Raw genomic sequence first — 54,603 nt, forward strand, 5'->3', positions numbered from 1 at the left:
CAAACTGCCCCCAGCTGCAACCGGATTGCTACGACAACCCGGTGGTGAAGGTCTCTCACCTCACTCGATTCCATGGCGCCTCGTGGCGCACCCACTCGGTACGACAAGCTCGCCATCTGCTACGAAGCCACCGTGCTGGTCGCAGTCCTCGACGAGTGGCTCTGCGCAGCCCCTCCGCGGTGGTCGGCAGCGGTGATGAGCTGGTCGAGTCGGCGCAGTGTGTGGGTCATTTCCTCGACCTTCGCCGCGAGGCGGTCGCGTTCGGCGTGCAGCGTTCGGCGCTGGGCGGCGGTGACGTGCCCGTTGTTCACGCAGGGCAGCAATGTCGCGATGGAACGGCTGCTGAGGCCGGCCGCGTAGAACTGCTGGAACAGGCGCACCACCTCGACGGTGCCCTCGGTGTAGCGGCGCTGTCCCGACGGTGTGCGCTCCGGGCTGAGCAAACCTTGCTCCTCGTAGTAGCGCAACGCGCGCACGCTCACACCGGCCCGCTGCGCGAGCTCTCCGATCTTCATCGCCCCGTCCTTCCTTCCGACGCTTGACTCTCACGTCAGCGTGAGGTTTTAGCGTAGCGGGCATGGACATTCGAAACGAGATCGCACTGGTCACAGGCGCGAACCGTGGTATCGGGCACAGCTTCGTCACCGAGTTGCGGCGCAGAGGCGTCAAAAGGGTCTATGCGGCCGCTCGCCGGCCCGAGACCGTCCCCCGGATTCCCGGTGTCGTCCCATTGATGCTGGACGTCACCGATGACGCGTCGGTGACCCGGGCCGCGGCCTTGGCCGACGACACGACACTGCTCGTCAACAACGCCGGCGTCTCGACCTTCGCCCGGCTCACCGACGGCGCGGAGGAGGACATCCGGCTGGAGATGGAGACCAACTTCTTCGGCACCCTGCGCATGGTGCGCGCCTTCGCGCCGGTCCTGCGTGCCAATGGCGGCGGTGCCGTGTTGAACGTGCTGTCAGTCATGGCGTGGATGGCGTACGAGCACTCCAACAGCTATGGGGCGTCCAAGGCCGCGGCCTGGGCGCTGACCAACGGCATCCGGTGCGAACTCGCCGGCCAGGGGACCCAGGTCACGGCGTTGGCCATGGCCAGCGTCGACACCGACATGATGGCCGGCGTTGAGGATGAGAAGTCGGACCCTGATGTGATCTCCAGGGCGGCGCTGGACGGTCTTGAGGCCGGTTCCCTCGAAGTGCTGGCCGACGGGCGGACGGCCCAGTGGAAGTCCCGGCTCGGCGAGGACCCGGCCCTTCTGTATCCGCAACTGTCCGCGCACGACGCCGCCAAGCCGTAAGCCGATGCCGCCCGGGACGGACGCGGGTGCCCTCACTCACGTCCCGGGCTCGGCACCACTCCCCAACCGTATTTGCGCAACAGGCCCTAGCCCGCGGCGTCCGACAAGCCCTCGCTCGACAGGCCCTCGCCCGACACGCCCGCATCCGGCAGGCCCGCGTTCCGCACGCCCGCGACCGGCACGCCCGCGACCACCGCGGCGAACGCCTCGGGGTTGTCGAACATGACGTTGTGTCCCGCGCCCGACACCTCGACGACCTTCACCCCGGCGGCTTCCAAGCCCTCGCGGCCGGGCAGTTCGCCGCTCAGGGCGCCCTGGAGGTAGACGCGCTCGACCGGCGACGCCGTGAACATCTCGCGCATGGTCGGTCGCGTGCCGCGTACGAGCGCGACCGCGCTGCGGTGCAGGGCGAGCGGGTCGGCGAGGCGCATGGTCGCCGCCCACGTCGGCCCCACGTGAGCGAGCACGCGCGCGTAGCCACCGCCGTGGACGAAGGCGTCCTCTTCGTAGCCGGCGATTCCGCTGCTGCCCGCCGTGCGCGGCGGATCCGGGTCGAGGTTGCCCTCGGTGACGACGAGCCGGGAGACGAGGTCGCCGTGCCGGTGCGCGAGGACGATGGCCACGGCGCCGCCCATGCTGTGCCCGACGATCTCGGCGCCGCGCACACCGGCCGCGTCCAGGACCGCCGCCAGGGCGTCCGCATGGTCCTCCAGGGTGTACCCGAAGTCGGCGGGGCGGTCGCTGATCCCGTGACCGGGAAGGTCGACGAACAGGGTGCGCCGTCCGGCGAGTTCGGGGCGGGCCGCGATATGTGCGTGGTACACGGTGGACGCGGCGCCGAGCCCGTGGACGTAGACGTGCGCCGGCCCCTCTCCCGGCGCCTCGGTCCAGCGGACGCAATTGCCCTTCTCGTCGAACGCGGCCTGCCGCATGACTCCCCCTCGATTCCGTCTTCCACGCGTGCGTGCCCGCTCAGGCCGGCACCCGGGGCCGCCATCTGCCGGACGGCCCCTCACCGCACCGACAATACATCGCCAACGCAGTATCTCGTCAACGATGTACCCCGCTGCCGTTCCCCGTGCGCCACAATGGGCGCATGCTGGAACTCGCCCTCCTGGGCTTCCTCCACGACGCCCCGCTGCACGGTTACGAGCTGCGCAAGCGCATCACCGCCCTGACAGGTCACGTGCGGCCTGTGGCCGAGAGCACCCTGTATCCGGCGATCAAGCGGCTGGAGAAGGCGGGCTTCGTGGGCCGCGAGACGCATCCGGGGGCGGGCGCGGCGCCGCGTCACGTCCTGAGCCTCACCGCCGCGGGCCGCGCCGAACTGCTGCGCAGGCTGCGCGAGCCGGAGCACTCCGACATCACCGACGAGAACCGCTGGTTCACCGTCCTCGCGTTCCTGCGCCATCTGCCGTCGCCCCAGGAGCAGGCCGTGGTGCTGCGGCGGCGGCTGGACTTCCTCCAGGAGCCCGCCAGCTTCTTCTACGACGGTGAACGGCCGCTGCGCGCGGAGGACCTGGACGATCCGTTCCGCAAGGGCGTCCTCACCATCGCCCGGGCCACCTCGCGCGCGGAACTGGCGTGGCTGCGCGAGACGCTCCGCGCTTTGGAGGGCGACGGCGCCGCGCGCTGAGTCGCCGCCCGCTCAGCGCTCCCACACAAAGGGCACACGGGATGTCGACAAGCCGTCCACGCACGCGTGGCGCACCCGCGCCGATCACGGAAATTCCTGGTCATCGCCCCTGTACGGCGCCGTCCGCGACTGACTAAGGTCACGCCGACGCACTCATGGCACAGGGAGGCTAGGGATGGCCGGGACGGACGATACCGTCGCCGCCGCGGACGACGCGCTGTACGTACTGACCGCGGTGTTGCTGACGCCCGCGAAGTTCCCCAGCGTGCTCGGCGACGACTACCCCGAGGCGTGCGACGCCCTGGGGCTCGCCCCGGTGGCGGACGGCTACGGCCTCGTTCTCGGGCAGGACGCCGAGGGTGCGCGCTGGACCGTCGTGGTGGACGACGTGTCGCTGGTCGCGGTGGCCATCGCGTCCTGGGACTGCGGCATGGAGTACGAACTGTCGCCCGACGAGCGCAGCATGGTCGCCGCGCTGCCCGGCTGGCCCCTCGCACTCGCGGTGTCGGCGCCGGGCGTCCCGGAGCCGCACGACCCCGAACCCGATCCCGAGCTGGCCGATCTGCCGCCGCTCACCCCGCCGGACACGGCCACGTGGGGCCCCGCGCAACGACGGCTCGGCGCCGACGAGATAGCTCTCCAGTGGGCCACCTGGCGGGCGCAGATCGAGGACTCCCACTTCGACACCGGCGCCGAGGCCCTCACGGACGCGCAGGAGCCCGGTGCCGGTGAGGGTGCGCCCGAGGAGCCCGGCGCGGGCACGCACCCCGGCATCCGGCGCGTCCTGACCGAAGCGCGGGCGTACGTGGACTCGCCTCCGCCGCCGGGCCGCGTACGGTCCGCCTTCGCCTCCGGGGACGCAAGGACGCTGCGGGCCGACGGGCCCGGCTGGTCGATGGTGGCGCGGACGGACGACATCGCGTTCGTGCTGCTCGACGACGAGCCGGGTGAGGTGCTGCCGGTCGGGCGGGGCGCCGAACTCCCCGGCCTGCTCGAAGCGCTCGACAAGATGGCCGTACGACCGGTCTGACCCGCCGAGATCCACCGCGCGGGCCGATCTGGGGCGCGAGCATGAGGCGCCGCTCTGGAGCGCCGTCATGGGCCGCCGGCGCGGGTCACGGCGCTGGGCTCCGCTCGCTCGCCGGCGCCGAACTGCCCTGCCCCACACGGGCCCTGACCGTTCCATGTGGTCCCGCCCCATAGGTCGAGGGCGCGGGGGCGCCGACGATGAGCCTCTTCCCACCCGTAGAGGAGGCTTTTCCATGCGTGTGCCCAGAGCTGTTCCGTCGGTGGCCACCGCCCTTGTCGTGCTGACGGCCGGCGCGCCCCAGGCCGTGAGCGCGGGCGCCCCGGACCCCGTCGGCTGCGCGGGCGCGGCGCACGCGCGCGTGCCGGGCGCGCAGTTCCAGCAGCGGGCCTGTCTCGACGACTTGACGACGACGGGCCTCGCGGGCACCCCGTACACCGACACGGCCGACCAGGCGGGACTGACCGCTCAGGGCGCCCGGCGTCCGTCCGGCGTGCCGGGGACGCAGATCGACGGCTACTTCCCGGACGGCTCGGCGACCAACACCACGCACGGCTGGAACCATGACGCGCAGTTCGTGATCCGGCTGCCTGACCACTGGAACGGCGGCCTGGTGGTGACCGCCTCCCCCGGCAACCGCAAGCAGTACTCGACGGACGCGGCGATCTCCGACCGCGCCCTCGCGCAGGGCTACGCGTACGCGGCGACCGACAAGGGCAACACCGGGCCGGACTTCTACCGCGACACCGAGCGCCCCGGCGACGCGGTGGCCGAGTGGAACCGGCGCACCACACAGCTCACCCTGGCCGCCAAGAAGACCGTCGCGCGGTACTACGGGCACGCTCCCCGGCGCACGTACATGACCGGCATCTCCAACGCGGGCTACCTGACGCGTTGGCAGTTGGAGAACCGTCCCGAGCTGTACGACGGCGGCGTGGACTGGGAGGGCGTGCTGTGGACCGCGCGGGGCCCGAACCTGCTGACGACGCTGCCCACGGCCGTGGCGTACGGACAGGGCCGCGCGGACGCGGACGACATGTACGCGGCCGGTTTCGCGCGCGGCTCGGAGTTCCTGTGGCCGTACCATCAGAAGGTCTACTGGGGGCTGACACAGAAGGTGTACCGCGCCGCGTTCGACCCCGCGTACGACCCCGCCTGTCCGGGCGCTTCGGCGGGCGGCACGACGGACGAACTGCTGGCGCCGTGCGCCTCGGACGCCGCGTACGACTACGCCTCGCGCCCGGAGTCGGTGCGGCGGGCCGTCGCGCGCGTGGCGCTCACCGGGCGCGTGGGCAAGCCGCTGATCACGCTCCAGGGCGACCTGGACACGCTGCTGCCGATAGCGAAGGACGCGCATCTGTACGCGCGGATGACCGACGCGCGGGGGCGCGGGCGGTTGCACCGCACGTACACGATCGCCGGCGGGACCCACACGGACGGCCTGTACGACACGTATCCGCAGCGCTTGCGGCCGATCCTGCCGTGCTACCGGGACGCCTTCGACACGCTCACGCGGTGGGTGGAGCACGGCGAGCGGCCGCCCGCGGACCGAACGGTGGGCCGGGGCACGGGCGGCGACGTCGTCAACTCCTGCTCCGTGGCGACATCCTGAGGCCCGAACTCCGGGTCGTGCCGGGATTCACGGGAGCCGGTGGTGCGCCGGTTCAGCGACCCAGTTCCTTGCGGGTGACTCTGCGCAGCCGGCGGCGCTGCGCGGGGTCGAGCGCCAGGTAGGCCGCCGTGGGCACGCCCAGGACGATCAGCAGAGCGGCCCACCAGGGCAGCCAGATCCACAGGATGAGCCCGACCGCCACGCCCCCTGCGGCGATCTTCGCGTTTCTCGACATGTGTGGCCTCCTTCAGGGCGGCTCGCCCTCGGCTGAGTGGGGCGGACCCGCCCTCTGTGATGAGAAACGGGCCCGGGACGTCCACGGTTCCTGTGCGCGACCCCGAGATGACCCTGATCTCCGCTCACGCGGGTTCTCGGGGTGCGCGCGACGGTCAGATGTCGGCGCGCAGCGGCTCCCCGACCTCGTACATGTGGCGCAGCGCCTGCCGGTAGGAGTCGACGAGTCCGGTCTCGGTGAACGGGATGCCGAGGCGGGCGCAGTGGGCCTTGACGAGCGGCTGGGCGAGGCGCAGGTGGGGGCGGGGCATGCTCGGGAAGAGGTGGTGCTCGATCTGGTAGTTGAGACCGCCGAGGAACCAGTCGGTCAGGGCGCCGCCCTTGATGTTGCGCGAGGTCAGCACCTGGCGGCGCAGGTGGCCCCACTTGTCGCCGTCCGGGTCGGGCATCTCCATACCCTTGTGGTTCGGGGCGAACGCCATGCCGAGGTGCAGCCCGAACAGGGCCTGGTGGAGCGCGGCGAAGGCGAGGGCGTGGCCGAGCGGCATGGTGGTCAGCAGCAGGGTCAGGTAGCCGGCCACGTGGGCGACGAGCAGAGCGCCTTCGATGAGCCGCTCGCGGCCCTGCTGGCGGCGCAGGTCCTGGAAGCCGTACAGCTTCAGGGCGAGACCTTCGAGCAGGGTGAGCGGGAAGAACAGCCATGCCTGGTGGCGGGTGAGCCAGCCGCGGAAGCCGACGCGGTCGGCGGCCTGCTTGCTGGTGAAGACGAGGACGTCGGCGGCGACGTCGGGGTCCTTGTGGATGTGGTTGGGGTTGGCGTGGTGGCGGTTGTGTTTGTCGTTCCACCAGGAGTAGCTCATGCCGAGCAGCAGGTTGCCGTGGACGAGGCCGATGACGCGGCTGACCGCGCGGTTGCCCGTGATCTGCGCGTGGCCCGCGTCGTGACCGATGAAGGCGGTACGGGCGCCGAGGACGGCGAGGACGGGCGCGAGGGCGAGGACCCACCAGGAGCCGCCGACGAGCGCCATGCCGGTGACGACGGCGGCGAGGCTCAGCGCGTTCACGGCGATGGTGCGCGCGTACCAGCCGGTGCGCCGCTCCAGCAGGCCGCGGTTCCTGACGGCGCGCAGCAGGGGCGTGAACTCGCTGCCTCCCCCGGCGGGCGGGAGTGCGGAGCCGGCCTGTGCGGGCAGCGGTTCGACGGCGATCGACATGGCGATTCTCCGGTCTGTGGAGGGCGGGCTGGACGGCGGGGTACGCGTCGGCCCTGCCACCGAAAACGTATGAGCGGGGCCCCTTCGCCTGCCATGGCGCCACCACCCGGCCTCCCCAGGGGCGGGGCCCACCCCCGCCGGGGGGTTAGCCCCACCCGCACCCGCGCGTAGTGGCGTGGATCACTCTTATTGGCGTCGCTTCGGGGTTGCGCGGCGGTGTACCCTCGGCGCCTTCAAGGCGAGTAGTCAAATTTGAGGAATACGAGGAAGCTGCCATCTCCGCTCACACGCGTTCCGCCCCCGCCTCAGCCCCCGACATCACTGGACTCGCCCGCTGCCGCGCCGTGTTCGTGCCCGGCGATCCGGCGCGCGCCTCCACCGTCGCCTTCTGGCGGCCGGACGGCGCCGAGCCGCCCCTGCCGGACGCGGGCACCCCCGTAGGGCTGACGCTCGTACTGCCCCGCGACGGCGGTGTCGAGCCGGTGGCCGTCACCGGCGTCGCGCTCGCCGTACGGGACGCGCTGCCGGTGCTCACGCGCGCGCGTGCCGACAAGAACGCGGACCCCACGACCGCGTTCTGGGGTGCCGCCGCCCTGTTCGCTCTGCAACTCACCGCGCGCGGGCTGCTGTTGCCGGGCGTCGACGCGCATGACCACGACGCCTGGCGGGCCGGACCGCTCCGACCCGAGGACGTGGAGCGGATGCGGGAGCTGGCCGCGGCGATGCCACCTGAGGCGCACGCGGTGCCGCTGCCCGGCCACGAGCCGCCGCGCCTGCACGCGCCCGAGCCGCTTCTGCGGGCGTTCCTCGACGCCGTCGCCGACAGCCTGCCCCGCTCCCCCGCCGCCCGCCTGGCCACGGGCACGCCCGCGTTCGCCTCCCGCGACCTCCCGCGCCCGGCGCCGGAACTGCGCGCGTGGGCGGCCGATGTCGCGGCCGGGCACGACGCCGGGGTGCGGATCTCGCTGCGCGTGGAGGTGCCGGGGCTCGAAGCGACGGACGGCGACACGACGCGGCTGCCGTTCACCGCGGTCCTCCAGATGCACAGCGTCAGCGACCCCGCGCTCGTCGTGGACGCGGCGCAGGCGTGGGCCGGGGCGGGCGCCGCGTTCGGCCCGCGCGCGCGGATGGACGCCCTGCTGGCCCTGCGGCGTGCCGCGCGCGCGTGGCCGTCGCTGACGCCGTTGCTGTCGTCGTCGGTGCCGGACGCGGTCGAACTCGCCGACGAGGACGTGACCGAGCTGCTCGGCGAAGGAGCACGCGCGCTGTCGGCAGCCGGCGTCGAAGTGCACTGGCCGCGCGAACTGGCGCGGAAGCTGACGGCCCGCGCGGTGGTCGGACCGCCCGAGGACGTCGACGGGGGCGGCCGGGAGCGGGCGGAGTCGGGTGCGCCCGGGTTCCTTTCGGCGGACGCGCTGCTGGCGTTCGACTGGCGGTTCGCGCTGGGCGGGCAGGAGTTGACGCGCGCGGAGCTGGACCGGCTGGCGGAGGCGAACCGTCCGGTGGTGCGCCTGCGCGACCAGTGGGTCCTGGTCGATCCCGAGGAGGCCCGGCGCGCCCGCGCCCACCAGGACCGCAAGGTGACCCCGGTGGACGCGCTGAGCGCCGTTCTGACGGGCTCGACTGAGGTGGACGGCCGCCGGGTCGAGGTGCGGCCCGTGGGGTGGCTGGCGGAGCTGCGGGACCGCCTCACGGACCCCGAGGGCATGGAGCCGGTGGGGCAACCGGACGCGCTCGCCGCCGAACTGCGCGACTATCAGCTGCGCGGGCTGAACTGGCTGGCGCGGATGACCTCCCTCGGCCTCGGCGCGTGCCTGGCCGACGACATGGGGCTCGGCAAGACCATCACTCTCATCGCGCTGCATCTGCACCGGCAGGGGGCGCCGGAGACGGCTGGACCGACGCTCGTCGTGTGTCCGACCTCGCTGATGGGCAACTGGCAGCGCGAGATCGAGAAGTTCGCCCCCGGCACCCCGGTGCGCCGCTTCCACGGCGGCCGGCGCCGCCTCGACGACCTCCGGGACGGCGAGTTCGTCCTCACCACGTACGGCACGATGCGCCTGGACGCGGCCTCGCTCGGCGGTGTCGCCTGGGGCATGGTCGTCGCGGACGAGGCGCAGCACGTGAAGAACCCGCACTCGGCGACCGCGAAGGAGCTGCGGACCATCGGCGCACGCGCGCGCGTGGCGCTCACCGGCACCCCCGTCGAGAACAATCTGTCGGAACTGTGGGCCGTCCTCGACTGGACCACGCCCGGCCTCCTCGGCAAGCTCGGCACGTTCCGTACGCGCTACGCCGAAGCTGTCGAGAGCGGCTCGGACCCGGCCGCGGCCCAGCGGCTCGCCAGGCTGGTACGCCCGTTCCTGCTGCGGCGCCGCAAGTCCGACCCGGGGATCGCCCCGGAGCTGCCGCCGAAGACGGAGACCGACAGGGCCGTCTCGCTCACCAAGGAGCAGACGGGACTGTACGAGGCCGTCGTCCGCGAGACGCTGACGGAGATCGCAGGCGCGGCGGGCTTCGAGCGGCGGGGCCTGATCGTGAAGCTGCTGACCGCGCTCAAGCAGATCTGCAACCACCCGGCGCAGTACCTAAAGGAGGAACGCCCGCGCGTGGCGGGCCGTTCGGGGAAGCTGGAGCTGCTCGACGAACTGCTCGACACGATCCTCGCCGAGGACGCGAGCGTGCTGGTGTTCACGCAGTACGTGCAGATGGCCCGCCTTCTGGAACGGCATCTGGCCGGCCGGGGCGTGGCTACGCAGTTCCTGCACGGAGGCACGTCCGTCGCCGCGCGCGAGACGATGGTGCGGCGCTTCCAGGACGGCGAGGTCCCAGTGTTCCTGCTGTCATTGAAGGCGGCCGGCACGGGATTGAACCTCACGCGCGCGGAGCACGTCGTGCACTACGACCGCTGGTGGAACCCGGCGGTGGAGGCGCAGGCCACGGACCGCGCGTACCGGATCGGGCAGACCCGTCCGGTGCAGGTCCACCGGCTGATCGCGGAGGGCACGATCGAGGACCGCATCGCCGGAATGCTGGCGCGCAAGCGGGAGTTGGCCGATGCCGTACTGGGCGGGGGCGAGGCCGCCCTGACCGAACTGACCGATGCCGAGCTGGCCGATCTGGTCGAGCTGCGAGGGGGCGCGCGATGAGTGATACGTATGACGACCTGGAGACGTGGCCCGAGGACGACGGGGCGCACGAGCGCACGTTCGCGGCGCTGCCTCCCGCTCACGGGAAGGGCTTCGCCGCCACGTGGTGGGGGCAGGCCTGGCTGAAGGCGCTGGAGGACACCGCGCTCGACCTCCGGCAGCTCAAGGCGGGCCGTCGCCTCGCGCGCGCGGGCGCGGTCGGCGCGGTCTCGGTGCGGCCCGGCCGGATCACGGCCGTGGTCGAGGAGCGCGGCGGGGCGCTGCACCGGGCGGACGTGCTGCTCCAGCGGCTGCACGAGGACGACTGGGACCGTTTCCTCGGCATGGCGGCCGAGCGGGCAGGGCACATCGCGGCGCTGCTGGACCGGGAGATGCCGCCGCACCTCGTGGAGGACGCGGCCGCGGCGGGCGTCGAACTCCTGCCGGGCATCGGCGACTTGGAACCCCGGTGCGACTGTGAGGCGTGGGACCACTGCGCGCATACGGCGGCGCTCAGTTATCAGCTCGCCCGGCTGCTCGACCAGGATCCGTTCGTGCTGCTGTTGCTGCGCGGGCGGGACGAGCGGAGTCTGTTGGACGCGCTTCAGGTACGGAGCGCTGCGGGGGCGGGTGCGCGTGCGGGTGCGTCTGGCGACGTGGCCGGGGCGGGGGCGTCCGGGGCTCGTGATGAGGACGCCCAGGCGGAGGACGCCCCGGGGGTGGACGCGGCGGACGCGTACGCGTCGGCGTTCGTGCTGCCGCCGCTGCCGGAGGTGCCCGAGCCGCCCCTGGAGGCGGGCAGGCCGCCCTCGCTGGACACCGAGACGCCGGCGCCCGCCGGTGTGGACGCGGACGCGCTGGAGTTCCTGGGCGCGCAGGCCGCCGCCGAGGCCCTGCGGATGCTCACCGACGCGCTCGCGCCTGGGCATGCCGTACGGGCCGTGCCGGCGGAGTTGACGCCTGAGCAGGACGCTGTACGGCTGGCGGCGGGTGCGCCTGCCCCGCACGTCGCTCAGCGGCTCGCTGAGGGGTCCGGGCGGGACCGGGAGGGTCTGGCGACGGCGGTACGGGCCTGGGAGTACGGGGGCCCTGCGGGGCTCGCCGTGCTGGAGGGGGCCTGGGTGCCCGACGCGGAGAGTGCGGCTCGCGCGCGGGCGGTGCTGGAGTCCGCCTGGGAGGCGGATGAGCGGCCTGTGCTGCGGGGAGCGCGGGGGCGGTGGGTCGTCGCCGAGGCCGGTGCGGTTGCTGGTGCGGTTGCCGGTGCCGGTGGCGGGGGCGAGGGCGTCGCCGGGGGCGGGGAGTTGGCCGGGGTGGCGCAGATTCGGCTCGGGCGGGACGGGCGGTGGTGGCCCTACCGCAAGGAGCGGGGGCGGTGGGTTCCCGTGGGGGCGGGGTGTTCTGATCCGGCGTCGGCGTTGGGGGTAGTGCGGGGGGACGCGTAGCGTCGGGCGGGGTTCAGGGTGCGGGGAGTTTGACTCCCGGGGGGGTGTCCGGTGGTGGCTTGGCTGACCGTCGTGGGTGGCTGAGCGCGCAGTTCCCCGCGCCCCTGGGCGGCTTGGGAACCAGGGGGCGGTCCCGGTGTCCCCCGCGATGGACCTTGGGGGCTCCATGTGGGGTTGCCCAGTGGCGGTCGCGGGTGGCTGAGCGCGCCGTTCCCCGCGCCCCTGGGCGGCATGCGGCCGGGGGCGCCCATCGGGTGCCCGGCGCCGGCCTCGGGGGCTTCGCGTGGGCTTGCTCGATCCCCGCCGTCCGTGGCTGAGCGCGCCGTTCCCCGCGCCCCAGGGCGGCATGGGAGCCAGGGAGCGGTCCCGGTGTGCCGCGCGCTCGACCTTGGGGGCTTCGCGTGGGTTGCCCGGTTCCGGCCGTCCGTGGCTGAGCGCGCCGTTCCTCGCGCCCCCTTCGCGGAGCGACCGGGGCATGGCTTCGGCCACGGCCCCGGTCGGGGTGGGTCAGCGGATGGGGATGCCGGCCAGGGTTCGGGCGATGACCAGGCGCTGGATCTCGCTCGTGCCCTCGAAGATCGTGTAGATCGCCGCGTCCCGGTGCATGCGCTCCACGGGGTACTCCCGCGTGTAGCCGTTGCCGCCGAGGATCTGGATCGCCTGCGCGGTGACCTTCTTCGCGGTCTCGCTGGCGAACAGCTTGGACATCGAGCCCTCGGCGTTCTCGAACTTCTTGCCGGTCGTCGCCATCCAGGAGGCGCGCCACACCAGGAGGCGGGCGGCGTCGATCTGGGTGCGCATGTCGGCGAGCTGGAACGCGACGCCCTGGTTGTCGATGATCGGGCGGCCGAACTGCTCGCGCGTCTTGGCGTACTCCAGGGCCTCCTCGTAGGCGGCGCGGGCCGTGCCCACGGCCATGGCGCCGACGGCCGGGCGGGACGCCTCGAAGGTGGCCATGGCGGCGTTCTTGACGCGCTCGCCGCCCTTCTTGGCCTTCTCGTGGGCGCGGGCGAGGCGCTCGTCGAGCTTCTCCTTGCCGCCGAGGAGGCAGGAGCCGGGGATCCGGACGTTCTCCAGGACGACCTCGGCGGTGTGCGAGGCGCGGATGCCGTGCTTCTTGAACTTCTGGCCCTGCGACAGACCCGGCGTGTTCGGCGGCACGATGAAGGACGCGTGGCCCTTCGAGCCCAGCTCGGGGTCTACGGAGGCGACGACGACGTGGACGTTGGCGATGCCGCCGTTGGTCGCCCAGGTCTTCGTGCCGTTGAGTACCCACTCGTCCTTGGCCTCGTCGTACACCGCGCGCGTGCGCATGGAGGCCACGTCGGAGCCGGCGTCTGGCTCGGAGGAGCAGAACGCGGCGACCTTCACGTCGTTCGCGTCGCCGTACATCTGCGGGATCCAGGTGCCGATCTGCTCCTCGGTGCCGTTGGCGATGACGCCGACGGCAGCGAGGCCGGTGCCCACGATCGACAGGGCGATGCCCGCGTCGCCCCAGAACAGCTCCTCCATGGTCATCGGGATGCCGAGACCGGTCGGGTCGAAGAACTGCTGCGCGTAAAAGTCGAGGGAGTAGATTCCGAGCTTGGCGGCTTCCTGGATGACGGGCCAGGGGGTCTCCTCGCGCTCGTCCCACTCGGCGGCCGCGGGGCGGATCACATCGGCGGCGAATCCGTGAAGCCAGTCACGGACTTCTTTCTGCTCGTCGTTGAGATCCATCGTGAAGTCGGCCATGACCCCTCCCAGGGCTGCGTACACTGCATGTGTTACTTGCGGTAACCGAAGTCTGTTACTCACGAGTAGCCCGTGTCAACCTCCGCGAACGCGTTCGATACCCCTCCTCCGCCGAGTGTTACCTTTCGCGTGCGTCAAGCAATCGCACGGGCGGGGAGACCTCTCATGGAGACCACACAGCGGACCGATCAGCGCGCGGAGCAGCAGTCCGCCGCCGAGCGCCGGCGGCGTGAGCTGCTGGAGGCCGCGGACCGTGTGGTGCTCCGGGACGGCCCCGGCGCCTCCATGAACGCGATCGCGGCCGAGGCCGGCATCACCAAGCCGATCCTCTACCGCCACTTCGGCGACAAGGGCGGCCTGTACGCGGCCCTCGCCAAGCGGCACACCGACGCCCTCCTCGCCTCGTTGCGCGCCGCGCTGGACGCCCCGGCGGAGCGGCGCAGGCGCGTGGAGTCCACCCTCGACACCTACCTCGCGGCCATCGAGGCCAGGCCGCAGGTCTACCGCTTCCTGATGCATCCGGCGGAGGGCTCCCCCGGCGGCGACACCGCGAACGACACCGGCTTCGACGTGGGCCGCCACTCGGCACCCCTGCTGCGCCGCATGGGCGAGGACCTGGCTGAGGTCATCGAGGAGCGCGTCGACCTCGGCCCCGCCGGCCAGCAACTCGCGCGCGTGTGGGGCCACGGCATCGTCGGCATGATGCACGCGGCCGGCGACTGGTGGCTCGGGGAACGGCCCTGCTCCCGCGCCGAGTTGGTGCACGCCCTCGCCGACCTGCTCTGGGGCCGGCTCGCGGCGGCGGGCGACAAGGCGGGCGGCCCCGGCTTCTGAGCCGCGGCCGACGAAGCGGACAGCCCCGGCTACTGACCTGCCGTACTACCCGCGCCCGCTCCCCCACGGCGCCCGCGCCGCCTGACGCAGCACGCGGCGCCTGCGCCAGCCCGTGACGCGGTCCGGGTAGATCCGGCCGTCCAGGTGGTCGCACTCGTGCTGGAGGCAGCGGGCGAACCAGCCTGTGCCATGAATCACGATCGGCTCGCCGTCGACGTCGAAGCCCTCCACGCGCGCGTGGTCGAAGCGCGGGGTGCCCGCCTCAAGGCCCGGCAGCGACAGACAGCCCTCGGGGCCGCGCACGACCACCCCGTCGGCCTCGGTCAGCCGGGGGTTCACGATGTGGCCGACATGACGCACATCGTCGTCGTCCTCGCAGTCGTAGACGAAGACCCGCAGGGCCTCGCCGACCTGGTTGGCGGCGAGGCCGACGCCCTGCGCCGCGTACATGGTGGCGAACATGTCCTCGACGAGACGTGCGAGGGTGTCTCCGAAGTCCGTGACGTCCGCACAGGGTTCGTGCAGCACGGGATCACCGAGCAGGGTCAGGGGGCGTACGCGCCCGAAGGCGCCCGGGATCGAGCCGTGTCGCATGCCCGTAAGGGTACGGTCGGTGAGCCAGACGATCCGCTGGTGGTGCCGCAGTTCGGGCTTGTCAGTGGATCTCGATAGGCTGACTCGACACAGCGATGCCGGGGGCAGGCGCGGCGCCGTACGCAAGGAGGACCCAGGAAGATGGCAGGCAACTCGGAGTCGATGACTCCGCGAGCCAAGCTGGCCGTGACGGCGGGCAAGGCGGCGGCCGCGGTGTCGCGGGCGGCGGGCCGCGGCAGCGGTTCCGTCATCGGCGGCAAGGTGGCGCTCCGGCTCGACCCCGAGCTGCTCGGACGGCTCGCCCAGCACCTGGACGTGGTGCTCGTCTCGGCCACGAACGGCAAGACGACCACCACCCGGCTGATCGCCGAGGCCCTGCGCGCCAGCGGCCCGGTCGTCTCGAACGCGCTGGGCGCGAACATGCCTGCCGGCATCACCTCCGCGCTCGCGGGCGGTTCGGACGCGAAGTTCGGTGTCATCGAGGTCGACGAGAAGTACCTCGCCGGCGTCGCACGCGACACCGCCCCGAAGGCCATCGCGCTGCTCAACCTCTCGCGCGACCAGCTCGACCGCGCGGCCGAGACCCGCATGCTCGCCGAGAAGTGGCGCGAGGGCCTCGCCGGCTCGAAGTCCATCGTCATCGCCAACGCGGACGACCCGCTGGTCGTCTGGGCCGCGTCCTCCTCGCCGAACGTGGTGTGGGTGGCCGCCGGCCAGGAGTGGAAGGACGACGCCTGGTCCTGCCCGGCCTGCGGCGGCGTGATGCAGCGCCCCGGCGACGAGTGGTTCTGCGGCGAGTGCGGCTTCCGCCGTCCGACGGCGAGCTGGGCGCTCCAGGGCGACCACGTGCTGGACCCGCACGGTTCGGCGTGGCCGATCCACCTCCAGCTCCCGGGCCGGGCGAACAAGGCGAACGCGGCGACGTCCGCCGCCGTCGCCGCCTGCTTCGGTGTGCCGCCCCAGGTCGCCCTGGAGCGCATGTACCAGGTCCAGGCCGTCGCCGGCCGCTACGACGTGGTGCAGTTCCTCGACCGTGACCTGCGGCTGCTCCTGGCGAAGAACCCGGCGGGCTGGCTGGAGACGTTCACCCTGATCGACCCGCCGCCCACCCCCGTCATCCTCTCGGTCAACGCGCGCGGTGCCGACGGCACCGACACGTCGTGGCTGTGGGACGTGGACTACACGCGTCTCGCGGGCCACCCGATCTGCGTGATCGGCGACCGCAAGCTCGACCTCGCTGTCCGTCTGGAGGTCGCCGGCCTGGACTTCCGTGTCTGCGAGACGCTCGACGAGGCGGTGCAGCTCTCGCCGCCCGGCCGTATCGAGCTGATCGCCAACTACACCGCGTTCCAGGACGTCCGCCGCCGCGTGGGCAACTGACGGGGCCTGACGAGGACCGAGGACAGGGACAGCGAAGGATCATGGGAATGAATGACAGCAGCCTGCGTCTCGTGTGGGTCTACCCCGACCTGCTCAGCACCTACGGCGACCAGGGGAACGCGCTGGTGGTGGAGCGCCGCGCGCGGCAGCGCCGCCTCCAGGTCGAGCGTTACGACGTGCGCAGCGACCAGCCGGTGCCGACCTCCGGCGACATCTATCTGATCGGCGGCGGCGAGGACCGGCCGCAGCGGCTCGCGGCGGAGCGGCTGCGCCGTGACGGCGGCCTGCAGCGCGCCGTGGGCAACGGCGCGATCGTCTTCTCGGTGTGCGCCGGTTACCAGATTCTCGGCCACGAGTTCATCAACGACCTCGGTGAGCGCGAGCCGGGCCTCGGCCTGCTCGACGTGTACTCCACGCGCGGCGAGGGCGAGCGGTGCGTCGGTGACGTACTGGCCGACATCGACCCGCAGCTCGGCCTGCCGCCGCTGACCGGCTTCGAGAACCACCAGGGCGTCACGCACCTCGGCCCCTCCGCCCGCCCGTTCGCCCGCACCCGCTTCGGCAAGGGCAACGGCACGGGCGACGGCACCGAAGGCGCCTTCAACGACACGGTGTTCGGCACGTACATGCACGGGCCCGTACTCGCCCGCAACCCGCTCATCGCGGACCTGCTGCTGAAGCTGGCCCTCGATGTGAACGCGCTGCCGCCGGTCGACGACCGGTGGTACGAGGCGCTGCGCAACGAGCGGATCGCCGCGGCGAGCGCACAGCCCGCCTGAGCGGCCCCGCCCGGCAGATGAGCGGGCCTGTCCAGCAGGCGGACGGCACTTACGGCGGATCCCCCGGGCGCCGATAAGGTACGGGGGATCCAGCCGGACGACGTGGTCCGGTCATCGGCCCACGTTCGCAAAGGTATTCCGGGCTATGCGTATTGGTGTCCTCACCTCCGGCGGTGACTGTCCCGGTCTGAACGCCGTGATCCGTTCGGTCGTCCACCGTGCCGTCGTCGACCACGGCGACGAGGTCATCGGGTTCCACGACGGCTGGAAGGGCCTGCTGGAATGCGACTACCGCAAGCTGGATCTCGACGCGGTGGGCGGCATCCTCGCCCGCGGCGGCACGATCCTCGGCTCCTCGCGGGTGCAGCCCGCGCATCTGCGTGACGGTGTCGAGCGGGCCCGCGGGCACGTCGCGGACCTCGGCCTCGACGCGATCATCCCGATCGGCGGCGAGGGCACGCTGAAGGCGGCCCGGCTGCTGTCGGACAGCGGCCTGCCCATCGTGGGCGTGCCCAAGACCATCGACAACGACATCGCCGTCACCGACGTGACGTTCGGCTTCGACACGGCCGTGGGCGTCGCCACGGAGGCGCTGGACCGGCTGAAGACGACCGCCGAGTCGCATCAGCGGGTGCTGATCGTCGAGGTGATGGGACGGCACACCGGCTGGATCGCGCTGCACTCGGGCATGGCCGCGGGCGCGCACGCGATCGTCGTGCCGGAGCGGCCGTTCGACATCGAGGAACTGGCCGCGAAGGTCGGCGAGCGGTTCGAGGCGGGGAAGAAGTTCGCCATCGTGGTCGCCGCCGAGGGCGCGAAGCCGCGCGCGGGCTCCATGGAGTTCGACGAGGGCGGCAAGGACGTCTACGGGCACGAGAGGTTCGCCGGGATCGCCCGGCAGCTCTCCGTCGAGCTGGAGCAGCGGCTCGGCAAGGAGGCCCGGCCGGTCATCCTCGGGCATGTGCAGCGCGGCGGGACGCCGACCGCGTACGACCGGGTGCTGGCGACGCGGTTCGGGTGGCACGCCGTGGAGGCCGCGCACCGCGGTGAGTTCGGCCACATGACGGCGCTGCGCGGCACGGAGATCGTGATGGTGCCGCTGGCCGACGCCGTGGCCACGCTCAAGACGGTGCCCGCGGAGCGGTACGCGGAGTCCGAGTGCGTGCTGTGACGTGCCCGGCGTCCTCGCGCGCGGGAAGGTCCTCGCGCACGGGAAGCGTGCGGCGGCGCCGTCTCCCCCGCTGAGACCGCCCGCCATTTTGGTCTCTCTTTAAACAGAACCGCCCCCGGCCGAGGTCCTGGTCGGGGGCGGTTCTACTCTGGTGGCGCACATTCCGTACGAAACGAGCACACGGGAGCCGGCGGATGGATCACAGCGGGCACGGCATGAACATGGATCTGCCGCCGTTCACGCTGGGGCGTGGCCTTGGCTGGTCGGCCGACCCCTTCTTCCTCGTCGGCTGCCTTCTGGCGCTCGGCCTGTACGGCTGGGCCGTCGTGCGTCTCGCGCGGCGCGGCGACGGCTGGCCGGTGTCGCGGACCGTGTCGTTCGTGCTCGGTGTGCTGACGATCGCCCTGGTGATGTGCACCAAGCTGAACGACTACGGCATGGTCATGTTCAGCGTGCACATGGTGCAGCACATGGTGATCAGCATGCTCTCGCCGATCCTGCTGCTGATGGGCGCGCCGATCACGCTGGCGCTGCGGGCGCTCCCGGTGTCGGCGAAGCGCGGCTCCAAGGGGCCGCGCGAGCTGCTGCTGATGCTGCTGCACAGCCGCTACATGCGGGTCATCACGCACCCGGCGTTCACGATCCCGCTGTTCATCGCAAGCCTGTACGCGCTCTACTTCACCCCCCTGTTCGACTTCCTGATGGGGTCGAAGGTCGGGCACATCGCCATGATGGTGCACTTCCTCGCGGTGGGCCTGGTGTTCTTCTGGCCGATCATGGGCGTCGACCCGGGCCCGCACCGGCCGGGTTATGTGATGCGGATGCTGGAGCTGTTCGCGGGCATGCCCTTCCACGCGTTCTTCGGTATCGCGCTGATGATGGCGACGTCCCCGATGGTCGGCACGTTCGAGCACCCGCCGGCCTCCCTCGGCATCGACGCGCTGACGGACCAGACGGCGGCGGGCGGCATCGCGTGGGCGTTCAGTGAGGTGCCGTCCGTCCTGGTGCTGCTGGCCCTGCTGTTCCAGTGGAAGAAGTCCGAGGACCGGCAGGCGCGCCGCAAGGACCGCGCGGCGGACCGGGACGGCGACAAGGAGCTGGCGGAGTACAACGCCTACCTGGCCTCGCTGAACACGCGCGGGCAGTAGCGCGCTCCCCCTTCCCGGGGGACTATGGACTTTCTGATCGCGGCTCGGGCGCCGCACACCGCCGTACGCCGTCCCGGCCGCCGGAGGAGGGTGCCTGATGCCCGGTTCCACGAAGACGATGGGTGTGTTCACCGTCGGCGGCCTGGTGGCCGTGACCGCGTACACGGTCGCGTTGGGGAGCAACGGCTGGCTGTGGTTCGGCTGGGTGCTGCTCGGCCTGATCACCGTGGCGATGGTCGCGTCACGCAGCAGCACGTGAGGCATGTGGTTGACTCGGTTCACAGGCCCGACCGGGTCTGTGGGTGGCACAGGCTGCGACGGCTCACGGGGGAAGGCGACGGCGTTGTTCTACCGACTGCTCAAGTACGTGATCCTGGGGCCGCTGCTGCGGCTGCTGTTCCGACCCCGCATCGCAGGGCTCGACCACATCCCGGACTCCGGGCCCGCGATCATCGCGGGGAACCATCTGTCGTTCTCGGACCACTTCCTGATGCCGGCGATCATCAAGCGGCGGATCACGTTCCTGGCGAAAGCCGAGTACTTCACCGGGCCGGGCCTCAAGGGGCGCCTGACCGCGGCGTTCTTCCGCAGCGCCGGCCAGATCCCGGTGGACCGCTCCGGCAAGGAGGCGGGCCAGGCGGCCATCCGCGAGGGCGTCGGCGTCCTGCGCCGCGGCGAGCTGCTCGGCATCTACCCCGAGGGCACCCGCTCGCACGACGGCCGGCTCTACAAGGGCAAGGTGGGCGTCGCGGCGATGGCCCTCCAGGCGCACGCGCCGGTGATTCCCTGCGCGATGATCGGCACGTTCGAGGCCCAGCCGCCCGGGCGCAAGATCCCGAAGCTGCGTCCGATCACCATCCGGTTCGGTGAGCCGCTGGAGTTCTCCCGCTACGAGGGCATGGAGCACGAGAAGGCCGTCCTGCGGGCCGTCACCGACGAGATCATGTACGCGGTCCTCGAACTGTCGGGCCAGGAGTACGTCGACCAGTACGCCGCCGCCGTCAAGGCGCGGGCCGAGGAGGAACGCGCGGCGCGGGTCCGGAAGTTCCCGAGGATGCCACTCAGTTGACGTTCTCTGCCACGAGCAGAGAAGCCGTTTCCCCGGGCCGTACCGGCGTACGTTCCTGGCATGAAGACGGCCTTGGTGATCGGTGCGGCAGGACAGACCGGGCGGCCCGCGGTGCGGGCGCTCGCGCGGGACGGCTGGGAGGTGACGGCGGCCTCGCGCCGCGGCACGCGGGACGCGGACTGGCCCGAGCAGGTGCGTACGGCACGGCTCGACCGGGAGGACGGCGCGGCACTGGCGGCGCTGGTCGGGGACGGGGTGGACCTCGTCGTCGACCTGGTGGCGTTCACGCGCGCGCACGGGCGACAGCTCGCGGGGCTCGCCGGACGCGTGGGGTCGGCGGTGGTGATCTCCAGCGGCGCGGTCTACGAGGACGAGCGGGGACGGAGTTTCGACACGCAGGGCGAGCCGGACGGCTGGCCGCGCTACGCCGGCGCGGTCACGGAGACCTCGCGGACCGTGCCGCCCAGCGACGAGACGTACGGGACGCGCAAGGTGGCCATCGAGAGGGATCTCCTGGCGCTCGGGGACGCGCTGCCGACGACGCTGATCCGGGCGTCGGCGGTGTACGGGCCGCACTGTCGCACGCCGCGCGAGCTGTACTTCGTCAAGCGGAACCTCGACGGGCGCCGCACGCGCGTACTCGCGTACAACGGCGAGAGCCGCTTCCATCCGGTGAGCGTGCACAATCTCGCGGAGCTGATCCGGCTCGCGGCGCTCCGCCCGGGCGCGCGCGTGCTCAACGGCGCCGACCCCGACTGCCCGACCGTCGCCGAGATCGGGGCGATGATCGACGCGCACATGGGCGCGCGCACCGAGACGGTCCTCGTCGACGGGCCGCCGCCCGTGCCGACGGTCGGGGACACGCCCTGGTCGATGCCGCACCCGTTCCTGTTCGACATGAGCGCCGCCGAGCGGGAACTGGGGTACAAGCCGGTCACGACGTACGCCGAGGCCCTGCCGGAGACGGTGGACTGGCTGGCGGCGCGGCTGCGGGAGCGGGACTGGCAGGAGGGCTTCCCGACGATGGTCGCCTCGTACACGACCGGTCTGTTCGACTACGCGGCGGAGGACGTCTGGCTCGCCACGCGCGCGTGAGCGACGGCGAGCGGGCGCGGTCCGGGAGCGGGCGCCGTCCGGGAGCGGACAGGGCGACGGCCCGCCCCGCCGGCCTCTCCCCTGACGGGGCGGGGCGGCGGGACGGGCCGCGCCTTGGTGCGTAGGTACCGCTGCTTCAGTACCGCTGCTTCAGGCGAGGGTCACGGCTTCGGGGTGGCGTGCGGGGTGCACGTCACGTCCTTGGCGTCGGTCTTGCCGGAGAGCAGGTAGGTGTCGACCCGGTCGTTGATGCAGGGGTTGGTCAGACCGGTGACACCGTGCGAGCCCGCGTCCTTCTCGGTGATCAGGCGGGAGCCCTTGAAGCGCTTGTGCAGCTCGACGGCGCCCTCGTACGGGGTGGCGGCGTCACGCGTGGACTGCACGATGAGGACCGAGGGAAGGCCCTTGCCGGTGTGCACGTCGATCGGCGTCTGCTGCTTGGTCTTCCACGTGGCGCAAGGCAGGTTCATCCAGGCGTTGGCCCAGGTCATGAACGGGTAATCCTTGTGGAGCCGCGTGTTGTCCTTGTCCCACTTCGACCAGCTCGTGGGCCACTTGGCGTCGGCGCACTCGACGGCCGTGTAGACCGCGTTGCTGTTCTCCGAGGACGCGTTGCCCGCCTTGTCCGACATGTCGGGGGCGGCGGCGTCGATCAGCGCCTGCGTGTCACCGGCGACGTACTTGCTCCACACCTGGGCGGTGGGCACCCACGCGGAGTCGTAGTACGGCGCGCTCTGGAAGAAGGAGATCAGCTCGGCCGGGCCGACGACCCCGCCGATGGGGTGCTTCTTCGCGGCGGCGCGCAGCGTCAGCCACTGCTGCTGGACCTTGGCGCGCGTGTCGCCCAGGTGGAAGGTCGCGTCGTTCTTGGCGACCCAGTCCTGCCAGTCCTTCCAGCGGCCCTCGAAGGCGATGTCCTGGTTCAGGTTCGCCTTGTACCAGATGTTGTCCTTCGCCGGGTCGACGACACTGTCGACGACCATGCGGCGGACGTGGCCCGGGAAGAGGGTGCCGTAGACGGCGCCGAGGTACGTGCCGTAGGAGACGCCCAGGTAGTTGAGCTTCTTCTCACCGAGGGCGGCACGGATGACGTCGAGGTCACGCGCGGTGTTCGGCGTCGTCATGTGCGGGAGCATCGCGCCGCTGCGCTCGTAGCAGCCGTCCGCGTACTCCTTGGCGAGCTTGCGCTGCGCGCCCTTGTCGGCCTCGGAGTCGGGGACCGGGTCGGCCTTCGGCGCCTTGACGAACTCCTGCGGGTCGATGCAGGAGATCGGGGCGGAATGGCCGACACCGCGCGGGTCGAAGCCGACGAAGTCGTACGCCTTCGAGGTCTTCGCCCACAGCGGGTTCTTGTTCGTCACACGCGTCGGGAAGCGCATGCCGGAGCCGCCGGGGCCGCCCGGGTTGTAGACGAGGGCACCCTGGCGCTCCGCCGGGGTGCCCGTGCTGGTGGCGCGGTCGACGGCGATCTTGATCTGCTTGCCGTTCGGCTTCGCGTAGTCGAGGGGCACGCTGACCCAGCCGCACTGGATGGGCTTGGCGAAGCCCCAGTCCGCAGGGCAGTCCTGCCAGTCGATGCCCTTCTTGGCGGCCTTCGCCGCGGCCGTGGCCGCGCCGCGCGCCTCACGGTCGTGGGTGCTCGCACCACTGCCGCGCGTGTCCGCGCTCGCGGCCGGGGCGCTGACCGCGCCCGCTATCAGCGCCGCCGCCGCGAACGCGCCGGCGGAGCCGATCACCACCTTCCGGCTGCCGCGACTCGTCTGTCGAGTCCGTCTCAAGTGAGCCCTCCCGCACATCGATTCGATCGTTACGTCGAACGTGTTGCTCGATCGGACGCGATCCTGTCGTGTGCGGGGTCCCTGGCGACAGGGATGAGGGGCGTTCTTGACCAAACCGATAAACGTACGACTCGTCCCGGTGAGCGGTCGCCGTCCCCGGCGGCCCGCCTCAGCGCCCCGACGGACCACCCCAGCGCCCCGACGGACCACCCCAGCGCCCCGGCGGCCCGCTCCCGGCCGCCCGCCTCAGCCGAGCCGGGCGAGGGCCGCGTCGAGGACGCGCCGCAGCTTGAGCGCGTCCGGTGCCACCGCCGTGACCAGCACGGCGGGCCCGGCGAGCGGGGTCAGCGCGGCCGTGCCCGACTCGTCGAGTACGGCGGCGGACGGCCGGTCCTTGTCGAATTCCGGCCGTACGATCACCAGTTGTCCGAGCGCGCGGTGTCCGGCGAGGACGGCGGGGCCGTCCCAGCCGCCGGGGGCGCCGGGTCCGCAGGCCAGTTCCTGGTCGAGCAGCGGGCGCCCGTCCTGGTACACGGCGAGCCGGCTGGTGAGCCGGCCCGGTTCCTCGGCGACGCGGCCGAGCACCTGCTCCTCGCGCAGGACGAGCCGGGCGCCGGGGGCGAGTTCGGCGCGGGTACGCACGATCAGGTCGCTGCCGCCCGCCGAGATCAACTGCTCGGGCAGCCAGTCGAGGCGGGCCCCCTCTGCGACGCGCAGGCGCACGTCGTGGCGGGCCTCGCCCTTGGCCTGGCCGGGCAGGGCGAGCGTCGCGGCGACCGAGCCGATGTGCAGCCGGGCGCCCTCCTGCGCCTCCGCCTCGATGGTGAAGTGGTCGCCGCCGAGCGGGCCGCTCATCGCGCCGACGAGCATGACGCGGGCCTCGGTGCCGCCCGCGCGGGTGCGGCGCAGCGCGAGGGAGCCCTCGCTCGCCAGTACCGGCAGGACGGTGCTGCCCCGCGCGTCACGGCGGGCGACGATCCGCGCGAGCGAACGGACGCCCGCCGGAGCGCCCTCGCGCACGGTCACGCCGTCCACGCGGCGAGCTGCCCGCGCACCCACGCGGCCACGTCGTCGACGCCGCCCTCGGAGCGCAGGGACTGGAGCACGACGGGCAGTTCGGCGCGGACCGTCTTGGCGTCGGCCTCCATGCGGGCCAGGTCGGAGCCGACGTAGGGGGCGAGGTCCGTCTTGTTGACGATGAGCAGGTCGGCGGTGGCGACGCCGGGGCCGCCCTTGCGCGGGATGTCGTCGCCGCCCGCCACGTCGATGACGAAGATCTGGGCGTCCACGAGGCCCTTGGAGAAGGTGGCGGTGAGGTTGTCGCCGCCGGACTCCACGAGGATCAGGTCGAGCGGCCCGATCTCGTCCTCCAGGTCCTCGACGGCTTCGAGGTTGGCGGAGATGTCGTCGCGGATCGCGGTGTGCGGGCAGGCGCCCGTCTCGACGGCGGTGATCCGCTCGGGCGGCAGCACGGCCTCGCGCAGCAGGAACTCGGCGTCCTCGCGCGTGTAGATGTCGTTCGTCACGACAGCGAGGGACAGCTCGTCGCGCAGGGCGCGGCAGAGGGCGGCGACAGTCGCGGTCTTGCCGGACCCGACCGGCCCGCCGAGCCCGATGCGCAGGGCGCGGCGGGTGCCGTCGGGGCGGTGGGCGTCGGCGGAGACGGCCGCGGGGCCGTCGTGGGAGTGGTCGAGGTGCATGGTGTCCACGTCTCCGTTCGGTGGTGAGAAGTCTTCTGCCGGCGGGCGGTCGCCCGCCGGTAGGGGCTGCGCACGGTGGTCGTGCGCGGGCCCGAGGGTGCGTCCACGCGGCAGCCCGTCAGGGCGGTGACCGCGCCGGTGGCTTCGGCCGTACGACCCCCTTCGGCCGTACGGTCCCTGCCGTCGCCCCGCGATGGGGAGTGCCGGCCGGGGCCCGCTCCCCCGGCGCCTCCAGAGGCTCGGAGCAGCGGGGCGCCCGGAGGCGGCGGTGACGACCGGTGCGGTGAGGACCGCCGGTGCGGCGGGGACGACCGGTGCGGCGGGGACGACCGGTGCGGTGAGGACGGCCCACGCCTGCACCCCTCGGCCCCGTACGGCGGGATGCCGCTAGGACGCGAAGAGGCGTACCGGCCAGGCCGCGTGGGTCTCCGCCGCGATCTCCAGGAGCGGGGCCGACCCCGCCGGGAGCGCGTCGGTGCCCTCGGCGGCGACCCGCTCGGCCGCCCGGACGGCCTGCTCGACGACCTGGTCCATCTCCGGCGCCAACCGGGCCAGGACGCCCGTCGCGTCGAACGGGTCGAGGCTGAGCAGCCGGACGACCGCGGTCGCGGGCCCGCTGACGCTCTCGTACACCGAGCAGTACGCGGCGTCCCGCGCCCCGAGCCCGGCCGCGCGGGCGGCGAGTCCGAGGACGATCGGCTGGTGCGCGCCCTTGGGGAACCGGCGCGCGAGGGCGTCGAGTTCGGGGTGCGGCCAGGTGGCGCGGGCGGCCCGCATCATCTGCCGGCCGAGCTTGCGGGCGACCGTGCGCAGCGCGACGGACGGTGTCCGGGCGTCAGCCGCGACGTCGAGCGTGACGGGGTCGGTGCCGAGCGCGGCGGCCGCGGCGAGCGCCGCCGTGACCAGGCCGCTGGTGTGCAGCCTGCCCCGGCAGAACTCCTCCAGGCTCGCCCCGTCCCGGACGCGGCCCGCCTTGACCGCGGCCTCCGCCCCGCCGGAGTGCGCGTGCCCTCCGGCGGGGAAGCGGCCGTCGGCGAGGACGAGCAGGGCGGCGCTGGTCATGACGGCCGTCCGGGGGTCGTGCTCGCCGCCATCAGAAGAGGAAGTACCGCTGGGCGAGCGGCAGTTCGGCGGCGGGGGCGGGTTCGACGAGTTCGCCGTCGATGGTCACGGCGAACGAGTCGGGGGCGACCACGACGCTCGGCAGCGCGTCGTTGTTGATCATGTCGGCCTTGGCACGGCCCCGGGTGGAGCGGATCGCCACGAACTGGCGGTCCAAGCCCAGGCGTTCGGGCAGCCCGTCGTCGAGGGCGTCCTGGACGACGAAGTTGAACGAGTTGGCCGCGGGCGCCTTCCCGTACGCGCCGAACATCGGGCGCGGCAGCACGGGCTGCGGGGTCGGGATGGAGGCGTTGGCGTCGCCCATCTGCGCGTACGCGATCTGGCCGCCCTTGAGCACGGCCATCGGCTTGACCCCGAAGAACTTGGGGTCCCACAGGACGAGGTCCGCGAGCTTGCCGCTCTCGACGGAGCCGACCTCGTGCTCGATGCCCTGCGCGATGGCCGCGTTGATCGTGTACTTGGCCACATAGCGACGCGCGCGCTGGTTGTCGGCGCGGGTGTCGCCGGGCAGGAAGCCGCGGCGGCGCTTCATGACGTGCGCGGTCTGCCAGGTGCGCAGGATGACCTCGCCGATGCGGCCCATGGCCTGCGAGTCGGACGACATGATCGAGATGGCGCCCAGGTCGTGCAGGATGTCCTCGGCCGCGATGGTGGTGGGCCGGATGCGGGACTCGGCGAACGCGAGGTCCTCGGGGACCGCCGGGTTGAGGTGGTGGCAGACCATCAGCATGTCGAGGTGTTCCTCGACGGTGTTGACGGTGTGCGGCCGCGTCGGATTGGTGGACGACGGCAGCATGTTCGGCAGCGAGACCGCCGTGATCATGTCGGGGGCGTGCCCGCCGCCCGCGCCCTCCACGTGGAAGGCGTGCAGGGTGCGCCCGGCGACCGCGTCGAAGGTGTCCTGGACGAAGCCTGCCTCGTTCAGTGTGTCGGAGTGCACGGCGAGCTGGGCGCCGGACTCCTCGCACACGTCGAGGCAGGCGGAGATCACGGCCGGGGTCGCGCCCCAGTCCTCGTGGATCTTGAAGCCGAGGATGCCGGCGCGCAACTGGTCACGCATGGACTCCTTCGACATGGTGTTGCCCTTGCCGAGGAAGCCGATGTTGACGGGGCTGTTCTCCAGCGCCGCGTACATCCGGGCCAGGTGCCAGGAGCCGGGGGTGATGGTCGTGGCCTTGCTGCCCTCGGCCGGGCCGGTGCCGCCGCCGATCAGCGTGGTGACGCCGGAGGCGAGGGCCTCGTCGACGATGGTCGGCGAGATGAAGTGGATGTGCGTGTCGATGCCGCCGGCGGTGACGATCTTGCCGTTGCCGGCGATGACCTCGGTCTCCGGGCCGATCACGAGGTCCGGGTGGATGCCGTCCATGGTGTCGGGGTTGCCGGACTTGCCGATGCCGGTGATGCGGCCGTCGCGGATGCCGATGTCGGCCTTGACGATGCCCCAGTGGTCGATGATCACGGCGCCGGTGATCACGGTGTCGGGGGCGCCCTCGGCGCGCGTCGCGCGGGACTGGCCCATCGACTCGCGGATGACCTTGCCGCCGCCGAAGACGGACTCGTCGCCGGAGCGGCCGGGGCCGCCGGCGCGGTCCTCCTCGATCTCGACGAGCAGGTCGGTGTCGCCGAGGCGGATGCGGTCGCCGGTGGTGGGGCCGAACAGGTCGGCGTACGCGGCGCGGGACAACTCAGGCATCGAGGGCACCTCCGGTCTCCCCGCGCAGGCCCACGACGACGCGGCTGCCTGCGAGCGGGACGAGTTCGACGTCGACGGGGATGCCGGGCTCGAAGCGGACGGCCGTTCCGGCGGCGATGTTGAGCCGCTTGCCGCGGGCGGCGGCGCGGTCGAAGTCGAGGCCGGGGTTGGCCTCGGCGAAGTGGTAGTGGGAGCCGACCTGCACGGGGCGGTCGGCGGCGTTGAGCACCGTCAGGCGCGTGACGTCGCGGCCTTCGTTGAAGACGACCGGCTCGTCGGCGAAGAGGATCTCTCCCGGAATCATGGCGTCCTCTCCCGTCAGACGATCGGCTCGTGGACGGTGACGAGCTTGGTGCCGTCCGGGAAGGTCGCCTCGACCTGGACGTCGTGGATCATCTCGGGGATGCCCTCCATGACGTCGTCACGGGTGAGCAGCGTGCGCCCGGAGGACATGAGTTCGGCGACGGTGCGGCCGTCCCGGGCCCCCTCGAGGATGTGCGCCGTGATCAGGGCGACGGCCTCGGGGTGGTTCAGTTTCAGACCCCGGGCCCGACGCTTCTCCGCCACGTCGGCAGCCACATGGATGAGCAGTCTCTCCTGCTCGTGCGGGGTCAGTTGCACGCTCCACCTCACAGTCCTTCATTTTCCGGACCGTGCGGGGTCCGGTCGTCGCGGCCACCGCGACAGGTCTAGATGTAACACACACAGAAGGCGCGCGATCTTGCGCACCCCGGGCTACGAAAACCCCTGATGACGTGCAACGCAGCCTAGTTGGGGGGAGTTTCAACGACGTTAACCGGCGCTTGACCGCTCCATTGCCGTGAACTGACCGCGGCAATACCCGAATTTCCGGAGTCGGGCATTCAACAGGCCTTACCAGAGAACCGTTTCACCTCTTCCGAAAAGGCGAAAAAGGGCATGCGGAAGCGCCCGGACACTCCGCGGTGGAGGTCGGGTCACCTACGGGTCGCGCGACGCCGGAGCGGCGCCGGGGTCTTCCGAAAGACAGGCGACGCTAGCGCAGTTCGTGGCCGCGGTGCTCCGCGGCGATGCCGAACCGGCCGCGCTCACCGGGCGCGGACGACGGCGTGGAGCCGAGCGTGGACACGGAGCGGATCGCGGGCTCCTGCGCGGCCGGCTCCACGGGCTCGGCGGAGTGCTGCGCGTCGAGCGCGTCGAGGCGCTCCAGGTCGGCGGCCGAGACGAGGGCGACGAGGGGCTTGCCGTGGCGCGTGACGACGACGCGCTCTCCGCCGTACACCACGCGGTTGATCAGCTCCGCGAGCTCGGCTCGGGCTTGCGTCACCGGAATCTCGTAGGCCATGCTCCCCATCGTACGTCATGTACGTCCTGTACATTTTTTACAGGCGACGGTGCCCGGGAGAGCGGGCGGCCGTCCGGAGCCCAGGAGGCGCGAGCATCATGACCCGACCGTCCGGCCGCCATGTCCTGCCCGAGTTCACCGAGCACACCGCCGGCGGGCAGCGCACGCTCGATCCGTACGCGAAGCTGTTCGAGGAGCGCATCGTCTTCCTCGGCACCCCGGTCGACGACATCGCGGCGAACGATGTGATGGCCCAGTTCATGCACCTGGAGTACGCGGCGCCCGACCGGGACATCACGCTCTACATCAACTCCCCCGGCGGCTCGTTCACCGCCATGACCGCGCTCTACGACACCTTGCGGTTCGTCAGTTGCGAGGTGCAGACGGCCTGTCTCGGCCAGGCGTCGGCGGTCGCCGCGGTGCTGCTCGCGGCCGGGACACCGGGCAAGCGGATGATGCTGCCCGGCGCGCGCGTCGTACTGGAGCAGCCCGCGCTGCCCGAGCCGGCGCAGGGGCAGCCGAGCGATCTGGAGATCCAGGCACGCGAAATGGCCCGCACGCGCGCGCAGTTGGAGGAGTTGCTCGCGCTGCACACCGGACAGAGCCGGGAGCGGATCAGCGCGGACATCGAGCGGGACACCGTCCTCACCGCCCAACAGGCCCTGGAGTACGGGCTCGTGGACCGGGTCGTCGAGAGCCGCTCGGCCGCCTCGCGCGCGGGCGGGAGGTGACCGGCCGATGCCGCTGACCCCGCCCGAGCCGCCCCTGCCGGCGCTGACGCGTGCGGAGTGCGCGTTCATCGACAGCTACCTGGAGGTCGTGGACCTGGTCGCGCGGATCAATCCGGCGCACGCGGACGACACCTACCGGGGCCTGCGGGCCGCGCAGGCGCTCGTCAGCCGGGCCACGGCCCTCAGGGACGCCCTGACGCTGATGCACCAGCGCGGCGAGAGCCGGGTGCACTCGGCGACGCTGACGCGGGCGCTGCGGGTCCTGGACGGCGAGCGACGAACACAGCGCGTCACATTGCCACCGGAAACGGTCGGATAGCGACGCGAGTCGCCCAAGGGTGATCGCAGCGTCCGGCGCGCGGCCGAAACGGCCCAGATGGGGTACCCCCGAACGGCCTAGACGTTCATACGTAAAAAAGACCGGCAGAGTTGCGGACCAGATGTACGCGCTCACCGGAATCTGACGTTCCGTCGCTGGTACGAGCGTGGTCGGGGGGTGCGACCGGGGACCGAAAGCCGCAGTGTCCACCTGAACGGGTCAAGCGTGAGGAGCCTCACTTACCGCCGGTTCAGCTCGGTTTTCACGACACCGGTGGGTCAAGATCCCTTCCGACGACAAGCCCCCGCCGCAGCGGCGGGGCGGTCCGGGCGGACGCCGAGTCCTGCCGCCGTCCGGATGCCAGGTCGAAGGAAGTGCATCGGCAGGAGTGGAGGACCCAAGCACGACGGGCCGCCGGCACCGACCCCCACAAGGGGTTGCCGAGTGGCCCTTGGGGTGAAGCCGCGCGAGCGGCCGGGCATCTTCGCCTGCCCGAACCCGACAGGTCATCCTTCACAGGCGGCTGACGAAGGGTTGCGCATGACTGCGCTCAATCGTGTCCCCGCGCTGTTGACCCGGGCCGGTACGGCCTCGGCTCTCACCCTCGCCGTCGCGGGAGCGGGCCTCATGGTTCCCGGCGCCGCGTCCGAGGCATCGGCGGCGACCGCGTCGACCAAGGCACTGCAGATCGCGGCCTCCAAGAAGGGAGCGCCGTACAAGTGGGGTGCCGCGGGTCCGCACCGGTTCGACTGCTCGGGACTGACGCTCTACTCGTTCAAGCGGGTGGGCAAGAAGCTGCCGCGTACGGCGGCACAGCAGTACAACAAGACCCGGCACGTCTCGGCCTCCGGCCGCCAGCGCGGCGACCTGGTGTTCTTCCACTCGGGCCGCAGCGTCTACCACGTGGGCATCTACGCGGGTAAGGGCCGCATCTGGCACTCCCCCAAGACCGGGGCCGTGGTCCGCCTGGAGCGGATCTGGACCAAGAGCGTCTGGTACGGGCGCGTGCGCTGACCCGGGGGCCGGCTCGCCGATGGTGTGATCTCGGGCGCGCACGGCACGGCATGCATCGCACGGCACGGCACGACATGCACGGCACGGCATGCCGCCCGAGAGGTGACCCGGCCGCAGCTCGACGTGCCGTCGTGTCTCCATGAGCGATGTCGATGCGGCCACCGATCGCCCGAGCCGGCGGAAAAGATCCGATACGCAGCCAAGCCGCCCTGCCCGAGGGGATACTGGGGCTTTCCGTCGGCAAAGCGATCAGGGGTGCGTCAGTGGGATCCACGGGGAAGACGGGGCGTCACGGGGCGGGGGCGGACGGCTCGCGGGGCGCGCGGCATGCCGTCGTCGTCGGCGGGAGCCTCGCGGGGCTGCTCGCGGCGCACGTCCTCGCCGGGCACGCCGACCGGGTGACCGTCGTCGAGCGCGACCGGTTCCCTGACGGCGGCGGGCCGCGTCCCGGCGTCCCGCAGGGCCGGCATCCGCATGTTCTGCTTGAGGGCGGCCAAGTGGCCCTGGAGTCGCTGCTGCCGGGCTTCACGGAGGAGCTGCGGGCATCGGGGGCGCCGCGCCTGGGGCTCCCGTCGGACATGGTCCAGCGGCAGGACGGGCGCTGGTTCCGGCGGTCGCCCTCGACGACGCACATCTACACCGGTTCGCGCGGGCAGCTGGAGGAGCTGGTGCGGCGGCGCGTGCTCGCCGACCCGGTGATCAGCGTGCGGGAAGGGACCGAAGCGGTCGGGCTTCTCGGTGACGCGTCGCGCGTACGGGGCGTGCTGCTGCGGGACCGCGCCGGGGAGCACCGGGACGAGCCGCAGGCCCTTGCGGCCGATCTGGTGGTCGACGCCTCCGGCGGCGGGACGAAGGCCCAGCAGTGGCTGACGGCGATCGGAGCCGAGGCCGCCCACGAGGAGACCATCGACACGGGTCTCGCCTACGCCTCCCGCGTCTACCGCGGAAGGAGCGGCGTCCTCGACGGCGACACGCGCGGCTACTACGTCTATCCCAGCCCCGCGCACGTCCACGCCGGCGGAGCGCTGCCACTGGAGGACGGCACGCATCTGGTCATCCTCTCGGGACTGCGCGGTGACGAACCGCCGACCGACGACGACGCGTTCGTGGCGTACGCGAAGAAGAGGCTGGCGCATCCGCTTCTGCACCAGTGGCTGGACGAGGCCGAACCGCTCTCGCCGGCGTTCGGCTACCGGCGCACCGCGAACATCCGCCGCCGCTACGATCTGCCCGGCCGCCGCCCGGCCGGATTCCTCGCCACCGGGGACGCCCTGTGCCGGTTCAACCCGGTCTACGGGCAGGGCATGGCCGTCGCCGCTCTCAGCGCGGTCGCCCTGCGTGACGCGCTGGCCGATCAGCGCCGGGTCCCCACGACGCGGCGCGTGCAGAAGGCGCTGCTGGCGGCCTCCCGGCAGGCGTGGGACATCTCCGCGGGGGCGGACCGGACGATGCCGGACCCCGAGGGCACCGCCACGGCCGTCGCCCCGGCCGACCGCGTCGCCAACTGGTATCTGCGGCGCGTGCTGGAGCGCTATCCCGCTGATCCCGTGGTGGGGCCCGCCTTCCGGTCCGTACTGGGCCTCTGTACGCCCGTCACGGCCCTGTTCGCTCCGTCGGTAGTCCGTACCGTCCTCTTCCACCCGCCCACACCGACGCCTGCGGAGCCACCGACGGCACCCGAGGGGCCCCAGACTCGCTGATCACCTTCGCGGGCGCGGGTCCCAGCGCGTCAGCGGTACCCGCGCGCCCGCACCGCCCTCCGAGACCGGCTTCGGTCAAGGGCGTACGCGGCGGGAGGGGACGTACGCGGCGGAAGGGTTCGCTCGGCGATTGAGATCGGGGTGGCGGGTCACTCGTGGCTTATGGACGCGCGTAACGAGACGCCCCTGGAGCGGGCCGACCGGAACTTCGGGGAGCTGCTGCAAGAGCTGCGGGTCGCCCAGACCGGGGTGCAGTTCCTCTTCGCGTTCCTGCTCACCCTCGCGTTCACGGCGCGCTTCCCGTCCCTGGACACCGTGCAGCGCGCGACGTACGTGACGACGCTGCTGCTCGCGGTCCTCGCGGCGGCTCTCCTCATGGCGCCGGCGGCCGTGCACCGGGTGCTGTTCCAGGCGGGCGCCAAGCCGCAGATCGTACGGGTGTCCTCGCGGCTCGCCTCGTGCGGCATGGGCGTCCTGGTGCTCGCGCTCAGCGGCTCGGTGCTGCTCGTGGTCGATGTGACGGTGGGCCGGGCGGGCGGGATCGCCGCGGCCGCGGGGACGTTCGCCGTGTGCGCGGGGCTGTGGGGCGTCGTTCCCGCGCTGATGCGGCGCGCGCTGACGCGGCGGCCCCGGGATGCGCGGTCCGCTCCCCCGCCGGACGAGCCGGGCGAGGAGTCGCACACGGAGTCCTCCTAGGGCCACGCCGCGGCGTCAGTGCGCGGGGGCCGGGTGCGGGTCTGGATCGCCGCCGACGCATGCTGTCCACGGCAGCGCGATCCATACCGTCTTGCCGCCCTCGGGCGTCGGTGATACCGACAGGCGGCCGCCGCACTCCGCGGTCAGACAGCGAATGATGACCATCCCGCGTCCGTTGTCCTGTTGGACCGCGGCGGGCAGTCGCTTGGGGTAACGGGGGTGACTGTCGGTGACACCGATCCGCAGGCGCTCGTCCCGCTCCAGCTCCACGTCGACCGTGAAGGTCGGTGACTGTCCGAGAGTGTGCTGTACGGCGTTGGTGGCGAGTTCGGAGACGATCAGGCGGACGGTGTCGGCGGTGTCGGTGTCGGCGGGCATGCCCCACTCCGCGAGGACCTTGCTGACGTACCTGCGGGCGGCGGAGACCGAGGCGGGGTCGCTCGGCAGCGTGACGGATGCTTCCTGGTGGTCGGCCATGGCGACGTCGTCCCTTTCCCGCCGGGGCCGCTTGTCCGCCTGCGGCGGATCGCTCGCGCGCGGCCCCCGACTGCTGCTTCGCGCCAGCCTGCCACCTGGATGTGCCCCCGTGGTGCCGATCCCCCGAGATATGCATATATCTGTCGCTCGAAGCGGTGAACTCTGCGACGGTAGACCGTATTTGGGCGAGCGCACGCCGGTTCCTCTAACGTCTGCCCCACCGCGCCCCCACGGGCCGCGAACACGCCCGCCCGGGGCCGGCGAGTCCGTGGCGCCCGTGGAGCACTACGAACACCAGGAGCACCAGGAGCCCTAGGAGTCCGCATGAAGTACGGTCCTGCGGTCCGCCGTCGCAAACTCGGCGCCGAACTGCGCGCGCTGCGGATGCGGGCCGGGCTGACGAGCGGGCAGGCGGCCCGGCGCGTCGGCTGGCACCAGTCGAAGGTCAGCCGCATCGAGACCGGCCGCAGTGGCGTGAAGCCGTCGGACGTCCTGCTGCTGCTCGACGCGTACGAGGCCGAGGACCGGCATGTGCGCGAGCTGGTCGTCGCTCTCGCCGGGGCCGAGGAGCCGGGCGGCCCGCACTGGTGGCACGCCTATCGGGGGCTGCTGCCGCCCTCGTACCGCGACTTCATCTCGCTGGAGTCGCAGGCGTGCACCATCCGTACGCTGGAGACGAGCGTCGTGCCGGGGCTGTTGCAGACGCCCGAGTACGCGCGCGCGGTGACACGTTCGGTGCTCGGCGATGTCTCGCCCAGCCATCTCGAAGCGCTGGTCGAGGTGCGGCTCGCGCGTCAGGACGTGCTGCGGGCGCGGCCCCCGCTGGAGCTGAGCGTGGTGCTCGACGAGGCGGTGCTGCGGCGCGCGGTGGGCGGATTCGGGGTGCTGACGCGACAGTTGGCGCATCTGAGGGAGGCGGCGCACATGCCGCATGTCCGGATCCAGGTGCTTCCGTTCGCGGCGGGTGGCCATATCGGACTGACCGGGCCTTTCGTTGTGTTCTCATTTCCGCACACATCTGATCTGGATGTGGTAGTTCTCGACCACTTGACGAGTAGCCTCCATCTGGAGCGGAAAGAAGACCTCAGGGCGTACACCGACGCCTTCGACGCTCTGGCACGGCACGCGCTTTCACCCGAGGACTCGCTGGAATACATCGCTCAGCTCGCCGGGTAAGACGGGGACGCCGACGTCCCGTCACGGGCCGGCGCTGCGTTAGGAGGCACCATGACCGCACTGCCTCGGCACGTCTCCACCTCCCCCTCCCCCCACGATCGGCCCCGCCCGCTCGCGTCCGTGGCGTGCAGTACGTCGCTGACCGGGGCGCGCTGGCGGCGCAGCAGCTACAGCACCGGCGCCAACAACTGCGTGGAGACGGCCTCGCCCCGGGCGGGAGCCGCGCCCGTCGTGGCGGTCCGCGACTCCAAGGTCCCGTCCGGTCCCGCGCTCCTGTTCTCCCCGTCGAGCTGGGAGGAGTTCGTCACCGCCCTGCGCTGAACGCGCCGTCGGGAGCCTCGCGGCTGATCACCCGTACCGCCTCGCCCAGTTGAGCGTCGGTGAGGTCGGCGCGGGCGGTCAGCCGCAGGCGTGAGATGCCGTCGGGCACGGACGGCGGGCGGAAGCAGCCCACCGAGAGCCCCGCCGCCCGGCACCGCGCCGCCCAGGCCACCGCCTCGTCCGGTGCGGGCGCGCGCACGGAGACGACCGCCGCGTCCGGACGGACCGCCGCGAGCCCTTCGGCCGTCAGCAGGGCGTGCAGGCGCGCGGCGACCTCGCGGGCCCGCGCCGCCCGTTCCGGCTCCTCCCGCAGCAGCCCGAGGGCGCCCAGCGCGGCCCCCGTCGCGGCCGGGGCGAGCCCGGTGTCGAAGATGAACGTCCGGGCCGTGTTGACCAGATGCTCGATCACGGCGGCGGGCCCGAGGACCGCGCCGCCCTGGCTGCCCAGCGCCTTGGACAGCGTGAGGGTGACGACCGTGTCCGGGGCGCCCGCGAGTCCCTCCGCGTACGCCGTGCCGCGCCCGCCCTCGCCGAGCACCCCGAGCCCGTGCGCGTCGTCGAGGACGAGCCCGGCGCCGGCGCCGCGGGCCGCCTCGGCGTGTCCGGCGAGCGGCGCCCGGTCCCCGTCGACGGAGAAGACAGTGTCGCTGACGACGACGGCCGGCCCGTCGTGCGTGGCCAGCGCCTTGGCCACCGCCGCCGGGTCGGCGTGCGGCACGACGAGGGTGTCGCCGCGGGCCAGGCGGCAGCCGTCGATGAGGGAGGCGTGGTTGCCCGCGTCGGAGACGATCAGGCTGCCGTGCGGGGCGAGGGCGGTGACGGCGGCGAGGTTCGCCGCGTACCCGGACGACAGGACGAGGGCCGCCTCGAAGCCGCAGAACGCGGCGAGTTCGCGCTCCAGGCGCGTGTGCAGTTCGGTCGTCCCGGTGACCAGGCGGGACCCGGTCGCGCCGCCGCCCCAGTGCCGGGCGGCCTCGGCGGCTGCCGCGGTGACCCGGGGGTGGCGGGCGAGGCCCAGATAGTCGTTGCTCGCCAGGTCGAGGAGCGGGGAGTCGGCCGGGCGCGGGCGCAGGACCCGGACCAGGCCGGCGGCTTCGCGGGCGCGGCGCCGGGCGCCGATCCAGTCGAACGCGGCGGGCGGCGCGCCGGGCGCGGGGGCGGCGGGGTCGTCGGTGGCCATGACTCCCTCGATTTGTAGGTAATGCACAGACCCTAGCGGCCTCGCCACCGGCCCAGGGTGTGGTGATACCCACACACTGATCACCGTCCTTTGTACGAACTCTCCTTTCGCGGGGCCCGGTCGATAGGCGAGGATCTGACGCCATGGACCTCCTGAACACGCTGGTGGACAAGGGGCTTCGGCGGGAGACGCCGAGCCGTGAAGAGGCGCTCGCCGTGCTGGCGACGACCGACGAGGAACTGCTCGACTTGGTGGCCGCGGCCGGCAAGGTGCGCCGCCAGTGGTTCGGCCGCCGGGTCAAGCTCAATTACCTGGTGAACCTCAAGTCCGGGCTCTGCCCCGAGGACTGCTCGTACTGTTCGCAGCGGCTCGGCTCGAAGGCGGAGATCCTCAAGTACACCTGGCTCAAGCCGGAGGACGCCTCCAAGGCCGCAGCGGCCGGGGTCGCGGGCGGCGCGAAGCGGGTCTGCCTGGTGGCGAGCGGGCGCGGACCGACGGACAAGGACGTGGACCGGGTCGCGCGGACCATCGACGCGATCAAGTCGGAGAACGAGGGCGTCGAGGTGTGCGCCTGTCTCGGCCTGCTCTCCGACGGGCAGGCCGAACGGCTGCGCGGGGCGGGCGCGGACGCGTACAACCACAACCTGAACACGTCGGAGGCGACGTACGCCGACATCACGACGACCCACACCTACGCCGACCGCGTCGACACCGTCCGCAAGGCGCACGCGGCGGGTCTGTCGGCGTGCTCGGGGCTGATCGCGGGCATGGGAGAGAGCGACGCGGACCTCGTGGACGTGGTGTTCGGGCTGCGGGAGCTCGACCCGGACTCGGTGCCGGTGAACTTCCTGATCCCGTTCGAGGGCACGCCGCTCGCCAAGGAGTGGAACCTGACGCCGCAGCGCTGCCTGCGCATCCTCGCCATGGTCCGGTTCGTCTGCCCCGACGTGGAGGTGCGGATCGCGGGCGGCCGCGAGGTCCATCTGCGGTCGATGCAGCCGCTCGCGCTGCACATCGCCAACTCCATCTTCCTCGGCGACTACCTCACCAGTGAGGGGCAGGCGGGCAAGGCCGACCTCGACATGATCGCCGACGCAGGGTTCGAGGTGGAGGGCGCGGGCGAGGTGACCCTGCCCGAACACCGGGCGGGCGGCGGTGCCTGCGGCTCCCACGCGGGCTCGGTGTGCGGCTCGCACGGGGAGGCGGGCGCGGGGTGCGGGGCAAGTGCCGGGTGCGGGGCGCACGCGGGGGCTGCCGCCTCGGAGCCGGGCGCTTCAGATCCGGCCGCTTCGGAGTCGGCTGCCGAGGTGCCCGGGGCGCGGACCGATCTGGTCGCCGTGCGCCGCCGGGGCGCCGGGACGGACCTCGCGCCCAATGCCTGAGCGCACGACGGCCGACGCGCGGCTGACGGAACTCCTCGCGCTCGACCGGCAGCACGTCTGGCATCCGTACGGGCCCATGCCGGGCCGGCAGGAGCCCCTGGTCGTCGAGTCGGCGGCCGGGGTGCGGCTGCGGGTCGCCGGGCACGGGGAGCTGGTGGACGGCATGTCGTCGTGGTGGTCGGCCATCCACGGCTACAACCACCCCGCCCTCAACGACGCGGCGCGCGCCCAGTTGGAGCGGATGAGCCATGTCATGTTCGGCGGGCTCACCCACGAGCCGGGCATCCGGCTCGCGGAACGCCTTGTCGACATGTCGCCCGAGGGACTTGAGCATGTGTTCCTCGCGGACTCGGGCTCGGTGTCGGTCGAGGTGGCGCTCAAGATGTGCCTCCAGTACTGGCGTTCGCTCGGCAGGCCCGAAAAGCGCCGCATGCTGACCTGGCGCGGCGGCTACCACGGGGACACCTGGCACCCCATGTCCGTGTGCGACCCCGAGGGCGGCATGCACGGGCTGTGGGCGGGCGTGCTCCAGGAACAGGTCTTCGCCGACGCGCCGCCCACCGCGTACGAGGAGGAGTACGCGGCGCATCTCGCCGGCATGGTCGAGCGGCACGCGGACGAACTGGCCGCCGTGATCGTGGAGCCTGTGGTGCAGGGCGCGGGCGGGATGCGGTTCCACTCCCCCGCGTATCTGCGGCTGCTGCGCGAGGTGTGCGACGCGCACGACGTGCTGCTCGTGTTCGACGAGATCGCCACCGGTTTCGGCCGTACGGGGGCGCTGTTCGCCGCCGATCACGCGGGCGTGAGGCCGGACGTGATGTGCGTCGGCAAGGCGCTCACCGGCGGCTATCTGACGATGGCGGCGACGTTGTGCACCGCGCACGTGGCCGAGGGCATCTCGCGCGGCGAGGTGCCGGTGCTGGCGCACGGGCCGACGTTCATGGGCAACCCGCTGGCCGCCGCCGTGGCCTGCGCCTCCCTGGACCTGTTGCGCGGCCAGGACTGGCGGGCGGAGGTCAAGCGGATCGAGGCGGGCCTCGACGCGGGCCTCGCCCCGGCGCGTGAGCTGCCAGGCGTCACGGACGTACGGGTCCTCGGCGCGATCGGCGTCGTCCAGCTCGACCACGACGTGGACATGGCGGCGGCGACGCGGGCGGCGGTCGCGGAGGGCGTCTGGCTGCGCCCGTTCCGCGACCTGGTGTACACGATGCCGCCGTACATCACGGGCGACGAGGATCTGGCGCGGATCGGCCGGGCGGTGTGCGCGGCAGCGCGCGCGGAGTGAGGCGTCCGGCCGGGCCGGGTGACGGAGTGCGCGGGCACGCGCGCGAAGTGACACGTCCGGCTGGGCCGGGGGACGGAGTGCGTGGCTACGCGCGCGGAGTGAGGCGTCCGGCCGGGCCGGGTGACGGAGTGCGTGGCTACGCGCGCGAAGTGAGACGTCCGGCTGGGCCGGGTGACATGTGTGGGGCGTACGAGAGAGGTGAGTCGGTGTGACGGTGCTGGTGGTCACGGGGACCGGAACGGAGATCGGCAAGACGGTGACGACGGCCGCGCTGGCGGCGGTCGCCGCGCGGGCCGGGCGTTCCGTGGCGGTGCTGAAGCCCGCGCAGACGGGTGTCGCGCCGGGTGAGCCGGGTGACGTGGACGAGGTCGTACGGCTCGCCGGGGCGACGGTGACAGGCGCCGAGCTGGCCCGTTTCCCCGAGCCGCTGGCGCCCGCGACGGCGGCGGCCCGCGCGGGGCTCGCCCCGGTGGGCCCGGTCGAGGTCGCCGAGGCGGCCCGGAAGCTGGCCGCGTCCCACGATCTGGTGCTGGTGGAGGGCGCGGGCGGGCTGCTCGTGCACTTCGACGCAACGGGCGGCGGCCTCGCGGACGCGGCGCGGTTGCTCGGGGCGCCGGTGCTGGTGGTGGCGACGGCGGGGCTCGGCACGCTGAACTCCGTGCAGCTGACGGCGGAGGCGCTGCGGGCGCGGGGCCTCACGTCGGCCGGCCTCGTCATCGGGAGCTGGCCGGCCGAGCCCGGTCTCGCGGAGCGGTGCAACGTGGCGGACCTGCCGAAGGTCGCCGGATCCCCGCTGGTGGGGGCGGTGCCGCAGGGCGCGGGGGCGCTGGAGCCGGAGGCGTTCCGGCGGGCGGCGGGCGGCTGGCTCGCGCCGGTGCTCGGCGGGACGTGGGACGGCGGGGCGTTCGCGGGGGCGGCGGCAAGCTGACTCCTGCGGCGCGGCGGCGAATTTGTCGGCCGCGCCTCGGTCCGGGACGGCCTCTCCGGGGAAGACTCACCAGGGGACGTCCTCGTCCGAAGGAGGGTCCGTCGTGGGCCGCAGTCTGCTGACCCGTCGCGCGCTGTCGTCCCGACGCGGGGACGCCGTACGGCACCCGGTGTTCGCCCGCTTCTACGCCCGCCTCAGCGAGCGCGCGGAGCCCGCGCTCGGCCCGGTGCGCGAGGAGCTGCTCGCCGGTCTGAGCGGCCGCGTCCTGGAGGTCGGCGCCGGGAACGGGCTGAACTTCGCCCACTACCCGGCCGCCGTCAGCGAGGTCGTCGCGATCGAACCCGAGCGGGGGCTGCGCCGGCTCGCCGTGGAGGCGGCGCTGCGCGCCGAGGTGCCGGTGGACGTGGTGCCGGGCGCGGCCGAGGCGCTGCCGGTCAAGAGTGAGGCGTACGACGCGGTGGTGCTGTCGATCGTGCTGTGCAGCGTGCGGGACGTGCCACGCGCGCTGGCGGAGGCGCGCCGGGTGCTGCGGCCGGGCGGCGAGGTCCGCTTCTTCGAGCATGTACGGGCGCCGGGCCGGGGCATGCGGGCGGTGCAGCGGGCGCTGGACGCCACGGTGTGGCCGCTGCTGTTCGGCGGCTGCCACGGCGGGCGGGACGCGGTGGGCGCGCTGCGGGACGCGGGGTTCGAGGTGGGCCCGTACCGGCGGTTCGTGCTGCCGGAGCGCGGGCCGAGGATGCCCACCTCGTTCTGCGTGCTCGGGAGCGCCCGGCGGCCCGCTCAGGGTGGCGCGTGAGGGAGCCCGGACGGGCGTCAGAGTCCCCTTGCGCAGTCCCTCCCTGGTGGCGCGGACACGCGACTGCTGGCACGCGGCTGTCCGGCATGTGAAAAAGAGCGGCGGGGCGGGTGGGGCCGATGATGAGATCGGCGCATGAACGATCTTTCGATCCGGCCCGCGTCCGCCACCGACCTCGACGCAGTCCTCGCCTTCTGGAAGTCCGCGGCGGAGGGCACGAGCATCAGTGACGACCACGAGGGCGTCGAACGCCTGATCACCCGGGACCCGCAAGCGCTGCTGCTCGCGGAGCGCGACGGCGAGCTGGTGGGCACGGTGATCGCCGGGTTCGACGGCTGGCGCTGCCATCTGTACCGGCTCGCGGTCCACCCTGACGCCCGTCGCCAGGGCATCGGGACGGCCCTGCTCGACGCGGCGCACGAGCGGTTCGTGGCGCTCGGCGGGCGGCGGGCCGACGCGATGGTCCTGGACCGCAACGAGCGGGCGCACCACGCGTGGAAGGCGGCCGGGTACGGGCCCCAGCCGCAGTGGACGCGGTGGGCCAGGCCGCTGGCCGACGAGCCCGCCGCCCTTTGACGGGCCGCCGCGCCACCCCTTGGCGGCACACCCCGCCGCCCTCGACGGGCCCGCCCCGCTACCTTTGACGGGACACCGACACTACCCCTTTGCCGAGGCTTTACCATGGTGGAGTCACTCGAACTCTGCGAAAGGTGTGAACGTCCGCCCATGGGCGAGCCTCCTAGTATCCGGTCCATCTCCCCGCGCGGTCCCCGCGAGCGCGCGTCCCTCCCGCCCCTGGCCGATCATGGGACGGAGGTGACGACCCGATGACCGAACTTCTCCTGCTCGCCGTCGCAGTGCTGCTCTCGCTGGCCTGCGGTGCCTTCGTGGCGGCGGAGTTCTCGCTCACCACCGTCGAGCGCGGCGACCTCGAAGCCGCCGTGGAGCGCGGTGAGCGCGGCGCGCCGGGTGCCCTGAAGGCCGTACGCAACCTCACCTTCCAGCTCTCCGGCGCGCAGCTCGGCATCACCGTCACCAACCTGGTCGTCGGCATGCTCGCCGAGCCGTCCATCGCCAAGCTCATCGCGGGCCCGCTGGAGTCCCTCGGCATCCCCGCGTCGGCGTCGACGTCGGTCGCCCTGGTGCTCGGCACCGCGCTGTCGACGGTGTTCCTGATGGTCGTCGGCGAGCTGGTCCCCAAGAACTGGGCGATCTCCTCGCCGCTGGCCGTGGCCAAGCGGGTGGCGACGCCGCAGCGCTGGTTCAGCGCGCTGTTCCGCCCGTTCATCACGCATCTGAACAACACGGCGAACCGGCTCGTGCGCCGCTTCGGCATCGAGCCGACCGAGGAGCTGGCCTCCGCGCGCGGCCCGCAGGAGCTGATGGCGCTGGCCCGGCACTCCGCGAAGGCGGGCGCCCTGGAGGCCGACACCGCCGAGCTGTTCGTCCGTACGCTCAACCTGGCCGACCTGACCGCGGAGAACGTGATGACGCCGCGCGTCCAGGTCATCGCCCTGGACGTGCAGGCCACCTGCGAGGACGTGGCGAACGCGACGCGGGCCACCGGCCTGTCCCGCTTCCCCGTCTACCGGGGCAACCTCGACTCGGTCGTCGGCGTGGTCCACATCAAGGACGTCCTGGCCGTGCCCGACGACCAGCGGGCCCGCAAGCGCGTCGCGGACCTGCTGCGCGAGCCGCTGCTGGTGCCCGAGACACTCACCGTGGAGCGGCTTCTCGACCGGCTGTCCGGCAAGCGCACGATGGCCGTCGTCATCGACGAGTACGGCGGCACCGCGGGCGTGGCGACCCTGGAGGACATCGTGGAGGAGGTCGTCGGCGAGGTCCGCGACGAGCACGACCCCCACGAGACGCCCGACATCGCGCCCGCGGGCACCGACGACGAGGGCCGCACCCTGTACACGGCCGACGGCGCCGCCCGCACCGACCGGCTCGCCCGCGTCGGACTGCGGCTGCCCGACGGCCCGTACGAGACGCTCGCCGGGCTCGTCGCCACCGAACTGGGGCGCATCCCCGACGCCGGTGACGTCGTCGAGATCGGCGGGTGGCGGCTCGACGTCGTCGACGCCACCGGCCACCGCGCGGCCCGTGTGCTGCTGCACGCGCCGCTCAGCACCGTGCGGCAGGAGGAGGCCCGATGACCGCGATCCAGCTTCTGATCGGCCTGGCGACCCTGGTCGTCAACGCCTTCTTCGTGGGCGGCGAGTTCGCCCTGATCTCCGTGCGCCGCAGCCAGATCGAGCCGCACGCCGAGCAGGGCGACCGGCGGGCCCGCAGCGTCCTGTGGGGCCTGGAGCACGTCTCCGCGCTCCTCGCGGCGGCGCAGCTCGGCATCACGCTGTGCACGCTGGTCCTCGGCATCGTCGCCGAGCCGGCCATCGCGCATCTGCTGGAGCCCGCGTTCGACGCGGCCGGTGTGCCGCACGGCCTGGTCCACCCGATCTCGTTCGTGATCGCGCTGACCGCGGCCACGTACCTGCACATGCTGCTCGGCGAGATGGTCCCGAAGAACATCGCGCTGGCCGAGCCGGTCCGCTCGGCCCTGCTGCTCGGCCCGCCGCTGGTGGCGCTGGCCCGCGCGCTGCGCCCGGTGATCTTCACCATCAACGCGTTCGCCAACACGCTGCTGCGCCTGATGCGCGTGGAGACGAAGGACGAGGTCGCGGCCACGTTCTCGGACGACGAGCTGGCCCGTATGGTCAAGGACTCCTCCGACGCGGGCCTGATCGACGACCGCGCGCAGGAGCGGCTGCACGACGCGCTGGAGCTGGGCCGCCGCCCGGTCAAGGACGTGGTCATGCCGCTGGAGAAGGTCGTCTACGCGCGCGTGGGCGTCACACCGGAGCAGTTGGAGCAGTTGTCGGCCGAGTCCGGGTTCTCCCGCTTCCCGGTGGTCGACGAGGGCCGGCGCATCGTCGGCTATCTGCATGTGAAGGACGCCCTGGACGCGACGCCCCGCGACCTGCCGTTCCGCGTGCCGGACATGCGCTCCATCGCGCGCGTACGCGAGACGACCCCGCTGGACGACGTGCTGACCGCGATGCGCGGCAGCCGCACGCACGTGGCAGCCGTCCTCGGTGCGGACGGGCGGCTCGCGGGCCTCGTGACCATGGAGGACGTACTGCGGGAACTGTTCGGCCAGCCCGCGTGAGGCGGCGCGGACGGCCGGTGCGACCGGTGACAGGGCTCTGACGCCCGGCGGGCCCCGTGGGTGACCACGGGGCCCGCCGCCGTTCCTCGGCCGAGGAGCCCGTACGAGGCGGCTCGCCGGGCCCACCTGGGGCGCGGACGGCGCGGGCGGCCGGGATACGATCGCTGGCGCCATGCAGACACATGCCACCTACACCAGTCTCGTCGCGGTCGGCGACTCCTTCACCGAGGGCATGTCGGACCTGTTGCCCGACGGCTCCTACCGCGGCTGGGCCGACCTGCTGGCCGCCCGGATGGCCGCGCGGGCGCCCGGCTTCCGGTACGCGAACCTCGCCGTGCGCGGCAAGCTCATCGGACAGATCGTCGGCGAGCAGGTCGAGCCGGCCGCCGAGATGAAGGCCGACGTCGTCACGCTCGTCGGCGGCCTCAACGACACCCTGCGCCCCAAGTGCGACATGCGCCGCGTCCGCGCGCTGCTCACCGAGGCCGTGGAGACCCTGGCGCCCTCCTGCGACCGGCTCGTCCTGATGCGCAGCCCGGGGCGGAACGGGCCGGTGATGGAACGATTCCGCCCCCGCATGGAGGAGCTGTTCACCTGCATCGACGACCTCGCGCACCGGCATGACGCGACCGTCGTGGACCTTTACGGGGCTCCCGTCCTCGGCGACCAGCGGCTGTGGGACGTCGACCGGCTGCACCTGACGGCCGAGGGACACCGCCGGGTCGCGGAGGCGGTCTGGCAGGCGCTCGGGTACCCCGCGTCGTTCGACTGGCAGGCCCCGCTGCCGCCGTCGGCCGCGCCGGGCTGGGGTGCGCGGCGGGTGGCCGACGCCCGGTTCGCGCGGCAGCACCTGGTGCCGTGGATCGGGCGCCGGCTGACCGGACGCTCGTCGGGCGACGGCCGTCCCCCCAAGCGGGCGGAGCTGTCGCCGTACGAGGTGGAACCGGCGCGGCACGAGGACGGGCCGCGGGCGTAGGGCGGACCGCGCCGCACCACCGACAGTGCGGCGCGCGCCCGTCCGGCACACCCTGCGCGCCGCCCGCACGGGCACACGCTCCGGGGCCGGGTGTTGCCGAGGCAACGGTGACGGAGCCGGTCAAGGGCAGCGGCAGAGCAAGGGAAGAAAACGGTGAGAGAACACCGACCAACGGGTCCTGGGCGCGCGCCGCTCGGGCGGGGCGTGCTGCGGCGGGGGCCTGGGCGGGCCGGCCGGGACCCCGTGTGAGCTGTAGATTCCTCCATCAGCGGAGCGGTGCGGAGGCTGTAGGGACGCCCGGTAAACTCCGTACACGTGACTGCGCCGCTTAAGCCCCGTATCCCGAACGTCCTCGCCGGACGTTACGCCTCCGCCGAACTCGCCACGCTGTGGTCCCCCGAGGAGAAGGTGAAGCTGGAGCGGCGGCTCTGGCTCGCCGTGCTGAAGGCCCAGAAGGACCTCGGGATCGAGGTGCCGGACGCCGCCGCCGCCGACTACGAGCGGGTGCTCGACCAGGTCGACCTTGCCTCCATCGCGGAGCGCGAGAAGGTCACGCGGCACGACGTGAAGGCCCGTATCGAGGAGTTCAACGCGCTCGCCGGGCACGAGCAGGTCCACAAGGGCATGACCTCGCGCGACCTGACGGAGAACGTCGAGCAGTTGCAGGTCCGGCTCTCCCTCGAACTGATCCGGGACCGCTCCGTGGCCGTCCTCGCCCGCCTGGGCAAGCTGGCCGGCGAGTACGGCGAGCTGGTCATGGCGGGCCGCTCGCACAACGTGGCGGCGCAGGCCACCACCCTCGGCAAGCGGTTCGCCACCGCCGCCGACGAGCTGCTGGTCGCGTACGGCCGGGTCGAGGAGCTGCTGGCGCGCTACCCGCTGCGCGGCATCAAGGGCCCGGTCGGCACCGCGCAGGACATGCTGGACCTGTTGGGCGGCGACGCGGGCAAGCTCGCCGACCTGGAGCAGAGGATCGCGGACCACCTGGGCTTCTCGCAGGCGTTCACGTCGGTCGGCCAGGTCTACCCGCGCTCGCTGGACTACGAGGTCGTCACGGCGCTCGTGCAGCTCGCGGCGGCGCCCTCGTCGCTGGCCAAGACGATCCGTCTGATGGCCGGGCACGAGCTGGTCACCGAGGGCTTCAAGCCGGGTCAGGTCGGTTCGTCGGCGATGCCGCACAAGATGAACACCCGCTCCTGCGAGCGCGTCAACGGCCTGATGGTCATCCTGCGCGGGTACGCGTCGATGACGGGCGAGCTGGCGGGCGACCAGTGGAACGAGGGCGACGTGTCCTGCTCCGTGGTGCGCCGGGTGGCCCTGCCGGACGCGTTCTTCGCGCTGGACGGGCTGCTGGAGACGTTCTTGACGGTGCTCGACGAGTTCGGCGCGTTCCCCGCCGTCGTCGCCCGTGAGCTGGACCGCTACCTGCCGTTCCTCGCCACCACGAAGGTGCTCATGGCGTCGGTGCGGGCCGGTGTGGGCCGCGAGGAGGCCCACGAGGCGATCAAGGAGAACGCGGTGGCCTCCGCGCTGGCCATGCGCGAGCAGGGCGCCGAGCGCAACGAGCTGCTGGACAAGCTCGCCGCCGACGCGCGCATCCCGCTCGACCGGGCCCAGCTCGACGGGCTGATGGCCGACAAGCTGTCCTTCACGGGCGCCGCGGCCGGTCAGGTCGCGCAGGTCGTCGCCCGCGTCGAGGAGATCGTCAAGCGGCACCCCGAGGCCGCGGGCTACACCCCCGGGGCCATCCTCTGACCCGGCTGACCCAGGAGGACCTGGAGGCCGCCCGCTCCCGTCTCGTCCCGGACGTGGCGGCGGACGGCCTCTCGGTGCTGTTCTGCGGGATCAACCCGGGGCTGATGTCGGCGGCGACCGGCCACCACTTCGCCCGCCCCGGCAACCGCTTCTGGCCGGTGCTGCACCGCTCGGGCTTCACACCGCGCCGCCTCGCGCCCGCCGAGCAGGGCGAGCTGATCGCGTACGGGCTCGGCATCACCAATGTCGTCGCCCGTGCCACGGCGCGGGCCGACGAGCTGAGCGCCGAGGAGTTCCGGGAGGGCGGGCGGCTCCTGGAGGCGAAGGTGGCGCGGCTGCGGCCGGCGTGGCTTGCGGTCGTGGGCGTGACCGCGTACCGCACGGCGTTCGGTGAGCCGAAGGCGCGGATCGGGCCGCAGGAGCGGGTCATCGGCGGCGCGCGGGTGTGGGCGCTGCCCAATCCGAGCGGCCTGAACGCGCACTGGACCGCCGAGACGATGGCCGAGGAGTTCGCCCGGCTCCGCGAAACGGCGGGACTCCCGGCGCTGAGCGACGACGCCGAGGCGTAGCTGCCCGCCGACGCCCAGGCGTAAGGGGCCCGGGGCGGGGGCGGGCTGGGCGCCGGAAGAGGTGCTGCCTCCCTCCCGGCGTCCCGGCCGTCGAACCGCCCCGTGCCCCGCGCCGGCCCCGCCGTGGACTCCCGCCCGCCGGCGCCGCCCGGGTCAGGGCTTGCGGGCGACCACGCCGAACTGGGCGACCAGCGAGCCCTCGTCGCCGGGCTCGGTGCGCCAGCGGGCGCAGGAGACGACGCCGGGCTCCAGGATCTCCAGGCCGTCGAGGAAGCCGCGGACCTCGGCCTCGGTGCGGGCCGTGATCGGCGGTGTCGCGTTCTCGTTCCAGAACCGCATCGCGTCCGCGTTGCCCTCGCCGCCCAGCTCCAGCGTCGGGTGTGTCAGCGCGACGTAGCTGCCGGAGGGGACGGCGTCGACGAGGTGGCGCACGATGGACGCGGCCTTCTCGGTGTCGAGCACGAAGTTCAGGATGCCGAGCAGCATGATCGCCACGGGCTTGTCGAAGTCGAGCGTGCCCGACGCGGCCTCGACGATCGCGCGCGGGTCGTGCGCGTCGGCGTCGACGTAGCTGGTGACGCCCTCGGCGGAGCTGGTGAGCAGCGCCCGCGCGTGGGTGAGCACGATCGGGTCGTTGTCCACGTAGACCACGCGCGCGTCCGGCGCGATGCGCTGGGCGACCTCGTGCGTGTTGTCCACGGTCGGCAGGCCCGTGCCGACGTCGAGGAACTGGCGGATGCCCGCCTCGCCCGCGAGGAAGGACACGGCGCGGCCGAGGAAGGCGCGGTCGGCGCGGGCGACCTCGCCGATGCTCGGGTACATGGACGTCACCATGTCGCCGACCTGCTCGTCGACCTCGTAGTGGTCCTTGCCGCCGAGCCAGTAGTTCCACACACGGGCGTTGTGCGCGATGTGGCTGGCGATCCGCCGCTCCCCCGGCTGCTGCGCGCTGTCGTCGCTCATGTGCTCTCCTCCGTGCGTGTCCGATGTGCGGTGCTGACGAGGTGGTCCGGCGGGCGCTGGGCGAGGCCGGCCGGGTGGTGCGGACCGCCGCCGTACGCGCGCGGGGCGGTGTGTCCCGTGCGGTGGGCCGCGGTTCAAGATCCCATGGTGGCACGGCAGTTCCGTACAGGCTTCCGACGGGGCGCTTTACGGAGGGGGGATGTCCGTGATGACGGCGATCAGCCGGTGCGGCGGTCCGTCGTCCTGGGCTCCCTCGTACGGGTCCTGGTCGCCGCCCTCGCGGGAGACGGCGAGGGCGAGCCAGCGGCCGGCGGCCGTCCACAGATGCATGTCCGGTGCCGACGAACTGAGCCGCGCCCACGGCTGCGGTATCTCCTCGCCGTACTCCAGGGCCCGGGTGCGCACGCTCCACAGGCTCAGCCGCTCGGGCGCGCCCCAGCGGCCGTGCAACAGCGCGGTCAGTCCGTCGCGGTCGGCGTCCGCCTGTGCCTCGGCCTCGTCCGGCACGCCGACGCGCACGGTCAACTCGGCGGTGACGAAGCCGGGCCCGCTCCAGCTCACGGCGGACCTGCCGTGGGCGGCGGCTTCGAGGGGGCCGGCCCACAGCAGATCGATCGTCGCCAATTGCTCCGCGGTGTCCATGCGTCCAGTAAACCGCCCGGCACTGACAATCGCCCGACGGGCCGTCAGGCGTCCCTGCGCCGCAGCGCCCACCAGCCGCCGGCGACGGCCGCTCCCGCCCACAGCGCGGTCACCCCGAGCCCGGTCCAGGGGCCGAGGGCGCCCACGGTGTTCTGATGCAGGACCAGTTGTCCGGCGCGGTCGGGCAGGTAGTCGGCGGCCGACCCGGCGACGTCGCCGACGACGAACGACACGATGAGCAGGAACGGTACGAGGATGCTCAGCACGGCGACGGCACTGCGCAGCACGGCGGTCAGACCGGAAGCGAACAGGGCCATGAGCGCGAGGTAGACGCCCCCGCCGACGCAGGCGCGCAGCGAGCCGGGATCGCCCAGGGAGAGCGCGTCGGGGCCCATGAACGCCTGCCCGGTGAGGAACGACACGAAGGTCGTCAGGAGGCCCACGAGCAGCGCGCAGCCCCCGACGACGGCGGTCTTGGCCGCGTAGAACAGGCCCCGGCGGGGCACGGCCGCGAGCGAGACGCGCAGGGCGCCGTCCGCGAACTCGCTCGACATCGCGGTGGCGCCGAAGGCGAGCGCGGCGATCTGGCCGAAGTTGAGGGCGTAGAACGCGCCGGACAGGGAGTCCTCGCCCGCGCCGAACTCGTCCCTGCCGATCGTGGGGAAGACGAGCGCGGTCACGGCGACGGTGACGGCGAAGACGGCGGCCAGGGAGCCCGCGCTGCCGCGCAGGGACCTCACCTTGATCCACTCGGCGCGCAGGACGGCGGGGACGGCGGTGGCGTACACGGTCAGACCTCCTGGAGGGGCTGGGCGGCGAACTCGGCGTCGCCCGTGGTCAGGGCGAGGTACGCCTCTTCCAGCGAGCCCTGTTCGTCGGCGAGTTCGAGGACGGCGACGCCTTCGGCGGCGGCGAGCACGCCGATCCGGGCGGCGGTGACACCGGCGACGACGAGCCGGCCGTCCTCCGCCTCGGTGTACGTGTGGCCCGCGCGCGTGAGCGCCACGCGCATCCGCTGCGGGTCGATGGCGCGCACGCGCGCGCGGGGCGTGCTGTGGGCCGCGATGAAGTCGGGCATCGGCAGGTCGGCGAGGAGCCGGCCCCGGCCGAGGACGACGAGGTGGTCCGCGAAGGTCGCCGTCTCGTGCATGAGGTGGCAGGAGACGAGGACCGTGCGTCCTTCGCGCGCGAGGTCGCGCATCAACCCGCGGATCCAGATGATGCCTTCGGGGTCGAGGCCGTTGGACGGCTCGTCCAGGATGATCACCTCGGGGTCCCCGAGCAGGGCGGCCGCGATGCCGAGGCGCTGGCGCATGCCGAGCGAGTACGTCTTGACCCGGCGTCCGGCGACGGAGGCGATACCCGCCTGATCCAGCACCTCGTCGACGCGGGAGGCGGGCAGCCGGTTGCTCGCGGCGAGGGCCCGCAGATGGTCCCTGGCCGGGCGGGCGGCGTGCGCGGCCTGCGGGTCGAGCAGCGCGCCCACCACGCGCAGCGGTTCGTCGTACGCGGCGTAGGCCCGCCCGCCGACGAGGACCGTGCCCGCGGTGGGGCGGGCGAGGCCGAGCGCGACGCGCAGTGTGGTGGACTTCCCGGCGCCGTTCGGGCCGAGGAAGCCGGTGACGCGGCCCGGTTCGACGGTGAACGTCAGCCGGTCCACGGCGCGCGTGGTGCCGTACTCCTTGGTCAGTTCCTTGACGTCGATGCTGGTCATGGCAGTAGCGTGCCGGGGCCCCCGGGGCGCGTCGTCCCCCGCCGGCGGGGATCGTCTCCCCCGCTCGGGGGAGCCGCGGGGCGTGGGCCGCCTGGCAGGATGCCGGCATGTCCCGCTTCCCCCTACGGCTCGCGCGTGTGGCACGCGGGCCGTTTCGCCGCGCGGCGGCCCCGCTGGTCCGGGCGGTCACGTACACGCGCTGGCTGCATCTGCTGGCCGCCGCCGCGCTGGGTCTCGCGTGCGCGCTGGTCTACCCCGGTCTGAACGCGCCGGGTCCGCGCGAGTGGCTGCTGGTGTACCTGGTGCCGGTGCCGTTGCTGCTGGCGGCGGGGCTGGTGCCGACGGTGCGACGGGCGGAGGGGCTCCAGGCGCGGCTGATGCTGTTCCCGGGTCACCACGCGCGCGTTGCGGCCGAGAAGGACGCGGAGGGCCTGGTGTCCGTGGCACCCGCGCAGTCGGGGCGGGACCGGGGACGTACGAGCGCGTGGCTGGTGCTGCGGTTGTTCCTGGGGCTGACGGTGGCGCTGGTGTGCGGCCAGTTCCTGTCGCTCGCCCTGGAGTCGGCGGCCGGGGCCCTCGGCTCGCCTCTCGACTCCGACTCGCTGGTTCCGGCGCCGGGTTCGCGGTGGCTGTGCGCGGCGCTGGCGCCTCTTCTGCTGCTGGCAATGGTGTACCTGGTGGCGGGGGCGGGCGCGGTGGCGGCGCGGGCGTCGCAGGCGCTGCTGGGTCCGTCGGCGGCGGAGCGGCTGGCGGCGCTTGAGGAGCGCACGGACCGCTTGCTGGAACGCAACCGCATCGCGCGCGAGTTGCACGATTCGCTCGGGCACGCGCTGACGGTGGCGGTGGCGGTGGTGCAGGCGGGCGCGGCGCGGGCGGCGGGCGATCCGGCGTTCACGGAACGGGCGTTGGACGCCATCGAGGAGACCGGGCGGGCCGCGCTGGAGGATCTGGAGCGGGTGCTCGTGCTGCTGCGCGAGGAGGAGCGTCCGGCGCGTTCACGGCCGACGCTGCGCGAGGCGGACCGGCTGCTCGACGCGGCGCGGGCGTCGGGCACTGAGGTGAGCGTGACGGTCGGCGGGCCGCTGGAGACCGTGCCGGGGCCGGTGTCGCGGGAGGGCTACCGCATCCTCCAGGAAGCCCTGACTAACGTGCTGCGGCACTGCGGGCCCGCCCCCGTGACCGTGCGGCTCACGGTGGAGGGCGGGCGGCTCGGCATCGACGTACGCAACCCGCTGCCGGTCGGCGCGGCCGCCGCCGGGGTCACGGCGTCCGGGCGCGGGGGCAGCGGTCTGCGCGGGGTGCGGGAGCGGGCGGCCCTGCTCGGCGGGACGGCGGGCGCCGGGCCGCTGGGCGGGGAGTGGCAGGTGCACGTCGATCTGCCTCTGGGGTGATCTACGCTGGCCGCGTGTCGCTCACCGTGCTGCTGGTCGATGACGAACCCCTGGTCCGGGCCGGGTTGCGCGCCGTCCTGGAGGCGCAGCCGGACATCTCGGTCGTCGGGGAGGCCGCCGACGGTGCCACCGTCGTGCCGCTGGTGCGCACGCTGCGCCCCGACGTGATCGCCATGGACGTACGTATGCCGCTGCTCGACGGAATTGATGCCACGCGCGCGGTGCTGCGGTCCGTGGACGCTCCGCCGAAGATCCTCGTCATCACCACGTTCGAGAACGACGAGTACGTGTACGGGGCGCTGCGCGCGGGTGCCGACGGGTTCCTGCTGAAGCGGTCCCGGCCCGCGGAGATCGTGCACGCGGTGCGGCTCGTGGCGGCCGGTGACTCCCTCCTCTTCCCCGCCGCCGTGCGCAGGCTGGCCGCGGCGCACGGCAGTGCGCCGACCCGGGAGGCGCTGGAGCGGGCGGCACTGACCGAGCGCGAGGAACAGGTGCTGCGGCTCATGGCGCGCGGCCTGTCGAACGCGGAGATCGCCACGGATCTCGTCGTCGGCACCGAGACGGTCAAGTCGCACGTGAGCGCGGTGCTGGCCAAGCTGGGAGCCCGCGATCGCACGCAGGCGGTCATCGCGGCCTACGAATCCGGTTTCGTCACCCCGGACAGATGAACGTTTCGCCCCTTTCGCGGGCCCGCGAGGGGAGGTTTCGGCGCGCGCCCGGGTGAGCATCCGAGGGCACAGAAGTGCACCCGGGCCTCGCCGGGCGGGGCCGTGGCGAGTAGCATCCGGCGAACACGCGCACTAGCTGGGAGGACGTACGTTGGGGCAACTGACCGGCGGGGACCCCTCTCTGCTCAGGCGGATCAACTCGGCGGTGGTGCTGCACGCGCTGCGCTCGACGGATTTCGCCACACTGACCGAGATCACGCGTGTCACCGGGCTGTCGCGGCCGACCGTCGAGGGCGTCGTCGAGGGGCTCATCGAGGCGGGGCTCGTCATCGAGACGGCGGTCGAGGAGCCGGGCGCGCGGCGCCAGGGACGGCCCGCGCGGAAGTTCCGCTTCCGCGCCGAGGCCGGGTATCTGCTGGGCCTGGAGATCGGCCCGCACCGGGTCGCGGCGGTGCTGTCCGCGCTCGACGGGCGGATCCTCGGGTCGGCGGCGAAGGACATCGAGGCGACCGCGCCGGCCGAGGAGCGCATCGAGCGGCTGCGCGGTGCCGTCGCCGACCTGCTGCGGCGCGCGGGCGTGGCCCGCGGTTCGCTGCGCGCGGTCGGGGTGGGCAGCCCGGGCATCGTGGACGCGGACGGTACGGTGCGGCTCGGTACGGCGCTGCCGGGGTGGACGGGGCTGCCGCTCGGGGAGCGGCTCCGGCGGTCGTTCAAGTGCCCGGTGATCGTGGAGAACGACGCGAACACGGCCGCCGTCGCCGAGCACTGGAAGGGTGCCGGTGTCGACACCGGCGACATGGTGTTCGTGCTGGCCGGGCTCAGTCCCGGCGCGGGGTCCCTGATCGGGGGGCGGCTGCACCGGGGGTACGGCGGGGCGGCCGGGGAGATCGGCGCGCTGCATCTGCTGGGGCGTGAGGTACGTCCCGAGACGCTGCTGTCGACCACCGACGAGCCGCTGCATCCGCTGGACGAGCAGGCGGTGGCGAAGGTGTTCGCGCTGGCCCGCGAGGGGGACGCGCAGGCGGGGGCCGCGATGGAGCGGTTCATTCAGCGGCTGGTGCATGACGTGGCGGCGCTGGTGCTCGCGCTCGATCCGGAGCTTGTCGTCGTGGGCGGGTGGGCGGCCGGGCTCGACGGGGTGCTTGATCCGTTGCGGGCGGAGTTGGAGCGGTACTGTCTGCGGCCGCCTCGGGTGGCGTTGTCCGTGCTGGGGGAGGCGGCGGTCGCCACGGGGGCGCTGCGCTTGGCTTTGGATCATGTTGAGGAGCAGTTGTTCGCTACGGAGGGAACGGTTACCGCTCGCCGCTAGGGGCGGGTTTTTAGGGGGCGGTGCTTTCGTGCGGGCCCGTCGGGGTGATTGCGCAGTTCCCCGCGGCCCTGGGTGCGTGCCCCTTGCGGGGTGTCCTTGTGGGACGGTGCGTCGTGGTTGGTCGCGCAGTTCCTCGCGCCCCTGGCGGGGTTGTCCTGAACGGCGATCCTTCGTGCGGGTTCTTTGAGGCTGGGTGCGCGGTTCCTCGCGCCCCTGGCGGGGCGGGCCTCGCCGGCGGTTCTGCGTGCGGGTTCGTTGAGGCTACGTGCGCGGTTCCTCGCGCCCCTGGTGGGGTCAGGAGGCTTGGGATTGGGGGGTGTGGTGGATTTCTACGTTCGGGGTGTCGCCGAAGGTGAGGCGGCAGGTGTCGGCGCGGTACGTGGCCATGGACACCGCCGCCGTGGCGCCCTTGCTGAAGTAGCGGG

Annotated in this window: 55 protein-coding genes and 1 riboswitch (1 of these 56 only partly in view); of the genes, 34 read left to right on the forward strand and 21 right to left on the reverse strand. The window is 72.8% G+C overall.

Annotated elements, in window-relative coordinates; genetic code table 11:
* Positions 1-119: 119 nt before the first annotated feature.
* Entirely contained in the window at positions 120-515 is a 396-nt protein-coding gene (locus ACZ7LY_RS31275; protein WP_471628121.1) for a MerR family transcriptional regulator, read from the reverse strand.
* Between the two features lie 62 nt (positions 516-577).
* Here ACZ7LY_RS31275 and ACZ7LY_RS31280 point away from each other — a divergent pair, with 62 nt between their 5' ends.
* On the forward strand, positions 578-1,303 hold the full coding sequence (locus tag ACZ7LY_RS31280) for an SDR family oxidoreductase (RefSeq protein WP_471628122.1): 726 nt from the start codon (positions 578-580) through the stop codon (positions 1,301-1,303).
* Between the two features lie 86 nt (positions 1,304-1,389).
* Here the strand turns inward: ACZ7LY_RS31280 and ACZ7LY_RS31285 are convergent, their stop codons facing one another.
* Positions 1,390-2,235: an alpha/beta fold hydrolase gene (locus tag ACZ7LY_RS31285; RefSeq protein WP_471628123.1), complete on the reverse strand. Its 846-nt coding sequence runs from the start codon at positions 2,233-2,235 to the stop codon at positions 1,390-1,392.
* A gap of 164 nt (positions 2,236-2,399) precedes the next feature.
* Between ACZ7LY_RS31285 and ACZ7LY_RS31290 the strand changes: the two genes are divergently transcribed.
* From ACZ7LY_RS31290 to ACZ7LY_RS31300, 3 genes are all read left to right on the forward strand, one after another.
* Positions 2,400-2,939 (forward strand): PadR family transcriptional regulator, encoded by a 540-nt coding sequence (locus ACZ7LY_RS31290; protein ID WP_471628124.1) that lies wholly within the window; start codon positions 2,400-2,402, stop codon positions 2,937-2,939.
* Positions 2,940-3,114: 175 nt separating this feature from the next.
* Positions 3,115-3,969 carry a hypothetical protein gene (locus tag ACZ7LY_RS31295; protein ID WP_471628125.1) on the forward strand — a complete coding sequence of 285 codons (855 nt, stop codon included), beginning with the start codon at positions 3,115-3,117 and terminating at the stop codon, positions 3,967-3,969.
* Between the two features lie 232 nt (positions 3,970-4,201).
* Positions 4,202-5,578: a tannase/feruloyl esterase family alpha/beta hydrolase gene (locus ACZ7LY_RS31300; RefSeq protein WP_471628126.1), complete on the forward strand. Its 1,377-nt coding sequence runs from the start codon at positions 4,202-4,204 to the stop codon at positions 5,576-5,578.
* A gap of 52 nt (positions 5,579-5,630) precedes the next feature.
* On the opposite strand, the gene ACZ7LY_RS31305 is transcribed toward ACZ7LY_RS31300, so the two are convergent.
* Entirely contained in the window at positions 5,631-5,813 is a 183-nt protein-coding gene (locus tag ACZ7LY_RS31305) for a hypothetical protein (RefSeq protein ID WP_471628127.1), read from the reverse strand.
* A gap of 154 nt (positions 5,814-5,967) precedes the next feature.
* Entirely contained in the window at positions 5,968-7,026 is a 1,059-nt protein-coding gene (locus tag ACZ7LY_RS31310) for a fatty acid desaturase family protein (protein ID WP_471628128.1), read from the reverse strand.
* A 344-nt stretch (positions 7,027-7,370) separates the two neighbouring features.
* On the opposite strand from ACZ7LY_RS31310, the gene ACZ7LY_RS31315 reads away from it, so the two are divergent.
* Together ACZ7LY_RS31315 and ACZ7LY_RS31320 are read left to right on the forward strand one after the other, a co-directional pair.
* Positions 7,371-10,175 (forward strand): DEAD/DEAH box helicase, encoded by a 2,805-nt coding sequence (locus ACZ7LY_RS31315; protein ID WP_471628129.1) that lies wholly within the window; start codon positions 7,371-7,373, stop codon positions 10,173-10,175.
* Complete coding sequence (locus tag ACZ7LY_RS31320; protein WP_471628130.1) at positions 10,172-11,596, forward strand: SWF or SNF family helicase; 1,425 nt, start codon at positions 10,172-10,174, stop codon at positions 11,594-11,596. Before ACZ7LY_RS31315 ends, ACZ7LY_RS31320 begins: the two co-directional genes overlap by 4 nt.
* Positions 11,597-12,103: 507 nt before the next feature.
* Here ACZ7LY_RS31320 and ACZ7LY_RS31325 read toward each other — a convergent pair.
* Complete coding sequence (locus tag ACZ7LY_RS31325) at positions 12,104-13,330, reverse strand: acyl-CoA dehydrogenase family protein (protein ID WP_471628131.1); 1,227 nt, start codon at positions 13,328-13,330, stop codon at positions 12,104-12,106.
* A gap of 165 nt (positions 13,331-13,495) precedes the next feature.
* Here ACZ7LY_RS31325 and ACZ7LY_RS31330 point away from each other — a divergent pair, with 165 nt between their 5' ends.
* Positions 13,496-14,164: a TetR/AcrR family transcriptional regulator gene (locus ACZ7LY_RS31330; RefSeq protein WP_471628132.1), complete on the forward strand. Its 669-nt coding sequence runs from the start codon at positions 13,496-13,498 to the stop codon at positions 14,162-14,164.
* A 45-nt stretch (positions 14,165-14,209) separates the two neighbouring features.
* Here ACZ7LY_RS31330 and def read toward each other — a convergent pair whose 3' ends face one another.
* The gene (gene def, locus ACZ7LY_RS31335; protein WP_471628133.1) at positions 14,210-14,758 is read right to left on the reverse strand and encodes a peptide deformylase; all 549 of its coding nucleotides are present in this window, start codon (positions 14,756-14,758) and stop codon (positions 14,210-14,212) included.
* Positions 14,759-14,899: 141 nt separating this feature from the next.
* Between def and ACZ7LY_RS31340 the strand changes: the two genes are divergently transcribed.
* The 7 genes from ACZ7LY_RS31340 (at position 14,900) to ACZ7LY_RS31370 (ending at position 21,400) form a co-directional block, all read left to right on the forward strand.
* Entirely contained in the window at positions 14,900-16,138 is a 1,239-nt protein-coding gene (locus tag ACZ7LY_RS31340) for a MurT ligase domain-containing protein (protein WP_471628134.1), read from the forward strand.
* A gap of 47 nt (positions 16,139-16,185) precedes the next feature.
* Positions 16,186-16,917: a type 1 glutamine amidotransferase gene (locus ACZ7LY_RS31345; protein ID WP_471628135.1), complete on the forward strand. Its 732-nt coding sequence runs from the start codon at positions 16,186-16,188 to the stop codon at positions 16,915-16,917.
* Between the two features lie 145 nt (positions 16,918-17,062).
* On the forward strand, positions 17,063-18,088 hold the full coding sequence (locus ACZ7LY_RS31350) for a 6-phosphofructokinase (protein ID WP_471628136.1): 1,026 nt from the start codon (positions 17,063-17,065) through the stop codon (positions 18,086-18,088).
* A gap of 194 nt (positions 18,089-18,282) precedes the next feature.
* Positions 18,283-19,236, forward strand: a complete 954-nt coding sequence (locus ACZ7LY_RS31355) for a cytochrome c oxidase assembly protein (RefSeq protein WP_471628137.1) — start codon at positions 18,283-18,285, stop codon at positions 19,234-19,236.
* A gap of 97 nt (positions 19,237-19,333) precedes the next feature.
* Entirely contained in the window at positions 19,334-19,495 is a 162-nt protein-coding gene (locus tag ACZ7LY_RS31360; RefSeq protein ID WP_471628138.1) for a hypothetical protein, read from the forward strand.
* Between the two features lie 84 nt (positions 19,496-19,579).
* Positions 19,580-20,305, forward strand: coding sequence for a lysophospholipid acyltransferase family protein (locus ACZ7LY_RS31365; protein WP_471628139.1), 726 nt, complete (start codon positions 19,580-19,582; stop codon positions 20,303-20,305).
* Between the two features lie 60 nt (positions 20,306-20,365).
* Positions 20,366-21,400 (forward strand): NAD-dependent epimerase/dehydratase family protein, encoded by a 1,035-nt coding sequence (locus ACZ7LY_RS31370; protein WP_471628140.1) that lies wholly within the window; start codon positions 20,366-20,368, stop codon positions 21,398-21,400.
* Positions 21,401-21,561: 161 nt separating this feature from the next.
* Here the strand turns inward: ACZ7LY_RS31370 and ACZ7LY_RS31375 are convergent, their stop codons facing one another.
* From ACZ7LY_RS31375 to ACZ7LY_RS31410, 8 genes are all read right to left on the reverse strand, one after another.
* Complete coding sequence (locus tag ACZ7LY_RS31375; RefSeq protein ID WP_471628141.1) at positions 21,562-23,196, reverse strand: alpha/beta hydrolase; 1,635 nt, start codon at positions 23,194-23,196, stop codon at positions 21,562-21,564.
* Positions 23,197-23,424: 228 nt separating this feature from the next.
* Positions 23,425-24,213, reverse strand: a complete 789-nt coding sequence (locus ACZ7LY_RS31380) for an urease accessory protein UreD (RefSeq protein ID WP_471628142.1) — start codon at positions 24,211-24,213, stop codon at positions 23,425-23,427.
* Positions 24,201-24,878, reverse strand: a complete 678-nt coding sequence (ureG, locus tag ACZ7LY_RS31385) for an urease accessory protein UreG (protein WP_471628175.1) — start codon at positions 24,876-24,878, stop codon at positions 24,201-24,203. The genes ACZ7LY_RS31380 and ureG overlap by 13 nt, the downstream gene beginning before the upstream one ends.
* 387 nt (positions 24,879-25,265) lie before the next feature.
* Positions 25,266-25,940, reverse strand: coding sequence for an urease accessory protein UreF (locus tag ACZ7LY_RS31390; protein ID WP_471628143.1), 675 nt, complete (start codon positions 25,938-25,940; stop codon positions 25,266-25,268).
* 31 nt (positions 25,941-25,971) lie between these two features.
* The gene (locus tag ACZ7LY_RS31395) at positions 25,972-27,693 is read right to left on the reverse strand and encodes an urease subunit alpha (protein ID WP_471628144.1); all 1,722 of its coding nucleotides are present in this window, start codon (positions 27,691-27,693) and stop codon (positions 25,972-25,974) included.
* Positions 27,686-27,997 carry an urease subunit beta gene (locus ACZ7LY_RS31400; RefSeq protein ID WP_471628145.1) on the reverse strand — a complete coding sequence of 104 codons (312 nt, stop codon included), beginning with the start codon at positions 27,995-27,997 and terminating at the stop codon, positions 27,686-27,688. The genes ACZ7LY_RS31395 and ACZ7LY_RS31400 overlap by 8 nt, the downstream gene beginning before the upstream one ends.
* Before the next feature lie 14 nt (positions 27,998-28,011).
* Positions 28,012-28,314: an urease subunit gamma gene (locus ACZ7LY_RS31405; protein WP_471628146.1), complete on the reverse strand. Its 303-nt coding sequence runs from the start codon at positions 28,312-28,314 to the stop codon at positions 28,012-28,014.
* 394 nt (positions 28,315-28,708) lie between these two features.
* Positions 28,709-29,017 (reverse strand): type II toxin-antitoxin system Phd/YefM family antitoxin, encoded by a 309-nt coding sequence (locus tag ACZ7LY_RS31410; protein WP_471628147.1) that lies wholly within the window; start codon positions 29,015-29,017, stop codon positions 28,709-28,711.
* 98 nt (positions 29,018-29,115) lie between these two features.
* Here ACZ7LY_RS31410 and ACZ7LY_RS31415 point away from each other — a divergent pair, with 98 nt between their 5' ends.
* The 5 genes from ACZ7LY_RS31415 (at position 29,116) to ACZ7LY_RS31435 (ending at position 33,477) form a co-directional block, all read left to right on the forward strand.
* Positions 29,116-29,748 carry an ATP-dependent Clp protease proteolytic subunit gene (locus ACZ7LY_RS31415; RefSeq protein ID WP_471628148.1) on the forward strand — a complete coding sequence of 211 codons (633 nt, stop codon included), beginning with the start codon at positions 29,116-29,118 and terminating at the stop codon, positions 29,746-29,748.
* Positions 29,749-29,761: 13 nt separating this feature from the next.
* Positions 29,762-30,067, forward strand: a complete 306-nt coding sequence (locus ACZ7LY_RS31420; RefSeq protein WP_471628176.1) for a hypothetical protein — start codon at positions 29,762-29,764, stop codon at positions 30,065-30,067.
* A gap of 348 nt (positions 30,068-30,415) precedes the next feature.
* Positions 30,416-30,604, forward strand: a riboswitch (cyclic di-AMP (ydaO/yuaA leader).
* 3 nt (positions 30,605-30,607) lie between these two features.
* Positions 30,608-31,081: a C40 family peptidase gene (locus ACZ7LY_RS31425; protein ID WP_471628149.1), complete on the forward strand. Its 474-nt coding sequence runs from the start codon at positions 30,608-30,610 to the stop codon at positions 31,079-31,081.
* A gap of 263 nt (positions 31,082-31,344) precedes the next feature.
* On the forward strand, positions 31,345-32,781 hold the full coding sequence (locus ACZ7LY_RS31430; protein ID WP_471628150.1) for an FAD-dependent oxidoreductase: 1,437 nt from the start codon (positions 31,345-31,347) through the stop codon (positions 32,779-32,781).
* Positions 32,782-32,943: 162 nt separating this feature from the next.
* Positions 32,944-33,477, forward strand: coding sequence for a DUF6328 family protein (locus tag ACZ7LY_RS31435; RefSeq protein ID WP_471628151.1), 534 nt, complete (start codon positions 32,944-32,946; stop codon positions 33,475-33,477).
* Positions 33,478-33,492: 15 nt separating this feature from the next.
* Here the strand turns inward: ACZ7LY_RS31435 and ACZ7LY_RS31440 are convergent, their stop codons facing one another.
* Positions 33,493-33,954, reverse strand: a complete 462-nt coding sequence (locus tag ACZ7LY_RS31440; RefSeq protein WP_471628152.1) for an ATP-binding protein — start codon at positions 33,952-33,954, stop codon at positions 33,493-33,495.
* 324 nt (positions 33,955-34,278) lie between these two features.
* On the opposite strand from ACZ7LY_RS31440, the gene ACZ7LY_RS31445 reads away from it, so the two are divergent.
* Together ACZ7LY_RS31445 and ACZ7LY_RS31450 are read left to right on the forward strand one after the other, a co-directional pair.
* Complete coding sequence (locus ACZ7LY_RS31445) at positions 34,279-35,130, forward strand: helix-turn-helix domain-containing protein (protein ID WP_471628153.1); 852 nt, start codon at positions 34,279-34,281, stop codon at positions 35,128-35,130.
* Positions 35,131-35,181: 51 nt separating this feature from the next.
* Entirely contained in the window at positions 35,182-35,451 is a 270-nt protein-coding gene (locus ACZ7LY_RS31450) for a DUF397 domain-containing protein (RefSeq protein WP_471628154.1), read from the forward strand.
* Here the strand turns inward: ACZ7LY_RS31450 and ACZ7LY_RS31455 are convergent.
* Complete coding sequence (locus tag ACZ7LY_RS31455; protein WP_471628155.1) at positions 35,435-36,631, reverse strand: 8-amino-7-oxononanoate synthase; 1,197 nt, start codon at positions 36,629-36,631, stop codon at positions 35,435-35,437. The two genes, ACZ7LY_RS31450 and ACZ7LY_RS31455, sit on opposite strands and share 17 nt — an antisense overlap.
* A 143-nt stretch (positions 36,632-36,774) precedes the next feature.
* Here ACZ7LY_RS31455 and bioB point away from each other — a divergent pair, with 143 nt between their 5' ends.
* The 10 genes from bioB to mug all read left to right on the forward strand — a co-directional run bounded on the left by bioB (position 36,775) and on the right by mug (position 47,491).
* Positions 36,775-38,013 carry a biotin synthase BioB gene (gene bioB, locus ACZ7LY_RS31460; RefSeq protein ID WP_471628156.1) on the forward strand — a complete coding sequence of 413 codons (1,239 nt, stop codon included), beginning with the start codon at positions 36,775-36,777 and terminating at the stop codon, positions 38,011-38,013.
* Positions 38,006-39,298, forward strand: a complete 1,293-nt coding sequence (locus tag ACZ7LY_RS31465; protein ID WP_471628157.1) for an adenosylmethionine--8-amino-7-oxononanoate transaminase — start codon at positions 38,006-38,008, stop codon at positions 39,296-39,298. The genes bioB and ACZ7LY_RS31465 overlap by 8 nt, the downstream gene beginning before the upstream one ends.
* A 208-nt stretch (positions 39,299-39,506) precedes the next feature.
* Positions 39,507-40,226 carry a dethiobiotin synthase gene (gene bioD, locus ACZ7LY_RS31470; RefSeq protein ID WP_471628158.1) on the forward strand — a complete coding sequence of 240 codons (720 nt, stop codon included), beginning with the start codon at positions 39,507-39,509 and terminating at the stop codon, positions 40,224-40,226.
* A 103-nt stretch (positions 40,227-40,329) separates the two neighbouring features.
* The gene (locus ACZ7LY_RS31475; protein ID WP_471628159.1) at positions 40,330-41,022 is read left to right on the forward strand and encodes a class I SAM-dependent methyltransferase; all 693 of its coding nucleotides are present in this window, start codon (positions 40,330-40,332) and stop codon (positions 41,020-41,022) included.
* A gap of 135 nt (positions 41,023-41,157) precedes the next feature.
* Positions 41,158-41,598, forward strand: a complete 441-nt coding sequence (locus tag ACZ7LY_RS31480; RefSeq protein WP_471628160.1) for a GNAT family N-acetyltransferase — start codon at positions 41,158-41,160, stop codon at positions 41,596-41,598.
* A gap of 251 nt (positions 41,599-41,849) precedes the next feature.
* Positions 41,850-43,181 (forward strand): hemolysin family protein, encoded by a 1,332-nt coding sequence (locus tag ACZ7LY_RS31485; protein ID WP_471628161.1) that lies wholly within the window; start codon positions 41,850-41,852, stop codon positions 43,179-43,181.
* A complete protein-coding gene (locus ACZ7LY_RS31490) occupies positions 43,178-44,191 on the forward strand; it encodes a hemolysin family protein (RefSeq protein WP_471628162.1) in 1,014 nt (337 codons plus the stop codon). Before ACZ7LY_RS31485 ends, ACZ7LY_RS31490 begins: the two co-directional genes overlap by 4 nt.
* Positions 44,192-44,363: 172 nt before the next feature.
* Positions 44,364-45,167, forward strand: a complete 804-nt coding sequence (locus ACZ7LY_RS31495) for an SGNH/GDSL hydrolase family protein (protein WP_471628163.1) — start codon at positions 44,364-44,366, stop codon at positions 45,165-45,167.
* 315 nt (positions 45,168-45,482) lie between these two features.
* Positions 45,483-46,922, forward strand: a complete 1,440-nt coding sequence (gene purB / locus ACZ7LY_RS31500) for an adenylosuccinate lyase (protein WP_471628164.1) — start codon at positions 45,483-45,485, stop codon at positions 46,920-46,922.
* Positions 46,923-46,927: 5 nt separating this feature from the next.
* A complete protein-coding gene (mug, locus tag ACZ7LY_RS31505) occupies positions 46,928-47,491 on the forward strand; it encodes a G/U mismatch-specific DNA glycosylase (RefSeq protein ID WP_471628177.1) in 564 nt (187 codons plus the stop codon).
* A gap of 153 nt (positions 47,492-47,644) precedes the next feature.
* On the opposite strand, the gene ACZ7LY_RS31510 is transcribed toward mug, so the two are convergent.
* The 4 genes from ACZ7LY_RS31510 to ACZ7LY_RS31525 all read right to left on the reverse strand — a co-directional run bounded on the left by ACZ7LY_RS31510 (position 47,645) and on the right by ACZ7LY_RS31525 (position 50,810).
* The gene (locus tag ACZ7LY_RS31510) at positions 47,645-48,454 is read right to left on the reverse strand and encodes an SAM-dependent methyltransferase (protein WP_471628165.1); all 810 of its coding nucleotides are present in this window, start codon (positions 48,452-48,454) and stop codon (positions 47,645-47,647) included.
* Positions 48,455-48,640: 186 nt separating this feature from the next.
* On the reverse strand, positions 48,641-49,096 hold the full coding sequence (locus ACZ7LY_RS31515; RefSeq protein ID WP_471628166.1) for a hypothetical protein: 456 nt from the start codon (positions 49,094-49,096) through the stop codon (positions 48,641-48,643).
* 44 nt (positions 49,097-49,140) lie between these two features.
* Positions 49,141-49,890 carry an ABC transporter permease gene (locus tag ACZ7LY_RS31520; RefSeq protein WP_471628178.1) on the reverse strand — a complete coding sequence of 250 codons (750 nt, stop codon included), beginning with the start codon at positions 49,888-49,890 and terminating at the stop codon, positions 49,141-49,143.
* Positions 49,887-50,810, reverse strand: a complete 924-nt coding sequence (locus ACZ7LY_RS31525) for an ATP-binding cassette domain-containing protein (protein ID WP_471628167.1) — start codon at positions 50,808-50,810, stop codon at positions 49,887-49,889. The genes ACZ7LY_RS31520 and ACZ7LY_RS31525 overlap by 4 nt, the downstream gene beginning before the upstream one ends.
* Positions 50,811-50,917: 107 nt before the next feature.
* Between ACZ7LY_RS31525 and ACZ7LY_RS31530 the strand changes: the two genes are divergently transcribed.
* From ACZ7LY_RS31530 to ACZ7LY_RS31540, 3 genes are all read left to right on the forward strand, one after another.
* A complete protein-coding gene (locus ACZ7LY_RS31530; protein WP_471628168.1) occupies positions 50,918-52,201 on the forward strand; it encodes a sensor histidine kinase in 1,284 nt (427 codons plus the stop codon).
* Between the two features lie 14 nt (positions 52,202-52,215).
* Positions 52,216-52,869, forward strand: coding sequence for a response regulator (locus ACZ7LY_RS31535; protein ID WP_471628169.1), 654 nt, complete (start codon positions 52,216-52,218; stop codon positions 52,867-52,869).
* A gap of 151 nt (positions 52,870-53,020) precedes the next feature.
* Positions 53,021-54,178: an ROK family transcriptional regulator gene (locus ACZ7LY_RS31540; protein WP_471628170.1), complete on the forward strand. Its 1,158-nt coding sequence runs from the start codon at positions 53,021-53,023 to the stop codon at positions 54,176-54,178.
* Positions 54,179-54,472: 294 nt separating this feature from the next.
* On the opposite strand, the gene ACZ7LY_RS31545 is transcribed toward ACZ7LY_RS31540, so the two are convergent.
* Positions 54,473-54,603 carry the 3' end of a GntR family transcriptional regulator gene (locus ACZ7LY_RS31545; RefSeq protein WP_471628171.1) on the reverse strand. The gene runs 631 nt beyond the window's last position, so 131 of the gene's 762 nt are visible here — the last part of the coding sequence; its start codon lies beyond the right edge, outside the window; the stop codon is at positions 54,473-54,475.

It is taken from the genome of Streptomyces sp. NPDC107550 (assembly GCF_055639095.1).

Bases quoted from the DNA above. Each gene is read 5' to 3' on its own strand.
- ACZ7LY_RS31435 (WP_471628151.1), top strand. From the start codon at position 32,944: ATGGACGCGCGTAACGAGACGCCCCTGGAGCGGGCCGACCGGAACTTC.
- ACZ7LY_RS31530 (WP_471628168.1), top strand. From the start codon at position 50,918: ATGTCCCGCTTCCCCCTACGGCTCGCGCGTGTGGCACGCGGGCCGTTT.
- ACZ7LY_RS31465 (WP_471628157.1), top strand. From the start codon at position 38,006: ATGCCTGAGCGCACGACGGCCGACGCGCGGCTGACGGAACTCCTCGCG.
- ACZ7LY_RS31285 (WP_471628123.1), bottom strand. From the start codon at position 2,235: ATGCGGCAGGCCGCGTTCGACGAGAAGGGCAATTGCGTCCGCTGGACC.
- ACZ7LY_RS31375 (WP_471628141.1), bottom strand. From the start codon at position 23,196: ATGTGCGGGAGGGCTCACTTGAGACGGACTCGACAGACGAGTCGCGGC.
- ACZ7LY_RS31320 (WP_471628130.1), top strand. From the start codon at position 10,172: ATGAGTGATACGTATGACGACCTGGAGACGTGGCCCGAGGACGACGGG.
- ACZ7LY_RS31485 (WP_471628161.1), top strand. From the start codon at position 41,850: ATGACCGAACTTCTCCTGCTCGCCGTCGCAGTGCTGCTCTCGCTGGCC.
- bioB (WP_471628156.1), top strand. From the start codon at position 36,775: ATGGACCTCCTGAACACGCTGGTGGACAAGGGGCTTCGGCGGGAGACG.
- def (WP_471628133.1), bottom strand. From the start codon at position 14,758: ATGCGACACGGCTCGATCCCGGGCGCCTTCGGGCGCGTACGCCCCCTG.
- ACZ7LY_RS31395 (WP_471628144.1), bottom strand. From the start codon at position 27,693: ATGCCTGAGTTGTCCCGCGCCGCGTACGCCGACCTGTTCGGCCCCACC.
- ACZ7LY_RS31400 (WP_471628145.1), bottom strand. From the start codon at position 27,997: ATGATTCCGGGAGAGATCCTCTTCGCCGACGAGCCGGTCGTCTTCAAC.
- ACZ7LY_RS31425 (WP_471628149.1), top strand. From the start codon at position 30,608: ATGACTGCGCTCAATCGTGTCCCCGCGCTGTTGACCCGGGCCGGTACG.
- ACZ7LY_RS31410 (WP_471628147.1), bottom strand. From the start codon at position 29,017: ATGGCCTACGAGATTCCGGTGACGCAAGCCCGAGCCGAGCTCGCGGAG.
- ACZ7LY_RS31480 (WP_471628160.1), top strand. From the start codon at position 41,158: ATGAACGATCTTTCGATCCGGCCCGCGTCCGCCACCGACCTCGACGCA.
- ACZ7LY_RS31300 (WP_471628126.1), top strand. From the start codon at position 4,202: ATGCGTGTGCCCAGAGCTGTTCCGTCGGTGGCCACCGCCCTTGTCGTG.
- ACZ7LY_RS31525 (WP_471628167.1), bottom strand. From the start codon at position 50,810: ATGACCAGCATCGACGTCAAGGAACTGACCAAGGAGTACGGCACCACG.
- ACZ7LY_RS31515 (WP_471628166.1), bottom strand. From the start codon at position 49,096: ATGGACACCGCGGAGCAATTGGCGACGATCGATCTGCTGTGGGCCGGC.
- ACZ7LY_RS31275 (WP_471628121.1), bottom strand. From the start codon at position 515: ATGAAGATCGGAGAGCTCGCGCAGCGGGCCGGTGTGAGCGTGCGCGCG.
- ACZ7LY_RS31455 (WP_471628155.1), bottom strand. From the start codon at position 36,631: ATGGCCACCGACGACCCCGCCGCCCCCGCGCCCGGCGCGCCGCCCGCC.
- ACZ7LY_RS31445 (WP_471628153.1), top strand. From the start codon at position 34,279: ATGAAGTACGGTCCTGCGGTCCGCCGTCGCAAACTCGGCGCCGAACTG.
- ACZ7LY_RS31415 (WP_471628148.1), top strand. From the start codon at position 29,116: ATGACCCGACCGTCCGGCCGCCATGTCCTGCCCGAGTTCACCGAGCAC.
- ACZ7LY_RS31295 (WP_471628125.1), top strand. From the start codon at position 3,115: ATGGCCGGGACGGACGATACCGTCGCCGCCGCGGACGACGCGCTGTAC.
- ACZ7LY_RS31350 (WP_471628136.1), top strand. From the start codon at position 17,063: ATGCGTATTGGTGTCCTCACCTCCGGCGGTGACTGTCCCGGTCTGAAC.
- ACZ7LY_RS31340 (WP_471628134.1), top strand. From the start codon at position 14,900: ATGGCAGGCAACTCGGAGTCGATGACTCCGCGAGCCAAGCTGGCCGTG.
- ACZ7LY_RS31345 (WP_471628135.1), top strand. From the start codon at position 16,186: ATGAATGACAGCAGCCTGCGTCTCGTGTGGGTCTACCCCGACCTGCTC.
- ureG (WP_471628175.1), bottom strand. From the start codon at position 24,878: ATGCACCTCGACCACTCCCACGACGGCCCCGCGGCCGTCTCCGCCGAC.
- ACZ7LY_RS31325 (WP_471628131.1), bottom strand. From the start codon at position 13,330: ATGGCCGACTTCACGATGGATCTCAACGACGAGCAGAAAGAAGTCCGT.
- ACZ7LY_RS31370 (WP_471628140.1), top strand. From the start codon at position 20,366: ATGAAGACGGCCTTGGTGATCGGTGCGGCAGGACAGACCGGGCGGCCC.
- ACZ7LY_RS31440 (WP_471628152.1), bottom strand. From the start codon at position 33,954: ATGGCCGACCACCAGGAAGCATCCGTCACGCTGCCGAGCGACCCCGCC.
- ACZ7LY_RS31360 (WP_471628138.1), top strand. From the start codon at position 19,334: ATGCCCGGTTCCACGAAGACGATGGGTGTGTTCACCGTCGGCGGCCTG.
- ACZ7LY_RS31450 (WP_471628154.1), top strand. From the start codon at position 35,182: ATGACCGCACTGCCTCGGCACGTCTCCACCTCCCCCTCCCCCCACGAT.
- ACZ7LY_RS31510 (WP_471628165.1), bottom strand. From the start codon at position 48,454: ATGAGCGACGACAGCGCGCAGCAGCCGGGGGAGCGGCGGATCGCCAGC.
- ACZ7LY_RS31330 (WP_471628132.1), top strand. From the start codon at position 13,496: ATGGAGACCACACAGCGGACCGATCAGCGCGCGGAGCAGCAGTCCGCC.
- ACZ7LY_RS31290 (WP_471628124.1), top strand. From the start codon at position 2,400: ATGCTGGAACTCGCCCTCCTGGGCTTCCTCCACGACGCCCCGCTGCAC.
- ACZ7LY_RS31355 (WP_471628137.1), top strand. From the start codon at position 18,283: ATGGATCACAGCGGGCACGGCATGAACATGGATCTGCCGCCGTTCACG.
- ACZ7LY_RS31490 (WP_471628162.1), top strand. From the start codon at position 43,178: ATGACCGCGATCCAGCTTCTGATCGGCCTGGCGACCCTGGTCGTCAAC.
- ACZ7LY_RS31390 (WP_471628143.1), bottom strand. From the start codon at position 25,940: ATGACCAGCGCCGCCCTGCTCGTCCTCGCCGACGGCCGCTTCCCCGCC.
- ACZ7LY_RS31310 (WP_471628128.1), bottom strand. From the start codon at position 7,026: ATGTCGATCGCCGTCGAACCGCTGCCCGCACAGGCCGGCTCCGCACTC.
- ACZ7LY_RS31305 (WP_471628127.1), bottom strand. From the start codon at position 5,813: ATGTCGAGAAACGCGAAGATCGCCGCAGGGGGCGTGGCGGTCGGGCTC.
- ACZ7LY_RS31495 (WP_471628163.1), top strand. From the start codon at position 44,364: ATGCAGACACATGCCACCTACACCAGTCTCGTCGCGGTCGGCGACTCC.
- ACZ7LY_RS31280 (WP_471628122.1), top strand. From the start codon at position 578: ATGGACATTCGAAACGAGATCGCACTGGTCACAGGCGCGAACCGTGGT.